This is a genomic window from Olsenella profusa (assembly GCF_016900315.1).
Taxonomy (GTDB): domain Bacteria; phylum Actinomycetota; class Coriobacteriia; order Coriobacteriales; family Atopobiaceae; genus Thermophilibacter; species Thermophilibacter profusus_A.
Map to the genome: position 1 here is coordinate 172253 of NZ_JACSNQ010000001.1, position 56489 is coordinate 228741.

The window sequence follows — 56489 nt, forward strand, 5'->3', positions numbered from 1 at the left end:
GTCAGCTCCGTCACGCCGAGCTTCCTCTCCGAGGACGCCTCGTCCACCACGACGAACTAGGCAGGTACGCTGCTCATGTCTATCATCGACTCACTGTTTGGGGAGTACGGCGGGGACCTTGCCATCGACCTTGGCACGGCCAACACGCTCGTGGCCGTGCGGGGCCAGGGGATCGTCATCAACGAGCCCTCGGTCGTCGCCATCGACAAGAGCGAGAGCCGCGTCCTGGCCGTTGGCGCCGACGCCAAGCGCATGATTGGCCGCACGCCCGGCTCCATCATCGCCGAGCGCCCGCTCAAGGACGGCGTCATCGCCGACTTCGACGTCACCGAGGTCATGCTGCGCTACTTCATCGAGAAGGCGCGCGAGCGCCGCTACCCGTGGAGCCCCCGGCCTCGCGTGGTTGTGTGCGTGCCGTCCGGCGTGACCTCCGTGGAGAAGCGCGCGGTCTTCGAGGCCACCATCCAGGCCGGCGCGCGTCAGGCCTACCTCATCGAGGAGCCGATGGCGGCCGCCATCGGCGCGGACCTGCCCATCGAGGACCCGACCGGCTCCATGGTCGTCGACATCGGCGGTGGCACCACCGAGGTCGCCGTCATCTCGATGGGCGGCATCGTCGTCGCCCAGTCCATCCGGACGGCTGGAGACGAGTTCGACCAGACGATCCTCCAGCACGTCCGCGATGCCTACAATCTCTCCATTGGCGAGCGCACCGCCGAGGACATCAAGATCAAGGTCGGCTCCGCGGCCCCGCTCGCCGAGGAGCTTGACGTCGAGGTCAACGGACGAGACGTCATGAGCGGACTGCCCAAGAGCGTCCGGATCGAGAGCGAGGAGATTCGTCGGGCGCTCGACCGCCCGCTTGACGAGGTCACGAAGGCCGTCAAGGACGCCCTCGACGTCACCCCGCCCGACCTCGCCTCGGACCTCATGTACTACGGCATCCTCCTCACTGGCGGCGGCGGTCTTCTGCGCGGTCTCGACCAGCGCCTGCGCGAGGAGACCGGCGTTCCCGTCAACGTGAGCCCCACGGCCCTCGAGAACGTCGTGAACGGGTGCGCGAAGGTCCTCGAGGCCAACGCGCTCTCGGGCGGCTTCGTCCAGAGCACGGGCCAGTAGGCGTGCCCCTCACCTCAGGCGGCCGGCCTCAGGCGCCGAGCCTCGGCAACAGCAGGCAGTCAACGGGCGGGCGGGCGCTCGTCATCTGCGCCGTTGTGTCGGTCGCGCTCTTCACCGTGAGCTGTCGCACGGGCGAGGGCGGCCCCCTCGGCATGGTCCGCGGCGCCTTCCAGACCGTCACCTCCCCGGTGCGCTATCTCGGCGCGACCGTGGCGGCGCCCTTCCAGGGGCTTGGCAACATCTTCACCAACCTCACCGCCGACCAGGCCACGCTCTCCGAGCTCCAGCAGGAAAACGACGAGCTCCGGGCGCGCAACGTCGAGCTCGAGGAGGACGCGCAGACCGCGCAGCGCCTCCAGGACCTGCTCGACCTGCGTGACGCGAACAGCCTCCAGTCCACGGCGGCGCGCATCATCTCTGGCTCGTCCGACTCCTGGAGCTCCACCGTGACCATCGACAAGGGCACGTCCTCGGGGCTTTCCGTAGGTATGCCCGTGACCTCCTCGAGCGGCGTCATCGGGCAGATCGTCGAGTGTGGCGCCACCACCTCGACGGTGCGCCTGCTCACGGACGAGAACTCATCGATATCGGCCATGGTGCAGTCGAGCCGTGCCCAGGGCATGATCGAGGGCTCGGCCACCGGTGAGGTCTCCCTCACGCTCATCCGCACAAATCAGGAGGTGAACGTCGGAGACGTCATCATCACGGGCGGCCTGGGCGGCGTCTTCCCGAAGGGGCTTCCCATCGGCCAGGTGACGAGCGTCGAGAACAACCCCGGAGACCTCTACCTCGACATCGTCGTCGAGCTCTTCGCCCGTACCGAGAGCTCCGAGGAGGTGCTCGTCATCACCTCGCTCAGCGAGGGGCAGCAGGCGAGCGCCGAGGACATCGCCGAGGCGGACGCGCAGGAAAGCACGGACACTCCGGCGGCCGACGACGGGTCTGCGGCCGACGACGGCCAGGGTGACGGGGAGGCCTCCGGCGAGGGTGCCGAGTCTCAGGGCGCCGACGCGGACGGAGCCCCTTCTGACGGGTCCTTGGAGTAGGGGGAGCCATGATCGTTGCCGACAAGAACCGCGACATGCGGACGCTCGTCGTCCTTGCCCTCATCTGCGGCGTGCTGCAGCTCTCCCTCGCCCCCAACCTCGGGCTCGGCAACGGGCGCGCCAACTTCGCCCTCGTCTTCTCGGCGTGCGTGTCCCTTACCGTCGGGGGCCGCCGCGGCGTGATCGCCGGGTTCTGCTCGGGGCTCTTCTTCGACCTCTCCACGACCGGCCCCGTCGGGCTCATGGCCTTCTGCCTCACCGTCTCCAGCTACCTGCTCGGCATGGAGGGGCGCGACCGCATGTCTGGTGACCTCGCCTTCTCCGTGGGGGCGTTCTCCGTCTTCGCGCTGGCCGTCTCGCTCGTCTATCACCTCGCCATGCTGCTCGTGGGCCAGGCCGACTCCCTCATCGACGTCGTCTTCCTGAGGACGCTCCCCACCGCCTTCCTCACGGTCGTCTTCTTCCTGCCCTTCGCCTACTACTTCTCGCGCCTGCGCTCCTCCGGTCCGAGCCTCGGCGGCTCGCGTCGCGGCAGCCACCTCACCACGAGGGGGCTCTAGGGGACCTATGGACCTCACGCTCGTCATCGTCATAGCCTGCGTCGTCGTAGCCGTGGCCCTCATCGCTGTCTTCGTCGTGTTTGGGCGCTCGGAGGCCAACTACACCTTCGACATCGGCGGCGCCGCCCCGAGGGCCTCGGGCGGCTCGGACTCCTCTGGCGACAAGACGCTCTCGGGACGCCTCGTCGGCCTCGCGGTCTTCGTCGGCGCCGCCTTCACCGCGCTGCTGGCCCGCCTCTGGTCCATGCAGCTCGTCTCGAGCGAGCAGTACGCCGAGCAGGCGGAGAGCAACAGCACCTCCACCGTCTACACGCAGGCGCCGCGCGGCCGCATCCTCGACCGCAACGGTCGCGAGATCGTCGGCAACCGTCCGAGCCTCACCGTGGTGGCAAGCTCGGACGTCCTGGACGACGACGTCGAGGTGCAGCTCCTCGGCAACCTCATCGGCATGCCGGCCCAGGCCGTCCGCCGCAAGATACAGGACACCTCGGAGGGGCAGCAGAGCCTGAGAACGGTCTCCGTGGACGTCTCGCGGCGCGTGGTCGCCTACATCGGGGAGCACCCCGAGGCCTTCCCGGGGGTCGAGGTGCAGGCGCGCACGCAGCGCTCCTACCCGTACGGCTCGCTCGCCGCGCACGTCGTGGGCTACACCGGCACCGTGACCCAGGAGCAGCTCGAGGCGAGCCAGGACGACTCCTCGGAGAGCTCGATCACCTACCGCTCCGGCGACATCGTGGGCCAGACCGGCGTCGAGGCGCAGTACGAAAGCGTGCTGCAGGGGGTTCGCGGCGAGCAGAAGGTCTACGTCGACGCCAGCGGCAACGTCCTGGAGTACTCGACCAACGTGGAGCCCCAGAGCGGCTCGGACCTCGTGCTCACGATCGACCTCGACATCCAGCGCGCCGCCGAGGAGTCCCTCGAGCGCGTCATGGGGGAGCTGCGCGACACGGGATACCCCGCCACGGGAGGCTGCGTCATCGCCGTCGACTGCACCAACGGCGAGGTCATCGCCATGGCGAGCGCGCCGACCTTCTCGCCGAACGTCTTCACCGGCGGCATCTCCACCACCGACTGGGAGGCTTTCCAGGCGGAGGACGCCCACTACCCGATGATGAACCGCGCCATTGCGGGACAGTACCCCTCCGGCTCGGTCATCAAGCCGCTCACCTCCTTCGCGGCGCTCGACTACGGCATCTGCAACACCGACTCGACCTGGTACTGCTCGGGCTGGTGGACCTGGGACGGCAACCCCAACTCGCTTCCCGTGATGAAGTGCTGGTGGGAGACGGGCCACGGCACGATGAGCCTTGCCGACGGCATCACCTACTCCTGCGACGTCGTGTTCTACGAGATCGGCAAGGGATTCTACAACACCGGCAGCGAGGGCATGCAGGAGACCTTCCGCCGCTACGGACTCGGCTCCCTCACCGAGATCGACCTGCCCGGCGAGGCCTCCGGCCGCGTCCCGGACGCGCAGTGGAAGTGGGACTACTTCAAGGGCCTCGGCTACTCCGACTCCGACGCCACCTGGCAGGGTGGCGACAACTGCAACATCGCCATAGGCCAGGGCGACATGCTCGTCACCGCCATCCAGATGGTGTGCGCCTACTGCAGCATCGCCAACGGCGGACCCGTCTGGCGCCCGCACGTCATGAAGGGCGTGCGTGCCAAGGTGGGGGACGGCTTCGTCTCCGAGTACAAGTGCGAGCAGATTCGCGACGTCGAGGAGGACCAGGCCTACCGTGACGTCATCGCCCAGGGCATGGAGGGCGTCATCTACCGCGAGGACCCCACGCAGGCCTCGCACTGGACCAACCTGGACGTCCCGGTGCGGGGCAAGACAGGCACGGCCGAGCAGCCGGGCGGGGACCCAATCGGCTGGTTTATCGCCTACGCCCCGGCGGACGACCCCAAGTACGTGATCGGCGGCAACATGGACCGCGTCCTGCAGGGCGCGAGCTCGGCCATGTACGTGGTGCGCGACGTCTTTGGCGCCATCTACGGGCAGCCGGACACCTCTTCGGCAACGACGACGATCGCGGACTAGCGAGAGGGGAGGCGGGACATGGCAACCGAGATGACCGGTCCGGGAACCCCCTCGGCGGGGCTCTCCTCGATCGCGCAGCGGGTCCGCCGCCGCGGAGGCGCCCACGTAAGCGGCCGCAAGGGGCCGCTCGACGGGGTCTACCTCAGCCAGCTCGTCCCCACGCTGCTCATCCTCGTGATCAGCGTGGCCAACATGTGGGTCTGCTCGCTTGCGCTTGACAACGTGAGCTTCCCGAACCACCTCGTGGGCATCGCCTTGGGGCTCGCTGCCGCGGCGGTGGTGTGGCGCTACGACTACCGTGCGCTCGCCAACATGACCACAGCCCTCTTCGTGCTTGCCTGCGTGCTCATGGTGCTGCCGCGCGTCCCGGGCCTCGGCGTCGAGGGCGGCTACGGCATGGTCGGCTGGGTGAGGATCGGCCCGCTAAGCTTCCAGCCCTCCGAGCCCGGCAAGATCGTGACCATCTTCCTCATGGCCTCGGCCTGCGCGCAGTACAACGGCAAGATCGACGACTTCAGGGACTACGCCAAGCTCTGCGGGACCCTGCTCGTGCCGCTGCTGCTCATCCTCTCGCTCGACCTCGGCACGGGCCTGGTGGTCTTCGTGCTCGGCGCCGCGGTCATCATCTGCAGCGGTGCCCCGCGCTCCTGGGTGCTCGGGACCGTGGCGCTGATCGTGGGTGCCGCCGCCTTCGTGGTCATCGAGTCGAGCATCGAGGGCATCCCGCACATCCTTCAGGAGTACCAGCTGACGCGCCTCACCGTCTTCATGAACCCCACGGCGGACGCCTCGGGCGACGGCTACAACCTGCTGCAGGCCATGATCGCGGTGGGCTCGGGGGGCCTTCTCGGAAAGGGCTTCGGCAACGCCTCCCAGGCGCTCTCCGGCTTCCTCCCGATGGCCGGAACGGACTTCATCTTCGCGACCTTCGCCGAGCAGTTCGGCTTCGTCGGCTCCGTCGTGCTTCTCGCCCTGTATGCGTGGATGATCCTGTCCACGGTCCTTCTGGCCATGAGGATGGAGTCGGCCTTCTCCAAGCTCGTGCTCGTGGGGTGCGCGGCGATGTGGACGTTCCAGGTCCTGGAGAGCGTGGGGATGTGCATCGGGATCATGCCGATCACGGGCATCCCGCTGCCCTTCATGACCTACGGTTCGTCCTCGATGGTGGTGCAGCTCGTGGCGGTGGGTATCGTGCAGTCCGTGTGGCGGCACCGGCAGAAGGCCGCCTAGGCGGCGCGTGGGATTTCGGGGCGTTGGGCCCCTGAGGGGAGACAAGGTGGCAAAAGGCGGCTGGACGGCGGCGCGCGTGGCGGAGGTGCTCTCCTCCGGTCGTGCCGCGATCAAGGGACGAGACGCGCGTGTGGCCCTGCACGTCCGCGTGGACCCCACGTGCCCGCACTCGCTCGCGTGCGCGGTGAGAGACGCGCTCGTCCCCGAGCGCCCGGGCGGTGTGGTCGAGGTCTGCTCGCTTGCGAGCGAGCCCGGCTCCGGCGCCGAGCCCGTCGACGCGGCGCTCGTGCTCGTAGGGGTGGACGCCGCCGCTGCGGTGGGCGTGGCCGCCTCCTACGCGCGCTCGGGGGTGAACGTGGCCTTCGTGGTCGAGGGCGCCCTCGACGCCCCCGAGGTGGAGCTCCCCGAACAGGCGGCGGCGCTCGTGGGGGTCGTCGCCGCCTCGAGCGCCGAGGCCCTTCCCGATCGCCTCGCGGCCTGGCTCGCGCGCGTCTGCGCCCACCCGCTCGCCCTGGCGGCCAACTTCCCGGCCTGCCGGCGCGCCGTGGTCGACGCGCTCGTCGCGCGCTGCGCGGTGGAGAACGCCGCGGTGGGCGCGATCTCCCTCATCCCGGGCTCCGACCTTCCCATCATGTGCGCCAACCAGGCCAAGCTCGCCCTCGACGTGGCCGCGGCCTACGGCCGGGGCGTCGACGCCTCGCGGGCTGCCGAGCTCGCCGGGGTCCTCGCGGGCGGCCTCACCTGGCGCGCGCTGGCCCGCGCGCTCGTGGGCGCGCTGCCGGGCGTCGGGGGGCTCGTCAAGGCCGGCGTCGGCTTCGGCGGGACGATGGCCGTCGGGCAGGCGCTGCGCCTACGCTTCGAGGCGGAGGACGCCCTTGCCGGCCGTGACGCGCATGAGGGGGCAACGGGCGAGGCCGCGCCGGTCCTTCTCGCCACCGCAGAGGACGCGGACGACGGCTACGTGACCATCGAGGGGGGTGCGGCATGAGGGCGCGCCGCGAGAGCCTCTTCCACCTGGTCGAGCCGCTGCTGCCGCACGTTGAGCACCCGGCCCGCTACCTGGACCACGAGTGGGGCTCCGTCCAGGGCCAGGACGGCCCCTTCCACATGGCCATGGTCTACGCCGACGTCTACGAGGTGGGCCAGCCGAACCTCGCCGTCTCCATCCTCTACAACGCCGTGAACGCGCAGGAGGGCATGAGCTGCGAGCGGTGCTTCCTGCCGTGGAAGGACATGGCCGCGCTCATGCGCGCGCACGGCGTCCCGCTGCTCTCCCTGGAGGCCGCAGCGCCCCTGGCCTCCTTTGACGCAATCGGCTTCACGCTCGCCCACGAGCTCATCGCCACCAACGTCCTCGAGGCCCTCGACCTGGCCGGGATCGTCCTGCGTGCCGCCGACCGCGACGAGGACGACCCAATCATCCTGGCCGGCGGCCCCTCCGCCTGGAACTGCGAGCCGCTTGCCCCCGCGCTCGACGCCGTCCTTCTGGGTGACGGCGAGGAGCACATCGTCGAGGTCTGCGCCTGCATCCGCGACGCGCGCGCCGAGGGCGCGAGCCGCCTCGAGATCCTGCGCAGGCTCGCGCGGGTGCCCGGCACCTACGTGCCCGCGCTCTACGACGTGGTGGTTGACGAGGGCGCCACGCGCTGGGGGCGCGCCGTGCCGCGCGCCGGGGAGGACGTGCCGGCGACGGTGCTCAAGCGCTGCCTGCAGGACTTTGCCGGGACCCCGGCCGTGGCGCAGCGGATCGTCCCGTACATGGGCATCGTGCAGGATCGCCTCTCCGTGGAGGTGCTGCGCGGCTGCGCGCGGGGCTGCCGCTTCTGCCAGGCCGGCATGACCTACCGGCCGGTCCGCGAGCGCCCGGCGGACCAGGTGGTCCCCTGCGCCGTCGAGGGGCTCCTCGCCAGCGGGCACAACGAGGTCTCGCTCACCTCGCTCTCCACGACCGACCACTCCCAGTGCGCCGAGATCCTCGACGGCATGAACCGGGCGCTTGCGGGGCGCGGCGTGCGCGTCTCAATCCCGTCGCAGCGCCTGGACTCCTTTGGCGTTGAGATGGCGGCCGCGGTGGCCGGCGGCAAGCGCGGCGGGCTCACCTTTGCGCCCGAGGCGGGCAGCCAGCGCCTGCGCGACGTCATCAACAAGAACGTCACCGAGCAGGACGTGGAGCGCGCGGCGAGAAACGCCTTCGAGAACGGCTGGCGGCGGATGAAGCTCTACTTCATGATGGGGCTCCCCACCGAGACGGACGAGGACGTGGTCGGCATAGCCCGCCTGTCCGAGCGCGTGCTCGAGATCGGGCGCGAGGTGGTGGGCGGCGGCCCCAAGAGCGGAGTGTCGGTCTCCATCTCCGTGGCGGTGCTCGTCCCCAAGGCGTTCACGCCCTTCCAGTGGCAGGGGCAGTGCCGCCCCGACGAGGTGCGCCGGCGCCAGCAGCTGCTGCTCTCAGAGATCCGCGACCGCGCGATCCGCGTCTCCTACCACGACGCCGGCGTCTCGCTCGTGGAGGGGGCGCTCTCGAGGATGGGCCGCGCCGGGTTCGACCTGCTGCTCGCCGCCCACGTACACGGCTGCTCCTTCGACGCCTGGACGAGCGAGTTCAGCCTCGAGGCATGGGAGGCGGCCGCGGCTGACTGCGGGCTCGACCTCGAGGACGTGGCCTGCGAGGAGTTCCCGCTCACGGCAGCGCTCCCGTGGGACCACACCTCTCCCGGCGTCTCCAAGGGCTTCCTGCAGCGCGAGTGGAGAAGGGCGGTGGAGGGCGTGACCACGCCCGACTGCACGCGCACGAGCTGCACCGGCTGCGGGGTCTGCCCGACGCTCGGCGTCCACAACGTCATCCAGGGGGTGCGCGCATGAGCCGCCGTCAGATCCAGCCGACCCCGGCTCGCCCGCAGGACCTGCCGACCAAGGCCGAGCTCGCGCGCCTGCGCGTTGAGTACGGCAAGGACGCGCGCCTGGCGTTTCTGGGGCACCTCGACCTCATCGGCACCGTGGAGCGCTGCGTGCGCCGCTCGGGGCTGCCGTTCTCCATCGGCAACGGCTTCGCGAGGCGGATGCGCATCCAGTTCTCGAGCGCGCTGCCGGTGGGGGCGAGCTCGGCCTGCGAGCTCTTCGACGTCCGCCTCACCGAGCGGGTGGGGGAGGACGAGGCCCTCGAGCGGCTGTCCGCGGCGACCCCGGCGGCGCTCGCGCCCCTGCGCTGCTCCTACGTGGACCCGCGGCTCCCGGCCCTGGAGGCCTGGCTGAACCGCGCCACCTGGGAGGTCGAGCTCCTGGGCGCCCCCTTCGGGACCGACGACCTCCTGTCCGGCATCGAGGCGGTGCGCGCCCGGGGAGAGATCTCCTACCTGCGTGGGGAGCGCAGGAAGCACGTGGACGTGGGCGCCACCCTCGTCGGCGTCGAGGAGGCGGGCGCGGGGAGGCTGCGCATCGAGACGCGCTCGACGCCGGCCGGCGCCCTCAGGCCGCAGGTCCTTCTCGACGCGGCGCGCGCCGAGAAGGACCTGGGAGCCCCGGAGGCCGTGAGGGTCAGGAGGGCCCTCCAGCGCCACGAGGGCGAAGATGGGCGTCTTGTGGAACCTTTCGGTCCCTTTGGCACTGAGGCCCCCACACCAGTATCCTGAGCAAGGTTCGCGTTGTCCGGCGCGGCCTGCAAACCGTCTTTTCCCTTACGGTCCCGCAGGTCACGGCAACTCCTCGTTGACGAGCCGCGACGGCGCTAGTAATATAAGCAACTGTTGCATCAACGCCAGCAATGAAGGGTTTCGCACATGTACGCTATCGTAGCAACTGGTGGCAAGCAGTATAAGGTTGCCAAGGGCGACGTCATCGACGTCGAGAAGCTCGACGCGCAGCCTGGCGACAAGGTCGAGCTCCCCGTCCTTCTCCTGAACGACGGCGACAAGACCATCGTTGGCTCTGCCCCGCTCCAGGACAAGAAGGTCACTGCCGAGGTCGTCGAGCAGTTCAAGGGCGAGAAGGTCCTCGTCTTCAAGTTCAAGAAGCGCAAGCGCTACAGCCGCACCAAGGGTCACCGTCAGAACCTGACGAAGCTCAAGGTTGTCGAGCTCCCCGCGTAAGTTTCCCACCTCGGTTCTTTTCAGAAGGCAGGTACCACCATGGCTCACAAGAAAGGCCTCGGCTCGTCCCGTAACGGCCGTGACTCGCAGGCTCAGCGCCTCGGCACCAAGCGCTATGCCGGCCAGTTCGTGAAGGCTGGCGAGATTCTCGTCCGTCAGCGCGGCACGCATATCCACCCCGGTGACAACGTCGGCATCGGCAAGGACGACACGCTCTTCGCCCTGACTGCCGGCACCGTGGAGTTCACCAAGGGCGTCAAGCACAAGGTGCACGTCCGCGAGGCCTAAAGCCCTCAACGGAGATTGCATGACTGGGCCCCGGCACGTGCCGGGGCCCTTTTTGTGCCCGGGGCGCTGCGGCGGGTTGGACGCCCGTCGGCGGTTGCCGTACCATGGGAGCCTGACCAAAGGAGACGCATGGAGAACACGTTCACCGACCTCTCACACATCAACGTGCGCGGCGGCGACGGAGGCGCGGGCTGCATGTCCTTCCGCCGCGAGGCGTTCGTGCCCAAGGGCGGACCGGACGGCGGCGACGGAGGCCGGGGCGGCTCCGTGATCGTGGAGGCCGACCCCCAGCTCTCGTCACTCATCGACTACCGCTACAAGCACCACTTCCGCGCCGAGCGCGGCACGCACGGCCAGGGCGCGCGGCGCCACGGGCGCGACGGCGCCGACCTCGTGCTGCGCGTCCCGGTGGGCACCGTGGTGCGCGAGCTCGACCCGGCCACCCAGACCCCCGCCTACGACATCGCCGACCTCACGCTGCCCGGCGAGCGCGTGGTCGTGGCCCCCGGGGGTGCCGGCGGGCGCGGAAACATCCACTTCGTCACCTCCGTGCGCCGCGCCCCGGCCTTTGCCGAGAAGGGCGAGCCGGCCCAGGAGCACTGGATCGAGCTCGAGATGAAGCTCATGGCCGACGCGGCGCTCGTCGGCATGCCCTCGGTGGGCAAGAGCTCGATCATCGCCCGCATCAGCGCCGCGCGGCCCAAGATCGCCGACTACCCCTTCACGACGCTCGTCCCTAACCTGGGCGTCGCCCGCGCGGCGAGCGGCCAGTCCTTCGTCGTCGCGGACGTCCCCGGCCTCATCGAGGGCGCGAGCGAGGGCCGCGGCCTCGGCCACCAGTTCCTGCGCCACATCGAGCGCACCGCGCTCATCCTGCACGTCGTCGACGTGACGGGCGGCTACGAGGGCCGCGACGTCGAGGACGACTACCGCACCATTAACGACGAGCTCGCCGCCTACGCCGCGGAGCTCGCGAGCCGCCCGCAGATCGTCGTGGCCAACAAGTGCGACCTGCCCGGGACCGAGGAGGCCACGGAGCGCCTGCGCGCGCTCGCGGAGGCGGACGGCAGGCCCTTCTTCGCCGTCTCGGCGGCAACCGGTGCCGGCCTCGATGCGCTCGTCTCCTCGTGTGCCGCGGAGGTCGCGCACCTGCGCGCCGCGGCGGCCCAGAGCGGACCTGCCGTCGACCTCTCCGAGCGCTGGGAGCGCGAGCGCGAGCGCCGCGACCGCCAGATCCGCGTGCGGCGCGAGGAGCGCCACGCCTGGCGCGTCTCCGGCACGCAGGTGGAGCGCATGGTCGTCCAGACCGACTGGGAAAACGACGAGGCCGTGGCCTACCTGCAGCACCGCTTCGACCGCTGCGGCCTCGACGACGCGCTCGCCAAGGCGGGCGCCGTCAACGGCGACGAGGTCCGCATCCTCGAGATGTCGTTCACCTACGAGGGCGGCGCCGAGGCCGACGACTTCGACGAGCTGCCCGACGACGAGCTCGTCGAGGCTCCCGGGACGCCGGACGGGGAGGACTAGCATGGCCGCCCCCGCGCTCGTGGTCGCCAAGGTCGGCTCGTCGACGCTCGTGGACGAAACGGGCGCCCTCGACGCCGCCTTCGTCCGCGAGCTCTGCGACCAGGTCGCGCGCCTCATGGCGGCCGGCACCCGCGTGGTGGTGGTCTCCTCGGGCGCCGTGGCGGCCGGCCGCGACGTCCTCGGCTTCTCCGAGCGCCCGACGGACATGGCGAGCCTGCAAGCCTGCGCCGCAGCCGGGCAGGCGCGCCTCACGCAGGCCTACGCCGACGTGCTCGCCGAGCGCGGCATCCCGTGCGCGCAGGTGCTGCTCACCCGGCGCGACGTCATGGACCGCGAGGCGTTCCTGAGCGCGCGCACCACGCTGACGCGCCTTCTCGAGCTCGGCGCGGTGCCCGTGGTCAACGAGAACGACACCATCTCGACGGCCGAGTTTGCCTTCGGCGACAACGACATGCTCGGCGCGCTCGTGGCGGCCCTTGCGGGCGCCGAACTCTACGTCATCCTGTCCGACGTCGACGGGCTCTACACCGCGAACCCGCAGGAGGACCCGGACGCCCGCCTCATCGAGCGCGTGAGCGAGGTGGACCACGCCATCACGGCCATGGCCGGCGGCGCCGGCACCTCCTTCGGCACGGGCGGGATGTCCTCCAAGCTCCGTGCCGCGCGCGCCATGCTCGCCGCAGGCGTGCCCACCGTGATCTGCCGCGGACGGCGCCCGGACGCCCTTGTGGACGTGGCGTCCGGTCAGCCCGTCGGCACCCGCTTCGAGGCCCCTGCCGGCGCGCCGCACGAGGGCGGCCGCAAGCTCTGGATCGGCCTTGCCGAGGTGCCGCGCGGCACCATCGCGCTCGACGCCGGCGCCGAGCGCGCGGTGCTCGAGCGCGGGGCCTCGATCCTGCCGGTGGGCGTGGCGTCCACGAGCGGCACCTACGCCGCCGGGGACGTGGTCTCGGTGACCACGGAGTCCGGCGAGCTCATCGGGCGCGGCATCGCCCGCTACTCCTCGGAGGACATGCAGCGCGTGCGGGGCCTGCGCCTGGACGTCATCGCGCGCTTCCTCGGCGAGGCGGGCGCCCAGCCGGCCGTGCACCGAGACGACCTGCTCGTGTTCTGAGAGACCAACGTGAGGGGAGAGACCATGTCAGAGGCACTGAGGAAGGCACAGCTCGCCCGGGACGCCGCGCCCGCGCTCGCCGCGGCGGCGGCCGGCGTGCGATCGGGAGCCATCGCGGCCGCCGGGCGCCTCATCCTCGAGCGTGCCGACGAGATCTGCGCCGCCAACGCCCGCGACCTCTCGCGCGCCCGGGCGGCGGGCATGAGTGCGCCGCTCCAGGACCGTCTGCTGCTCGACCATGCGCGTCTTGCGTCCATCGCCTCCTCGCTCGAGGAGATCTCGCGCCAGGCGGACCCGCTCGGGCGCGTGCTGGGCGGCTCGACGCTCGCCTGCGGGGCGCGCGTCGAGCAGGTCCGCGTGCCGCTCGGCGTGGTCGCCATCGTCTACGAGGCGCGCCCCAACGTCACGGCCGACGCCTTCGCCCTCTGCGTGCGCTCCGGCAACGCCTGCGTCCTCAAGGGAGGGTCTGCGGCCAATGAGTCGTGCGCCGCGCTCGCCGCCGCCTGCGCCGACGCGCTCGCCGAGGCGGGCCTGCCCGTGGGCGCCGTGCAGTACGTGGCCGACGACGCGGCCCACACCGAGACCGCCGCGCTCATCCGCGCCCGCGGCCTCGTCGACGTGCTCATCCCGCGCGGCGGCGCCTCGCTCATCCGCTCCTGCGTGGAGGGCGCCACGGTGCCCGTCATCGAGACCGGCACCGGCAACTGCCACATCTACCTGCACCGCGACGCTGACGTCCAGAAGGCGGTGGACATCGTCGTCAACGCCAAGTGCAGCCGTCCCGGCGTCTGCAACGCCGCCGAGTCCCTGCTCGTGGACGCCTGCGCCGCCGAGCGCCTCCTGCCGCCCGTCCTTCTCGCCCTCTCCGGGCACGGGGTCGAGCTCGTGGGGGACGCCCGCGCCCGTCAGGTGGCCGAGGCCGCCGGCGTGGCCATGGGGGAGGCGAGCGAGGAGGACTGGGGCACCGAGTATTTGGACCTCAAGATGAGCGTCGCGTGCGTGGAGGACGTCGACGCCGCCGTCGCGCACGTCAACCGCTACAGCACGCACCACTCCGAGGCCATCGTGAGCGAGTCCTACGCCGCCTGCGAGCGCTTCCTGGCGGGCGTCGACTCGGCGGCCGTCTACGCCAACGCCTCCACGCGCTTTACTGACGGCGGCGTCTTCGGGCTGGGCGGCGAGATCGGCATCTCCACGCAGAAGCTCCACGCCCGCGGCCCGATGGGGGCCGAGGCCCTCACCACCACCAAGTACGTGGTCCGCGGGGAGGGGCAGGTCCGATGAGCGTGGACGCCTCCGCCCTGCGCGCCGCCGACCTGCCGGTCCTGGGGCTCGACGGCGCCCGCACCTACCGGCTCGGTATCATGGGCGGCACCTTCGACCCGATCCACTACGGCCACCTCGTCGCCGCCGAGCAGGCCTTCGACGACCTCGGGCTCGACCTCGTGGTGTTCATGCCGGCGGGACGCCCCGCCTTCAAGCAGGGCAGGGACGTCACCTCGGGGGAGGAGCGCTTCGCGATGACGCTTCTGGCCACCGCGGACAACCCCCACTTCGTGGCCTCGCGCTTCGAGGTCGACCGCGCGGGCGTCACCTACACCGCCGACACGCTGCGGCTGCTCCGCGCGCTCTACCCGGATAACGTCGAGTTCTACTTCATCACCGGCGCCGACGCCATCACCGAGATCGTCACGTGGCGAGACGCCGCCGACATCGCCCGGCTCGCCCACCTCGTGGCGGCCACGCGCCCCGGCTACGACCTCGACCGCGCCTGGGACACCATCGCCGCCTCGGGACTCGACTTCGACGTCACCTACCTCTCCGTGCCCGCGCTCGCCATCTCCTCGAGCTACCTGCGCGAGCGCCTAGGCGCCGGGCAGGGCCTGCGCTACCTCACGCCCGACCCCGTGACCGGCTACCTGCACAAGCACGGCCTCTACGGGGCGCCGCGCAACCGCTACGGCCAGACCGAGGAGGTGGTCGCGTGAGCGGCTCCGGCAAGGCGAGAAGGGCCGGCGAGCGGAAGGCGGACCGCCCCGAGTACACGGACGCCCAGCGGGCCCTGCTCGGGCGCATCGAGGCCGACGTGCGCGCGCATCTCGCGCCCAAGCCGCGTCGGCTCGCCCACTCGCTCTCCGTGGCGTCGACCGCCGAGTCCCTTGCCCGGACCTACGGCACCGACCCCTTCCTCGCACGCTGCGCGGGGCTCCTGCACGACTGGGAGAAGGTCGCCTCCGGCGCCGAGCAGGAGGCGCGCGCCCGCGAGCTCGGCATCGACCTGGGCGTCGACCTTGCGCTCGTGAGGCCGCTCCTGCACGGGATCATCGCCGCGCGCGAGCTGCCGGCGCGCTACCCTGAGCTTCCCGGCGAGGTCTGGCGGGCCATCGCGGTCCACACTACGGCCGCGTCCGAGATGGGGCCGCTCGACGAGGTGCTCTTCGTGGCCGACGGCATCGAGCCGCTGCGCCCCTCCACCCCCGGCATCGAGCGGACGCGCTCGCTGGTGGGCGAGCTTCCCCTCGACGACCTCTTCTGGGAGTCCTTCGTGGGCGGCATCGTCTACGTCCTCGAGGGAGGGCGCTACCTCTATCCCGGCACCATCGACGTGTACAATGCTCTCGCGGCCGCCCGTGCCGCCACCAACGCGTAAGGAGACTGCATGCCCTCAACCCCGTTCGAGCTCGCCCGCGTCGCCGCGCTTGCGGCAGACTCCAAGAAGGCGGGAGACATCGTCCTTCTCGACCTCTCGACCATGACGGACGTCTGCGACTACTTCCTCATCTGCACCGGCGACAACGCCCGCCAGGTCGACGCCATCGTCGACGAGGTCCGCGAGAAGGTGAGCGCCAACTGCGGCGTGTCCCCGCTCTCCTGCGAGGGCCGCGAGGGCCTCTCCTGGGTGCTCATCGACTACGGCTCGGTGGTCGTGCACGTTTTCCGTCCCGAGACGCGCGACTACTACCGCCTGGAGTCCCTCTGGGCCGACGCCCCACGCGTCGAGCTCGGGCTCGAGGACTAGCCCCGCGCGTCGTCCGCGCCGCGCGGGCCCCTGACGCGCATAATGGTCCCATGGGAAGAGACGGCGAGAAGAACCTCGAGGCAGGGCCGGGCGCGCTCACGTGGGAGGGCCCGGCGATAGGCCTGCTTGACCTCGACGCGTTCTTCGCCTCCGTCGAGCAGCTCGACCACCCCGAGTGGCGGGGGAGGCCCGTCATCGTAGGCGGGTCCGCCGAGCGGCGCGGCGTGGTCTCCACGGCCTCCTACGAGGCCCGGCGCTTCGGCGTCCATTCGGCCATGCCCTCGGCCACCGCGCGGCGCCTCTGCCCCCAGGCCATCTGGACGCAGGGCAACTACGCCCGCTACCGCGAGATGAGCGACAAGGTGATGGCCATCCTCGACGCCGAGACCCCGCTCGTGGAGCAGGTCTCCATCGACGAGGCCTTCTTCGACGTCACGCCGGGGCGCTTCTCGCGCGAGAGCCCCGTGGCGATCTGTCGGCGGGTCCAGCGGAACGTGAGCGAGCTCGGCGTGACCTGCTCGATTGGCATCGGCGTCAACAAGACCGTGGCGAAGATCGCCTCGGAGCGAGAGAAGCCCCGCGGCCTCACCGTGGTTCTGCCCGGCACGGAGCGTGCCTTCCTCGCGCCGCTGCCGGTGGGCGCGATGAGCGGGGTGGGGCCCGCCACGGAGCGGCGGCTCGAGCAGATGGGCGTCCGCACGCTCGGCGAGCTCTCCCGCGTGGACGAGGGAGTGCTCAGGCGCGCGTTCGGCGTGCTCGGGCCCCGTATGGCACTGCGCGCGGCGGGCCTCGAGCGCAGCCAGGTGGCCGAGGCCGCCGCGCCGGAGGCCGCCAAGTCCGTCTCGAACGAGCGCACCTTCGAGCGCGACCTCACCTCCGAGGACGAGGTCCGCGCGGCGGTGCGCCACGTGGCATCGGTCGTGGGGCGCCGCCTGCGCCGCAAGGGCCTGCGCGGCCGCACGGTGACCCTCAAGGTGAAGTACGACGCCACGCGGGGCCGGACCGCCCAGCACCGCCTTGCCGCGCCGACCGACGACGAGCGCGTCTTCGGGGAGGCCGCGGTCGCCCTGCTCGGGGAGCTCTGGAACCCGGGGGAGCACGTCAGGCTGATCGGCGTGGGCGTCTCGGGCTTTGACGAGGACGCCCCGGAGCAGCTGAGCCTGTTTGGGGACGGGCCCCAGGACGAGCAGGAGGGCGCGCCCCGCGCGCGAGACCGCTCGGCGCTCGGGCGCGTGACCGACGAGCTGCGCGAGCGCTTCGGGGAGGGCGCCGTGGGCTACGGCCGGGACCTGCGCTTCAAGGGGCACACCTCGGACACCATGCCGATGCACAAGGATGCGTTCTAGCGGTACGGCGGTGGGCGCGGCGGCGGGCCCGAGGCCCTTCTCGCCTAGAGGGTGACCTCGAAGGTGGTGCCGTTGGCATCGGTGGAGCGCGCCGAGATCTTTCCGCCCATGGACTCGACGAGGCTCTTGGCGATGGCGAGCCCGAGCCCGAAGCCGCCCGAGGACTGGCGCTCGCGCGCGTCGTCGGTGCGGTAGAAGCGGTCGAAGAGGTGCGCGAGGTCCTCGGGCGCAATCGTCTCCCCGCGGTTGTTAACGGTGAGGCGCGCCCGGCGCCCCTCGCGGGAGAGGCCCACGCGGACCGGCGTGCCGCGGTCGGCGTACTTGGTCGCGTTGTCGAGCAGCGTGCGCACCACGCGCCGCAGCTGCTCGGGGTCCCCGGTCACGGTGACGCCGTCGGCGAGCGCGCACTCGATCGAGCAGCCCCGCTCGAAGGCCACCGCGTCGAACTCGAGCGCGCAGCCGGAGACGAGCGCGCTCAGGTCGACCGCCTGGGAGGCGCCCGCAGACCGCGTGCCGGAGGCCTCCTGCTCGTCGGCGCGCGCGAGCGTGAGCAGGTCCTCCACGAGCCCCTTCATGTGCGTGACCTCCTCCGAGGTGCTGTGCACCCAGCGGCGGGCCTCCTTAGGCACGCCCCCGTCCGCCTCGAGGATCTGGGTGTTCGCCAGGATCACCGCAAGCGGGGTCTTGAGCTCGTGGGAGGCGTCGGAGACGAAGCGGCGCTGCTGCTCCCAGGCGCGCTCGACGGGCCTGAGCGCCCACCCGGACAGGAGGTAGGCCACCACGAAGAGCGCCCCCATCGAAACGAGGAAGATCACGAGGTCGCTTATGGCCTGGGCGCGCAAGGTCGCGTCACGCGTGTAGGTGTCCACGAGCGCCACGCGCCAGCCCCAGGCATGGCGCGAGCGCGCCCACGAGATGGGGTAGTCCTCGCTGTGCCCCTCGTCCGAGGAGCTCGAGAGCACCTCCACGAGCACGTCGCTCAGCGTGGAGTCGGGGACGCTCAGGAGGTGGTTGCTGCGCATCCCGGTGGTGCCGTCCCAGTAGAGGTCAAGTGTGATGGTGAGGGCGACGTCTGCGCCCTGCTCGCCGGTGACGTCGCCGAGCTCGGCGTTCTGGATGTCGCCCGCCAGGGCGCGCTGGAGCACCTTGGCGGTCTGCGCGTGGAGGGTCGCGGCGTTGGAGAGCAGGGAGAAGCCGAGCACGCCCGCGAGCACCAGGCCCACGAGCGCCATCGTGATGGCTATGAGCTCCCTGCGAAGCCGTGCGAGCACCGGGGCCCCTCTCTGCCGGGGCCTACGCGCCGAAGACCTCGAGGCGGTAGCCGAGCATCCTCAGCGTGGTGATCTGGACCTTCGAGCCGATGTGGGCGAGCTTCTTGCGCAGGAAGGAGACGTAGGCCTCCACGGAGTTCTCGGAGGCGTCAGAGCTGCCCCAGACGCGGGCGAGCAGGTCCTGCTTGGAGACGACGCGGGCGTTCGAGCTCATGAGGATGCTCATCACCTCGAACTCCTTGCCGGACAGGTGCACGGAGGCGTCGCCGCAGGAGAGGTCGTGGGTGGCCAGGTCGAGCTTGACGTCTGCAAAGGTGATCTCGTCGAGCATCACGTCTCCGCGACGACGGGTGATGGCGCGCAGGCGGGCGAGGAGCTCGGGCGCCTCGAAGGGCTTGGTCATGTAGTCGTCCGCCCCGGCGTCGAGGCCGCGGACCTTGTCCTCGGTGGAGGTGCGCGCGGTCAGCAGCAGCACCGGCACCGAGACGCCCTGGCGGCGCATCTCGTGGACGAGCTCGCAGCCGTCCATGCCGGGAAGCATCATGTCAAGCACCACGGCGTCGTAGGAGCCGGACAGCGCCGCCCTCAGGCCCGCCTTGCCGTCGTAGACGGCCTCGGCGTGGTAGGAGTCCCCCTCGAGGATGTGGACGATGGCGTCCGCAAGGTTGCGCTCGTCCTCTACGACCAGTATGTTCATGGGCGTTCCTCCGATCATGGCGTGAGCCGGGCGGGTGCTCGTTCTCGCTGCTATCCTACCCACCGCCCCTGAATTTCATCTGAATGGCCACCGCGCGCTCAGGGCTTCTGGCCTGACGTTCACAAAAACTGCACCTTGCGGCACCTTTGAAGAGTCGTATGATAGATAACTGTTTTGTGGCCTAGCGGTGCGGCCAACTACCTATAGCCACGCGCACCGCACGTATGGAGGAGTTTTCATTGGCAGTCAAGATTCGCCTGGCCCGTCACGGTGCCAAGAAGCGTCCGTACTATCGCGTCGTCGTCGCCGACGGCCGCATGCCGCGCGACGGCCGCTACATCGAGCTGGTCGGCCGCTACAACCCGCTGACCGACCCCAAGGTGATTGACATCAACCTCGAGAAGGTCGACGAGTGGATCGCCAAGGGCGCCCAGCCCACCAGCGCCGTCTCCCACCTCATCGAGATCGCCCGCGGCGAGAAGCCCGAGGTCGAGAAGAAGGTCAAGATCTCGAAGAAGGCTGCCGCCAAGGCCGCCGCGGCCGCCGAGGCCGCTGAGGCCGAGGCTGACGCCGAGTAGGCAGGCCCCCATGGAGACCACCGACGAAGAGCTCGTGGGGCCGGAGGAGGAGACCGAGCTCCCCTCCGACCGCGTGGCGGACCTCGTCGAGTACATCGTCTGCGGCCTCGTCGACGACCAGGGCGCCGTCTCCCTTGACGTGACCGACGGGGACGAGGGCGCGCTGATCGAGGTCAGCTGCTCCGAGGAGGACGCCGGTCGCGTCATCGGGCGCAAGGGCCGCACCATCAAGGCGATTCGCACGCTCGCGCGCGCCCTCGGGCAGCGCGTGGGCACCTCGGTCGAGGTAGAGGTCATAGGCTAAGGATTCATGCGCGAGACGTATCGCTGCATAGCCCGCGTGGCCAAGGCCCACGGGAGGCGAGGGGAGGTCGTGACGGTTCCCGTCCACGGCCTTCCCTCTCTTGTTCGCGAGGGGCTGCGCGTCGCCGTGGTGCCTCCCGAGCTCACGGGCTCCCGCTGGCACACCGTCGCCTCGTGCTCTCATGACGACCGCTCCGGGGACCTCGTGTCCCTCTTGGGCTGCGCGTCCCTCGGCGAGGCCGAGGCCCTCGTCGGGCGCTACCTCCTCGCCAGCGAGAAGGACCTCCCGGTAGACCTCGCCCTGCACGACGCCGGGCGCCTCGTCGGGCGCGAGGTGGCAGAGGGCGACGAGGTGCTTGGCGAGATCTCCGAGGTCATGAGCGGTCCGGCAAACGACGTCTGGGTCGTGCGCGGAGCGCGCGGGGAGCTGCTGCTGCCCGTGATCGACGCGGTGGTGAGGGAGGTTCCGGAGGAGGGCGCCATCCAGGTGCGCGTCCCGGCCGGCCTCACGTGGGAGGGCGCTGGTCGCAGATGATCTTCGAGGCCGTCTCCGTCATACCCGAGGTCTTCGACCCCTATCTCGACGCCTCGGTGCTCGGGCGGGCACGCCGCGCCGGCGTCTTCGAGTTTGCCGCCCACGACCTGCGCGAGTGGACCCATGACCGCCATCGCACCGTCGACGACGCCCCCTTCGGCGGGGGCCAGGGCATGCTCATGAAGCCCGAGCCGATCTTCGAGGCCGTCGAGGACCTCTCCGCGCGCGGCACGGCCCGCCCGCACGTCGTGTTCTTCTCGCCATGCGGGGCGCCCTTCGACGAGCGGGCCGCCGAGCGGCTCTCTCACGAGGAGCGGCTGCTCTTCGTCTGCGGCCGCTACGAGGGGATGGACGAGCGCGTCTACGCCCTCGCCGACGAGGTCCTGAGCGTGGGCGACTACGTGCTGACCGGCGGCGAGCTCGCCGCGCTCGTGGTGATCGACGCCGTCGCGCGCCTGCTGCCCGGGGCGCTCGGGGACGACATGAGCGCCGTGGACGAGTCCTTCTCGCCCTCGGGGCTGCTTGAGTACGCGCAGTACACGCGCCCGGCGAGCTTCCGGGGCGTGGGCGTGCCCGAGGTCCTGCTCTCAGGGGACCACGGCAGGGTGGACGCCTGGCGGCGTCAGAGCTCGGTCGAGCGCACGGCGCGCTGGCGGCCCGACCTGCTGGTGGGCGCCGAGCTCACCGACGAGGAGCGCGAGCTTGCGCGTCGCGTCCGTGCCGAGCGGACGGGGGAGGGGGCAGGCGATGGCTCGCCACTTCAGTGAGGACGTGGAGAGGGGGCGGCGCGACGAGGGGAGCCTCTGGCTCGTCTGGGTGCTCGTGGCCGGCCTCGTCGGCGCGCTGCTGCTGCGTACCTTCGTCATCGGCGCGTACTACGTACCGTCCGGCTCCATGCTCGACTCCATCCACGAGGGGGACCTCATCCTCGGCGAGCGGGTGACGCTTGCCCTGGACGACCCCAACCCCGGCGACGTCGTGACCTTCGACAGCCCCCTTGCCGTGGGGGAGACGCTCGTCAAGCGCGTGATCGCTGTGGGCGGGCAGACGGTCGACCTGGTGGACGGCCGCGTCTACGTGGACGGTGCCCCGCTGGACGAGCCCTACGTGCGCCTCGACGACGACACCGGAGCGCCGGAGCGTTCCGACTCGCTCTCCGGCCTCGCCGGGTCGGCGGGCATAACCTACCCCTACACGGTCCCGGAGGGGGAGGTCTGGGTCATGGGCGACAACCGCACCAACTCCAAGGACTCCCGTTTCTTCGGACCCATCCCCGTCGATGACGTAACATCGAGGGTGCTTTTCATCTACTGGCCGCTCTCGCACGTGGGCACGCTCTAGGCCGCGCGGCGGGAAGAAGGGACGAACATGAGCCAATCCGTGCTGACGTTCCAGGACATGATCTTCGAGCTGGAGCGCTACTGGGCCGCTCAGGGCTGCACCGTCATGCAGCCCTACGACTCCGAGGTCGGCGCCGGCACCTTCCACACCGCGACGACCCTGCGGTCGCTCGGCCCCGACGCCTGGCGCACCTGCTATCCGCAGCCGTGCCGCCGCCCGGCCGACGGTCGCTACGGCGAGAACCCCAACCGCCTGCAGCACTACTACCAGTTCCAGGTGCTGCTCAAGCCGTCGCCGGCCGACTCGCAGGACCTCTACCTGGGGTCGCTTGCGGCCATCGGGCTCGACCCCATGGAGCACGACGTCCGCTTCGTCGAGGACGACTGGGAGAGCCCCACGCTCGGCGCCTGGGGGCTTGGCTGGGAGGTGTGGCTGAACGGCATGGAGGTCACGCAGTTCACCTACTTCCAGCAGGTGGGCGGCATCGAGGTCGACCCGGTCCCGGTGGAGATCACCTATGGCCTGGAGCGCATCGCGATGTACATCCAGGGCGTCGACTCCGTCTACGACCTCGTCTGGAGCTACCTGCCCGACGGCAGCCCCATGACCTACGGCGACGTCTTCCTCGAGAACGAGCGCGAGTTCTCCGCCTACAACTTCGAGGTCGCCAACGTGGAGATGATGCGGGAAAAGTTCGACGACTACGAGCGCGAGTGCCACTCGTGCCTCGAGGCGCGCCTGCCGCTGCCGGCCTATGACTGCGTGATGAAGTGCAGCCACGCCTTCAACCTGCTCGACGCTCGCGGGGCCCTCTCCGCCGTCGAGCGCGCCAACTACATCCTGCGCGTCCGCGCCGTCGCCAAGGCGTGCTGTGAGGCCTACCTCGCAGAGGTTGCCGCCGCGGGCGAGAAGACCAAGAAGGGGGAGGTGGCCTAGATGGCCGAGACCCGTGACTTCCTGCTGGAGATCGGCTGCGAGGAGATGCCCTCGGCGCCGCTCATGAACGCCGTCAAGCAGCTCGGCCCCCTGGTGACGCGCGGCCTCGACGAGGCGGGGCTCTCCTACGGCGCCGCGCGCGTGATCTCCACCCCGCGCCGTCTCGCCGTTATCGTCGAGGGCGTGGCCTGCCAGACCGAGGAGATCCACGAGGTGCGTCGCGGCCCGGCCGCGCAGATCGCCTTCGACGAGTCCGGCGCGCCGACCAAGGCGGCCGAGGGCTTCGCCCGCAAGTTCGGCGCGACGGCCGCCGACCTCGTGCGTCGCGTCGACGACGACGGGCGCGAGTACGTCTTCGCCGAGCGCAACGTCCCCTCCGCCCCCGCGATGCCGATCCTCTCTGCGCTCTGCGAGCGCGTGATCGGCTCCCTCGAGTGGCCGAACTACCGCAGCCAGCGCTGGGGCTCCGAGCACCAGACCTTCGTCCGCCCGATCCGCTGGATCTGCGCCCTGCTCGGCAGCGAGGTCGTGCCCGTGCGCTACGCCGACGTCACGAGCGGCAACACCACCCGCGGCCACCGCGTCCTGGGGCCGGGCGAGCACGTCGTCGCCGAGCCGGCCGCCTACGAGTCGGTCCTGGAGTCCGCCGGCGTGCTCTCCGAGGAGCGCCGCCGCACCGCCATCGCCGAGGGCATCGCCGCCGTGGAGGCGGCGCGCGGCGGGGCGCACGTCGACACGCCGAGGAAGGTCCTCGACGAGGTCGTGAACCTCTGCGAGTGGCCGACGGTGCTCGTGGGCACCTTCGACGAGGAGTTCCTCGAGGTCCCGCACGAGATCATCTGCGAGTCGATGCTCTCCAACCAGCGCTACTTCCCGATCTACGACGCGGACGGCAACCTCACGCGCGAGTTCGTGGTCGTCTCCAACACGCGCCCGAGGAACAGCGCCCGCGTCATCGACGGCAACGAGCGCGTGGTGCGCGCCCGCCTCGACGACGCCAAGTTCTTCTACGAGGAGGACCTCAAGCGCCCGCTCGAGGACTACCTGCCGCGCCTCGGCGAGGTCACCTTCCAGGAGAAGCTCGGCACGATGCTCCAGAAGGCCGAGCGCATGGAGCGCCTCGCGCCCGAGGTGTCGCGCCGCTCCCTGGCGCTTGACGACGAGCACGTGGCCATGGCCGGCCGCGCGGCGCGCCTCGCCAAGGCCGACCTCGTCACCCAGGCCGTCGTGGAGTTCACGAGCCAGCAGGGCGTCATGGGCGGCTACTACGCGGCGGCGGCCGGCGAGCCCGCCGAGGTCTGCGAGGCCATTCGCGACCAGTACCGCCCGCGCTTCGCCGGCGACGACGCCCCGTCCGGCCCCGTCGGCGTGGCAGTGGCCGTCTCCGACAAGCTCGACACCATCTGTGGCATGTTCGCGATCGACCAGCCGCCGACCGGCTCCTCCGACCCCTTCGCCGTCCGCCGCAGCGCCATCGGCGTCATCGCCATGCTGCGCCACGCCCCCGCCGACGCGCTCGACGAGCTCGTCTCCGCCTCGCTCGACGCCTATGCGGCCCAGGGTCTCTCCTTCGACCGCGAGAAGACCGTCGAGGGCGTGCGCGCCTTCTTCCTGGGCCGCCTCGGCTCCATCGCCCGCGACGAGGGCGTCTCGCCCGACACCGTCGAGGCCGTGAGCTCCGTCGGCGTCATCGATCCCGCCGAGTTTCTCGCCCGCGCCCACGCCCTCGAGGACGCGCGCCGCGAGGACCGCTCGACCTTCGAGGACCTCGCCCAGGCCTACGCCCGTGCCGCCCACCTGGCCGACGCCTCCCTCGGCACCGCGGTCGACGAGGCCCCGCTCGGCGAGGCCGAGCGCGCGCTGCTCGCCGCCTGCGACGCCGGCTCCCGCCGGGTGTCCGAGGCGCTCGACGCGCGCGACTTCCCGGGCGCCCTCTCCGCCCTTGCCGAACTGAAGGGGCCCATCGACCGATTCTTCGACGACGTCCTTGTCATGGACGAGGATACTGCGGTAAGGGAGAACCGCCTCAGGCTACTCAACCGCTTCGTTGAAGTCTTCGTGGGAGTTGCCGACATCGGCGCGCTCTCTCGCAAGAAGTAAGCTAGGGTGGAGCGGGGCCCCGGCCCCAGAAATTCGCCAGAAGAGGTACAGGAGGACTCGCTATGGCCAAGCTCGATCTTGATGACGACGTCTTCGGACAGGTCGTCCCTCTCATCTACGTGCTTTCCGACGCGCGCGGCGAAACCGCCAACACCGTGGTGATGGCCGCGGCGGCGCAGTTCGGTGACGGCTCCGTGGAGATCAAGCGCCTCTCCAACGTGAAGGACGTTGAGACCGTGCGCGACTACTTTGACGAGAACTTCGACCCGGACCGCCCGAGCGCCGTGTTCCACACCTTCGCAAACGGCATCCTGCGGCGGGAGATTCGCCGCGAGCTCGACCGCCGCGGCATCCCCTCCATCGACCTTCTCGGCCCGGCCGTGACGGTCATCTCCACGCTCACCGGCGAGGAGCCCACGCGCGCGATCGGCGCGGTCTATAAGGAGGATGCGTCTGCCCAGTAAGGGCCAAATCACATCACATGGTACTACCAGTGGGGTCGGGCGTGCGTGCTCGGCCCCACTATTTTTTGCCGCTCACCGCTTACCTAGCCACTCTGACCGAATAGCCGAAAGTTCCTTGTCCGCGTGCGCGTCGTTGCTACCATGACCTGAGTGCGCGCGAGCCCAACGCCTTGCGCGCACGGCCTTGTAGGGGCGCGCCCGCGCGGCGCGCCAGGAACTCAAGAAAGCAAGGGGAGAACATGGCAGAAAAGCACGTCTACCGCTTCGGCTTTGACGCCAACGGCAACAACGTGACCGAGGTCGCGGGCGCCAGCGTCGACGAGGCAAAGTGGATTACGGGCGGCAAGGGAGCAAACCTCGCCGAGATGGCCAACATCGGCCTTCCCGTCCCTCCGGGATTCACCATCACCTGCCAGACCTGCGTCGCCTACTCCAGCGCCGGCAACGTGTGGCCTGAGGGCGTCCTCGACGAGATCGACGAGTACCGCAAGGACCTCGAGGAGCGCATGGGCAAGAAGCTCGGCGACTCCGAGGACCCGCTGCTCGTCTCGGTGCGCTCCGGCGCCCCGTTCTCCATGCCGGGCATGATGGACACCGTCCTCAACCTCGGCCTCAACGACGACTCCGTCCAGGGCCTCATCAAGCAGACCGAGAACCCGCGCTTCGCCTACGACTCCTACCGTCGCTTCATCCAGATGTTCTCCGACGTCGTCATGGGCGTCTCCGGCCAGCTCTTCGAGGACGCCATCAACGCTAAGAAGGCCGAGAAGGGCGTCAAGCTCGACACCGAGCTCGATGCCGACGACCTCAAGGACCTCGTCGAGACCTTCAAGAAGATCTTCGCCGACAACGTCGACACCGAGAAGTACCCCGAGGTCGTCGTTGACGACAAGGTCGCCTTCCCGCACGACCCGCTCATCCAGCTGCGCCTCGCCGAGCAGGCCGTCTTCGGCTCCTGGAACACCGACCGCGCCATCCTCTACCGCAAGCAGAACAAGATCCCCGACGAGCTCGGCACCGCCGTCAACGTCCAGGTGATGGCCTTCGGCAACAAGGGCAACACCTCCGCCACCGGCGTCGCCTTCACGCGCAACCCCGCCGACGGCACCAACGAGCGCTACGGCGACTTCCTGGTCAACGCCCAGGGCGAGGACGTCGTGGCCGGCATCCGCAACACCGAGCCCATCGCCGACCTGCCCAAGACCCCGGGCCTCGAGGGGGCGGGCAAGGAGCTCTACCACGTCTTCGAGATTCTCGAGGACCACTACGCCGACATGATGGACCTCGAGTTCACCATCGAGCAGGGCAAGCTCTGGATGCTCCAGACCCGTGTCGGCAAGCGCACCGCCCTCTCCGCCCTGCGTGTCGCCATCCAGATGTACAACGAGGGTCGCATCACCAAGGAGCAGGCCGTCGCGCGCGTCGCTCCCGAGCAGCTCGACCAGCTGCTGCACCCGCAGTTCGACAAGAGCGAGAAGTACGACGTGCTCGCCAAGGGCCTCAACGCCTCCCCGGGCGCGGCCGTGGGCGCCGTGGTCTTCTCGTCCGCCGACGCCGAGGCCTACGCCGAGGCCGGCAAGCCCTGCATCCTCGTGCGCTGGGAGACCACGCCCGACGACCTGCACGGCATGGTCGCGGCCGAGGGCATCCTGACCTCCCACGGCGGCAAGACGTCCCACGCGGCCGTCATCGCCCGTGGCATGGGCGCCCCCTGCGTCTGCGGCGTCGACGCCCTCCAGATCGACGCGGCCAACAAGACCTGCGCCGTGGCCGGCACCGACGTCGTGCTCCACGAGGGTGACGTCATCTCCATCGACGGCACCACCGGCGAGGTCATCCTCGGCGAGGTCAAGCTCGTCCGCCCGGAGCTCGGCGGTGACCTGCAGACCATCCTCCAGTGGGCCGACGAGATCCGTCTTGACAAGGAGCGCGGCCGCGTGATCGGTGTGCGCGCCAACGCGGACAACCCCGCCGACGCTCAGCTCTCCAAGGACAACGGCGCCGCCGGCATCGGCCTGTGCCGCACCGAGCACATGTTCCTCGGCGAGCGCAAGCAGCTCATCCAGGACTACATCCTCGCCGACGACGGCAGCGTCAAGCGCGAGGCCGTCGACAAGCTCGGCGCCGCCCAGAAGGGCGACTTCCTCGAGATGTTCAAGGCCATGGACGGCATGCCCGTCATCGTCCGCCTGCTCGACCCGCCCCTGCACGAGTTCCTGGACGACCCGCGCTCCCTCGAGGTGGAGATCGCCCACGACGAGGACGCCGGCAAGGACGTCACCGAGAAGCGCGCGCTGCTCGCCAAGCTCGACTCCTTCCAGGAGGCCAACCCGATGCTCGGCCTGCGCGGCTGCCGCCTCGGCCTGGTCTACCCGGACCTCAACGTCATGCAGGTGAGGGCCATCGCCTCCGCCACCGCCGAGCTCAAGCAGCAGGGCCTCGACCCCAAGCCCGAGATCATGATCCCGCTCGTGGCCTTCGAGGAGGAGCTCGCCCAGGTGCGCGAGGTCGTCGAGGAGGTCGTCGCCGATACCGCCAAGAGCTACGGCGTCGAGCTCGACATCCCGGTCGGCACCATGATCGAGATTCCGCGCGCCGCCGTCATGAGCGAGGACATCGCCAAGCACGCTGACTTCTTCTCCTTCGGCACCAACGACCTCACCCAGATGGGCCTCGGCTTCTCCCGTGACGACGTCGAGAGCGCCTTCATACCGCTCTACCTCGACAAGAAGATCGTCAAGACCAACCCGTTCGCCACGCTCGACAAGGGCGTCGCCAAGCTGGTCGAGATGGGCGTCGAGGGCGGCCACAAGGGCAACCCGGACATCGTCTGCGGCGTCTGCGGCGAGACCGGCGGCGACCCCGAGTCCATCCACATGTACTATGACCTCGGCCTCGACTACGTGTCCTGCTCGCCGTACCGCGTGCCGATCGCACGCCTCGCGGCTGCCCAGGCCAAGATGGACGCCAACGGCGGTCCCAAGAAGCTCGAGAAGTAGCAAGCCCGCTTCAGGAGCTCTATAACGGGGGAGGGGACCTGGTCCCTTCCCCCTCTTTTTTCGCTCAGGACGTCAGGGGAGGCACCATGAGGGTACGAGGCCGCGAGGACCAGGAGCGCTCCGAGCGCGAGCGCCTGTCGGAGGACGCCGCCTTTGCGGACGCCTCGCTCGGGAGGCTCCGCCCGGAGGAGCCAGACCCGCTCAGGACCTGCTACCAGTGCGACCGCGACCGGATCCTGCACTCCAAGAGCTTCAGGAGGCTCGCCCACAAGACGCAGGTCTTTCTCGCCCCCGAGGGCGACCACTACCGGACCCGCCTCATCCACACGCTGGAGGTGGCGCAGGTCGCGCGCTCCATCGCCCGCCCGCTCGGCCTGAACGAGGACCTCACCGAGGCAGTGGCCCTCGGCCACGACCTCGGGCACACCCCCTTCGGCCACGTCGGCGAGCGGGCGCTCAGCCACGCGCTCGCGCGCTACCGCGGGCTCGACCCTGAGGCGCCCGGCTCTGCGCGGCTCTTCGCCCACAACGAGCAGGGCGCGCGGATCGTGGAGCTCCTCGAGCGCGACGGCGCCGGGCTCAACCTCACCCGCGAGGTCGTCGACGGCATCCGCTGCCACACCGGAGGCAGGCGCGCGGCCACGCTCGAGGGGCGCGTGGTGGCCCTGGCCGACCGCATCGCCTACGTCTGCCATGACATCGACGACGCCAAGCGTGCGGGCCTGCTCATGGAGTCGGACCTTCCCGCCGGTCCGCGGGAGACCCTTGGCACGGGCTCCTCGGAGCGCATCGAGACGATGGTCCACGACGTGGTGACGAGAAGCGCCCAGACCGGCGACGTCGCCATGTCCGAGCCCGTCTGGGACGCCATGATGTCGCTCAGGCACTTCCTCTTCGAGAACCTCTACTCGCGCGGTGACGCCAAGTGGGAGGAGCCGAAGGCCTACGCGATGCTCGAGGACCTCTTCGACCACTTCGTCACCCACCTCGACGAGGTCCCCGGGGAGTACCGCGTCCACGACGACGCCCCTGACGTCCAGGTGGCCGACTTCGTCTCCGGCATGACCGACCGATACGCCATCAGGCTCTACGAGGAGCTGAAGATTCCGCAGTCATGGCGCCGCTAGCGCCGCGCCCACGCGGGGTCGGGTATCATGTTCCGGTCGACGGGAAGGGGGACACTATGGCAAGGCGTGGCGGCGGCTGTCTGACCGCCGTGGCAATCGTTCTGGGCATCGCCCTCGTGGCGCTGGGCGCGGGCCTCGTCTGGCTCGTCAGCTCGTCCGACTCGGGCACGCCCCCTGCCGTCGAGAGGGACGACCAGCTCGTTCCCCGGGCGTTCCAGGACTACAGCTGGGACGAGCTCTCCCAGGTCGCCGACCTCGTGGCGGCCGCCCCCTCCGACGAGGAGGGCGCCTCCGTTGCCGCCACCTACAACGTCTCCGTGGGCTCCGCGCGCACCTTCGAGCTCGACGACGGGTCCGTGACCCGGCTCACCGTCGTGGGAATCCGGCACGACGACCGCGCGGACGGCTCTGGAAAGGCCGGCCTCACGCTCATGACCTCGCCGATCGCGGAGCGCCCGATGAACTCCTCGGGCACCAGCGACGGCGGCTGGGGCTCCTCGGAGCTGCGCTCCTGGCTCGCCACGGACGGCCTCGACCTGCTGCCCGACGAGCTTGCCGCGGCCCTCGTCCCCGTGAGCAAGCTGACCAACAACGTCGGCGTGACCTCCGACCCCGCCTCGGTGAGCGCCACCGAGGACGCGCTCTGGCTGTTCTCCGCAGCCGAGGTGTGCGGGCCCATAGACTGGTTTGCGAGCGAGTACGGGACCGAGCCCAACGCCTACACCGGCTACATCGACTTCGCCCCCTACGACGCGCTCCTAAGCGCAGAGGGCACCCAGTACGAGTACTTCTCGGCGGCGGGAGTCACCGGCTCCTCCGACCCCTCGCACGTGCTCCAGCAGGCCCTTGCCGGGCAGGACGTCGCCTGGTGGTACCGCAGCGCCTACCCGTTCACCTACACCGGCGACGACGCCACCTACTTCTACCAGGTCATGGCGACGGGCTTCCCGGGCACGACGGGGCTCGCCTCCCAGGACGCCGGGGTGGTCGCGGGCCTCTGCCTCTAGGGCCGGTCCCGGGGCCGGGGCACTTCTCGCATATTTTGTGTGGAGGGACGCGCCCTTGCCCAAGACAGGGGCGTGTCCTATAATCAACCGCTGTGTGTAAGCCTATGTGTCGTTCGCGGGAGCGTCGGCACCTCTAGAGACAAGGAAAGAAGCATGGACTACATCCGCGCCATCGAGCGTCAGCAGATCCGCGAGGACATCCCCGAGGTCAAGGTTGGCGACCACGTCAAGGTTCACTATCGCATCGTCGAGGGCGAGCGCACCCGCGAGCAGGTCTTCGAGGGTGACGTCATCCGTATGAGCGGTGCGGGCGCCCGTGAGACCTTCACCGTCCGCAAGATCAGCTTCTCCGTGGGCGTCGAGCGCACCTTCCCGCTGCACAGCCCCAAGATCGCCAAGCTCGAGGTCGTCCGTCACGGTGACGTCCGTCGCGCCAAGCTCTACTACCTGCGCGACCGCGTGGGCAAGGCGGCCCGCATCCGCGAGAAGCGCGACTAGCCCAGAGTCATCCGCACGTTCGAGCCGCCCCCACGAGGGGCGGCTTTCTTTGTATCGGGAGGGATTGCCGTGCCCACAGAGGCCCCGCGCCCGGCGACCACGCGCGAGATCGTCGCCACGCTGACCGACGCCCCGCTCGACGAGGCCGAGCGACTCGTCGAGCGCTATGCGGAGGACCCGAGGAAGCAGGTCCAGCGCGCGGTGGGTGTGGCGCGCCGGCGCATCGAGCGCGAGCGGGCCGAGCGGGAGCGCGTGCTCGCGATGTACGCCCTGCAGCGTGAGCTCGGCGGCGACGGCGTGGTCGTGGGCGTGGACGAGGTTGGCCGCGGAGCCCTGGCCGGCCCGCTCACCGTGGCGGCCGTCTGCCTGCCCGACGAGCCCGTCATCTGGGGCGTCAACGACTCGAAGCAGCTCAGCCCCGCCCGCCGCGAGGTGCTCGCGGCACGGATCGCCGACGAGGCGGTGGCGGTGGGGCTCGCCCACGTCGAGCCCGCCTCCATCGACGCGCTCGGCATGGGGACGTGCCTGCGCCGCGCGATGGCGGACGCCGTGGCCGACACCGGGCTGAGCCCCGACTGCGTGCTCATCGACGGCAACCCCGTCCACGCGCACCCCGCCGAGCGCTGCGTGGTGAAGGGCGACGCCCGGGTGGCCGCCATCGCCGCCGCCTCCATCGTGGCCAAGGTGACGCGAGACGCGCTCATGGTGGCCCTTGACGGCGAGTATCCGGGCTACCACCTCGCCGAGTCCAAGGGCTACGGCTCCGCCGAGCACATCCAGGCCATCAGGGAGCGCGGGATCACGCCGATCCACCGGGCCTCCTTCTGTGGAAACTTCCTGGAGACGATGCGTCTCTTCTAGGCGGGGAGGGCCGGCGTCACCTCCCGCACGCCCGGCGGCCACCCCCTCGCACGTCGCAGCACGTCCTGCCGCGAGCTCTGACGCGAAGATTGGCGCGCGTCTGCGGCAAGGCCCCCGCTCGGGGACTGTAAGACCCGTCTGCCATGCTCCGAGAACCTTTTTCAGACGGGAGGCAGGCATGCAGGACGAAGGGGAGCCCGGCGTCATCCGGGCATCTGTGGGAGAGGCGCGACGGGACGCGGGAGGCGCAGGCATCCCGCGGGCGGACGGCCTGACGCCGCCAGGCGAGACGGAGGCGGGAGCGGGCCGCTGCGGCGCACGGCCTCTCGCCGAGCTCTCAAGCGCAGAGCTCGGCGTGCGCGGGGAGCAGGCGGCCGCGCGCTACCTTGCCGCGCACGGCTGGGAGATTGTCGAGCGGAACTGGCGCTGCCCCCTCGGGGAGGTGGACATCGTCGCGCACGACGCCGAAGGCGCCACCGTGCTCGTGGAGGTCAAGACGCGTCGCCAGGTCGAGGCCGGCGAGGTGACCCCCGAGGAGGCCGTGGACCGCAGGAAGCGCCGCCGCTACCGCGCGCTCGCGGCGGCCTATCTCTCCGAGCACCTCGACGTCTCCCTCATTCGCTTCGACGTCATCGCCCTCACCGTCCGCGAGGGCGGCTCGGCGCGCGTGCGCCACATCGTCAACGCGTTCGGAGGGGACGACTGATGGGCGCCGGCTCAGCCCTCGTGGCCACGGCCCAGCTTCACGGCTCGGAGGCGTCCCTGGTGAGGGTCGAGGTGAGCACCTCGGGTGGAATACCGGGGCTCGACCTGGTGGGCATGCCGGACTCGGCCGTCCTCGAGGCGCGCTCCCGCGTGCGCTGCGCGCTGCGCTCCTCCGGGTTCACGCTGCCCCGGGCGCACGTGACGATCAACCTCGCGCCGGGGGGCGTGCGCAAGACGGGAACGGGGTTTGACCTGCCCATAGCCGTCGCCCTGCTCGTTGCGACGGGACAGCTGCCAGGCCGCGTTGCCGAGGGGAGGCTCTTCGTCGGCGAGCTGGCGCTCGACGGGTCCGTGTGCCCCGTGCGCGGGGACGTGGCCTATGCGATGCTGGCGCGCTCAAGGGGGCTCGAGCTCGTCATAGCCTCCCAGAGCCCGCTTTCCGGGAGCTGGGCGGAAGGCACCTGCGGCCTTGATTCGCTCGTCGAGCTCAGAGAGGGCCTCGAGGCGCTTGGACCACCGCGGGGGACGGGGGAGGCCCTAACGTCGGCCGAGCGCGCGGACGTCGACTTCTCCGACGTGGTGGACCAGGAGCTCGCGAAGCGCGCGATGCTCATCGCCGCCGCCGGGCGTCACGGCATGCTCATGGTGGGGCCGCCCGGGGCGGGCAAGACCATGCTCGCACGTCGGCTGCCGACGATCCTTCCTCCCCTCACCGAGCAGGAGCAGGCCGAGGCCCTCGTCGTGCACTCCGTCGCGGGTCAGCCCCTCGACTCCCTCCTGCGCGGCGAGCGGCCGTTTCGCGCCCCGCATCACTCGATATCGACGGGAGGGCTCGTGGGAGGCGGAAGGCCGGTCATCCCCGGGGAGATCTCCCTGGCGCACAAGGGCGTGCTCTTCCTCGACGAGCTTCCCGAGTTTGCCCGCAGCTCCCTGCAGGCGCTCAGGCAGCCGATGGAGGACCACGAGGTGAGGATCGTGCGCGTGGACGGGGTCTACGTCTTCCAGTGTGACTTTCAGCTCGTCGCCGCGGCCAACCCCTGCCCCTGCGGGCACCTCGGGGACCCCGGGCACGAGTGCACGTGCGCCCCGGCCAAGGTCGTCGCCTACCAGTCCCGCATAGGGGGGCCGCTCATGGACCGAATTGACGTCGTGGTCGACGTCGCGCGCCCCGACACCTCGAAGGTCATCCAGGGGCAGGAGGGAATGGGCTCGCGGGAGATGGCGGCCCTGGTTGCCCGGGCGCGCGCGTTTGCCTCGTGGCGCGAGGAGCGCTCGGGGGACGAGGAGTCACGAGACCCGGTGCGGGCGGCCAACCTCGACGTCGCCGCGCAGGCGGCCTTCGAGAGGCTCGCGAGCGCCCTCGCGCTCGGGGGACGGGCGATCGTGAGGGTCGCACGCGTGGCGCGCACCATAGCCGACCTCGCCGAGCGCGAGCGCGTGTGCGAGGACGATGTCGTGGAGGCGCTCGGATTCCGCTCACGCATGACGGGATAGGGGGCGGGCATGGGACACGAGGGAACGGGGGCGCGGTGGGTCATCGAGCGCGGCTCCGAAGGCTGGCCGCCGGCACTTGAGGACCTCCCCTCGCCGCCCGGGCGCATATACGGCCTCGGCAACCCGGAGGCGCTGCTCGGGCCGGCCATCGCCGTCATCGGGGCCCGCCGGGCGACGCCCTACGGCCTCTCCGTGGCCGCCATGGCCGGGCGCGTGGGGGCGGAGTGCGGGGTGACCGTCATCTCCGGCGGCGCCATGGGATGCGACCACGCCGCCGGCGCGGCGGCGCTCGAGGCGGGCGGCGTCGGGGTCGTGGTCTCCGGCTGCGGCGCGGACGTCGTCTACCCCGAGTCCTCCCGAGACGTCTTCGAGGGTAGCGTCGAGACGGGCGGGGCGGTCGTCTCGCTTGAGCGATGGGGGGCTGGACCGCGGCGCTGGGCGTTCCCCAAGAGAAACGCGCTCATCGCCGCGCTCTCGGAGGTGCTTGTCGTCACCGAGGCGGGAGCCCGCTCCGGGACCATGTCGACCGCGGACGCCGCCGTCGAGCTTGGCAGGACGATCTACGCCGTTCCCGGCTCGATCTTCTCGCCGGAGTCCGCGGGCACCAACCGCCTCATTGCCGAGGGGGCGCGCATCATACCCGACGAGCAGTCTCTGGGGATGGCCATCGCGCTTGACTTCGGGTGCGCCCGCCTGGAGGGGCAGGCCGGGCACAGGAGGGGAGGGGCCGTCATGGCGGCGCTTCTCGCCTCGCCAACACGTCCCGACGAGCTTGCGGCGCGCCTAGGGGAGGACGTCCTCACCGTCATGCGCACCCTCACGGAGTACGAGGCCCGCGGAATGGCGCAGCGCCTGCCCGACGGGAGATACTCGCCCACGGAGTCCTACCTCTTGGGGCACAATTGAGGCCGGGACATCTGACGGCGCCCCCGGACGGGTGCCGGGAGGGAGCGTTGCATGGAACGGGTCGTCACGGTCGTCGGAGCGGGGCTCGCGGGATGCGAGTGCGCGCTGCAGCTCGCACGTCGCGGGGTGAGGGTTCGCCTGGTGGAGCAGCGGCCCGCCCACAGCTCGCCGGCCCACCACACGGACGGCCTCGCCGAGCTCGTCTGCTCGAACTCCCTGAAGTCGACCAAGCCGGACACCGCGGCCGGCCTGCTCAAGCTGGAGCTCGACCGCATGGGCTGCGCGCTGCTGGAATGCGCGCGCGACTGCGCGGTCCCGGCCGGCGGCGCGCTCGCGGTTGATCGCGAGCGCTTCTCGGAGGAGGTGACGCGTCGCGTGGGGGACGAGCCGCTCATAGAGCTCGTCCGCGAGCGCGTTGACGATCTGCCCGAGGGCCCCGCCGTGATCGCCGCGGGACCCCTCTGCGCAGACGATCTCTTCGGGGCCCTGAGCAGGGCGGTTGGTGGCGCCAACATGAGCTTCTTCGACGCGGCGGCGCCGATCGTGGACGCAGACTCGCTCGACCGCTCCGTCATCTTCGAGCAGTCCCGCTACGGCGCGCCCTCGACCGGCGACTACCTTAACTGCCCGATGGGCCACGAGGAGTACGACGCCTTCATGGAGGCCCTGCTCTCCGCGGAGCGCGTCATCGCGCGTGACTTCGAGCAGGCCGACCTCTTCTGTGCGTGCCAGCCCGTCGAGGAGGTCGGCCGCACCGGGCACGACTCCCTGCGCTTCGGCGCGCTCAAGCCCGTGGGGCTCACCGACCCCCGCACCGGGAGGCGGCCGTGGGCGGCGGTCCAGCTGCGCGCCGAGAACGCGGCCCGCACCGCCTACAACCTCGTGGGGTTCCAGACCAACCTCACCTGGCCCGAGCAGCGGCGCGTCTTCCGGATGATTCCGGGCCTCGAGCACGCGGAGTTCCTGCGCTACGGCGTGATGCACCGCAACAGCTTCGTGGACGCGCCGCACGCCCTTGGCCCGACCTTCGAGATTCCGGGGACGTCGGCGAGGCTGGCCGGGCAGATCACCGGTACGGAGGGCTACGTCGAGGCGATCGCCTCGGGGCTGCTCGCCGCGCTCAACACCTACTGCGAGCTCACGGGCCTCGAGGCGGTGAGGCTGCCGGCCACCGGGGCGCTCGGCTCGCTCGTCGCCTATGCGACCGATCCCGCCACGACGGGCTACCAGCCCATGCACGTCAACTTCGGTCTCGTGCCGCCGCTTGCGGACGCCCCGCGCAACAAGGCGGAGAAGCGCGCCGCGCTCGCCCGGCGGGCGCTTCGGGACCTCGACGCCTACCTCGAGGCCCGTCCCGAGCTCCTTGCCCCGCGGGCGGGGGAGTAACGTGGGGTCGGAGCCGGGCGCCTCCACGGACGGGAGGGACCCACTGGCCGCGGCCGTGGACGGCTACTGCCGCCACCTCTCGTCGGTTCGAGGGCTCTCCGAGAACACCGTGCGCGCCTACCGCAGCGACCTTCTCGCATATGCGGCGTGGGCCCGACGCACGGGGGTGAACGCGCTCGCGGTCACGCACGCCGAGTTCAGGCGCTACCTTGCCGAGCTGACGCGGGCCGGGTACTCCGCTCGCACCCGCGCGAGGCACCTCTCGGCCCTGAGGGGCCTCTACCGCTGGATGGAGCGGGAGGGAGTCTGCGGCGCGGGCGTCGTCGACGCGCTCGCGAGCCCCAGGCTCTCTCGGACCCTGCCGCGCACCATGTCCGACGCGGACGTCGTCGCGCTTCTCTCCACCTGTGACGCCGCGACGCCCGTCGGCGTGCGGGACCGCGCCTTCCTCGAGCTGCTCTACGCCTCGGGCGCGCGCGTCTCCGAGGTCTCCGGGCTCGACGTGGGCGACGTGGACCTGGCGGGGGCCCGGGTGAGCCTCTTCGGCAAGGGGTCCAAGGAGCGCGTCGTGCCCCTCTACGAGACGGCCCTCTCCTGGGTCCGCCGCTACCTCGAGGAGGCACGGCCCCGGCTCGTGCGTCCCGGCGGGACGGGGGGGCGGGCGCTGCTGCTCTCCACGCGTGGCAACCGGATGAGCGCGGACGCGCTCAGGACCTGCTTCGAGCGCCACGTCGCCGCCGCCGGGCTCGACGCCTCGCTCACCCCGCACGCGATGCGCCACACCTTCGCCACCGAGCTTCTCGACGGCGGCGCCGACCTTCGCAGCGTGCAGGAGCTCCTTGGGCACGAGAGCCTCTCCACCACCCAAATCTACACGCACCTCTCCGTGGAGCGCCTGCGTGACGCCGCGCGCTCGGCGCACCCCCGCGGCAGGGCCGCCTCGTCATGAAAACCCCAGCTTTGAGGCTCGACAGGGGGTCTTGGAGCCGGTATACTAGCAAACCGTTGTGCATACGCACGGCATGTCGCGTTACCACGCGGCACCATCACACACGCGTGACGACCCGCCCGCCGTGGTGCCCCAGGCTCAAGCCAGGCCTTGGGTGGCGAAGCGGGGATGACCTCACGCGGAGGACCAACCACAGGAGGTTACCATGGCTAAGATCACCATCCAGACCCTGCTCGACGCCGGCTGCCACTACGGCCACCAGACGCGTCGCTGGAACCCGAAGATGAAGTCCTACATCTTCGGCGAGCGCAACGGCATCTACATCCTCGACCTCAAGCAGACCATGATCGGCGCCGACCGTGCCTACACTTTCCTCAAGGAGACCGCGGCCAAGGGCGGCACCATCCTGTTCGTGGGCACCAAGAAGCAGGCGCAGGAGGCCATCAAGACCCAGGCCGAGCGCTGCGGCATGCCCTACATCAACCAGCGCTGGCTCGGCGGCATGCTCACCAACTTCGTGACCATCCGCACCCGCATCAACCGCATGGAGGAGCTCGAGGCCATGGTCGAGGACGGCCGCATGGCGCTGCTCCCCAAGAAGGAGCAGGCCGTCCTGAGCAAGGAGCTCGCCAAGCTCCAGCTCAACCTCGGCGGCGCCCGCACCATGACCGCCCTTCCGCAGGCCATCTTCGTGGTTGACACCAAGCGCGAGGAGATCGCCGTGCGCGAGGCCAACCGCCTGCACGTCCCCGTGGTCGGCCTGCTTGACACCAACTCCGACCCCGACGTGGTCGACTACGGCGTGCCCGCCAACGACGACGCCATCCGCTCCGTCTCGCTGATGTGCGAGCTCGCCGCCGACGCCATCCTCGCCGGCTCCGGCAAGGAGCAGATCACGGCCGAGGAGATGGCCGCCGGCACCACCGAGCCCGTCGTCGAGGCCCCCGCTGCCGAGGCCGAGGCCCCTGCCGCCGAGTAACGCCCGTATCGCACACCTCACAGCAAAAGGAAAAGAGGACAACATGGCTCAGGTTACCGCCGCTCTCGTCAAGCAGCTCCGCGAGATGACCGACTCCCCGATGATGGAGTGCAAGAAGGCCCTCGTCGAGGCTGACGGCGACATCGAGAAGGCCGTCGACATCCTTCGCACCATGGGCGTCGCCAAGGCCGTCAAGCGCGCCGGCCGCGACACCAACGAGGGCACCATCGCCACCTACGTCTCCGAGGACGGCAAGACGGGCGCCATCCTCGAGCTCACCTGCGAGACCGACTTCGTGGGCACCAACCCCAAGTTCACCGGCTTCGCTCTCGAGCTCGCCAAGGTCGTCGCCGAGAGCGACCCGGCCGACGTCGACGCCCTCAAGGCCTGCGCGATGGGCGAGTCCACCGTCGAGGCCGAGCTCACCGAGATGATTCACGTCATCGGCGAGAACATGAAGATCGCCCGCTTCCAGCGCGTCACCGCCGCTGACGGCGCCCTTGGCAGCTACGTCCACCTCGGCGGCAAGCTCGCCGACATCGTGACCTTCAAGCTCGGCAAGGCCGAGACCGCCGCCTCCGACGAGTTCAAGACCTTCGCGCACGACGTCGCCATGCAGGTCGCCGCCGCCGCGCCCGTGGCCGCCCGCCGCGACGACGTCCCCGCCGACGTCGTCGAGCACGAGCTCTCCATCTACAAGGCCCAGGCTGCCGAGTCCGGCAAGCCGGAGGCCATCCAGGAGAAGATGGCCCAGGGCCGTCTCGAGAAGTACTTCAAGGAGAGCGTCCTCACCGAGCAGGAGTTCGTCAAGGACGGCTCCCTCACCATCGGCCAGCTCGCCCAGAAGGTGGGCAAGTCCCTCGGTGACGACATCGAGGTCATGAGCTTCGTCCGCTACGCCTTCGGCGAGGAGTAGGCTCACATCGCAGCTCTTGCGCGGGGCCGGCGACGTCTGTCGCCGGCCCCGTTCGTGTGCAGACCGGGGGCGCTCGGCCGAGCCGGGGAGGCAGGCGGGCACGCTCTGCTAGAATCACGTGGACGGAAACGGGGCCCTGCGCCCCAGGACACATTGACGGAGTGGAGGTCGGCTTGTCTGACATCAAGTACAAGCGCGTGCTGCTCAAGCTCTCGGGCGAGGCCCTCATGGGCGAGCAGTCCTACGGAATCGACCCGGCGGTGCCCCAGCGCCTCGCCGAGGAGATCAAGCCCGTCTGGGACGCGGGGGTCCAGGTTGCCATCGTTGTGGGCGGCGGCAACATCTTCCGCGGCCTCTCCGGCGCCGCGGCCGGCATGGACCGCGCCCAGGGCGACAACATGGGCATGCTCGCCACCGTCATCAACTCCCTCTCCCTGCAGGACTGCTTCGAGCGCAACGGCATGGACTGCCGCGTCATGAGCGCCATCGAGATGCGTCAGATCGCCGAGCCCTACATCAGGCGCCGAGCGATCCGCCACCTTGAGAAGGGTCGCATCACCATCTACGCCGCCGGCACCGGCAACCCCTACTTCACCACCGACACGGCCGCCGCCCTGCGCGCCTGCGAGATCAACGCCGAGGTCCTCATGAAGGCCACCAACGTCGACGGCATCTACGATGCGGACCCGCGCACCAACCCGGGCGCCACGCGCTTCGAGACGATCTCCTACCGCGAGGTGCTGAACCGAGACCTCAAGGTCATGGACGCCACGGCAACTGCGCTGTGCCATGACAACAAGATGCCCATCATGGTTTTCGACATCAAGCAGCCCGGCGTCTTCATGGCCGCCGTGCGCGGGGAGCACGTCGGAACCACCGTCGTCGAGGAGGACTAAGCATGAGCGTGCACACCGAAAAGGCCCAGAAGTCCATGGAGAAGTGCGTCGACGCCCTGAAGAACAACTTCGCCCGCGTGCGCACCGGCCGCGCCAACCCGCATATCCTCGACGCCATCAAGGTCGACTACTACGGCCAGCCCACCCCTGTCACCCAGCTTGCCGGCGTCAAGGTCCCCGAGGCCTCGATGCTCGTGGTGGAGCCGTGGGACAAGACCTCCCTCAAGGCCATCGAGAAGGCCATCGAGAGCTCCGACCTCGGCATCACCCCCTCCAACGACGGCGTCTGCATCCGCCTGCCGTTCCCCAAGCCCACCGAGGAGCGCCGCCGCGAGCTGGCCAAGGAGTGCAGCCAGATGGCCGAGGAGGCCCGCGTGGCCATCCGCAACGTCCGGCGCGACGCCAACGGTCGCATCGAGCGCGACGAGGAGCTGCCCGAGGACGAGCAGGCCCGCGAGAAGAAGGCCATCCAGAAGCTGACCGACTCCTTCGTCGCCAAGGTCGACGAGCTGCTCAAGACCAAGACCGCGGAGGTCATGGAAATCTAACATGCGAAGAGACGAAGAGAAGCTCCGGGAGTACTACGCCGACGCACCCGACGATATCAGCCTCGACGCGGTCGACCTCGACCGCGTCCCCTCGCACGTCTCCATCATCATGGACGGCAACGGTCGCTGGGCCACCGCGCGCGGGCTCGACCGCTCGCGCGGTCACGTCGCCGGGGTCGACGCGCTGCGCGAGGCCGTGACCACGAGCGTGCGGCTTGGCCTCGACGTGCTCTCGGTCTACGCGTTCTCCACGGAGAACTGGCGCCGCCCGCGCCGCGAGGTAGAGCTGCTCATGCACCTGTTCGCCACCACGCTCGTCAACGAGCTTCCGCTCTTCCATCAGGAGAACGTGCGCCTGCGCTTCCTCGGCGACATCGACGCCTTGCCCGCCCGGACGCGCAAGGTGTTCCAGCAGGGCCTTGCCGAGACGGCCGACCACACCGGAATGACGTTCGCGCTGGCGGTCAACTACGGCGCCCGCGCGGAGATCGCCCGTGCGGCCCGGACGCTCGCCGAGCGCGTCGCCTCCGGGCAGATGGCGCCCGCGGACGTCACCGAGGACGCCCTCGCCGGCTGCCTCTACACCGCCGGCCTGCCTGACCCCGACCTGCTCATCCGCACCTCGGGCGAGCTCAGGCTCTCCAACTACCTGCTCTGGCAGCTCGCCTACACCGAGTTCTACGTGACCGACACCCTCTGGCCGGACTTCTCGCGCTGGGACTTCCTTCGTGCGGTGGCGGCCTTCCAGCACCGCTCGCGCCGCTTCGGGGGAGTGGCCTCATCGTGACGGCCGGCAGGGGCGAGAAGAACGACGCGCCGCGCGGCGCGGGCCTCGACCGCCAGATCGCGCGCCTCGAGGACCGACGCGCCTCCAAGGAGGACGCGCGCGCCGCGGGCGACCTGAAGGGCCAGCGCGCCCGCAGCTCGGCCGAGCGCCTGCTGACGAGGAGCACCTCGGGCGCCATCTACGCCGTGGTCACGCTTGCGTGCGCGCTGCTCGGCCCCATTCCCACGATGGCGCTCATTGCCGCGGAGGCGTGGCTGTGCTGCTCGGAGTTCTTCCGCATCTGCCGCATGGCCGGCCGCATGCCCAACGAGACGATCGGCCTGGCCGCGGCGCTGCTCTTCCCGGTGGCCGCCTACGCCAACGGCCTTCTCGCCCTGACGCTCGTCATCTTCGTGCTGCTCATGGCCTGTGCCTGCTGGTTCGTGTTCGCGCCGCGCGCGAGCGTGGCAGACGTGGCCGTGACGGCGTTCGGGCCGCTCTACACGTCGCTCGCGTTCTCGAGCATCGTACTCGTCCGCATGTGGGACCACGGTCTTCAGGGCGGGCTGCTCGCCCTCGGCGTCATGATCTCCATCTGGGGCAACGACGCGATGGCCTACTTCGTGGGGTCCGCGATCGGCGCCCACAAGCTCGCGCCGCGCATCTCTCCCAACAAGAGCGTCGAGGGCTTCGTCGGCGGCATCGTCGGCTCCGTCATCATCTGGGCCCTGCTCGGCGCCTTCGTGGTCCCGCAGCTCGGCATCGAGCTCGCGGTCGTCTGCGGGCTGGTCGTGGGAATCGCCGCGGTCATCGGCGACCTCTTCGAGTCGCGCCTCAAGCGCGGCGTGGGGGTCAAGGACTCGGGCAACCTCATCCCCGGTCACGGCGGCCTGCTCGACCGCAGCGACTCGATGCTCTTTGGCGGCATGGCCGCCTTCTTCCTTCTGCACTTTGGAGGCATCCTGTGACGATCTTCGAGGACACCGCGCCGCGGACCTGTCGCCGCGGCCCCGTCCGGGTGGCCATACTCGGCTGTTCGGGCTCCATCGGGACACAGACGCTCGACGTCTGCCGCAACCACCCTGACCGCGTGCAGGTGGTCGCCCTGAGCGTGAACCGCTCCACCCGCGCGCTCGTCGAGGCGCAGCGGGAGTTCGGCGCGGCCCACGTCGCGGTGGCCGACGAGGCGCACGCGCGCGACGCGGTCCTCTCCGAGCTTGCGGAGGGCTGCGAGCTCACTACGGGCGCGGACGCCGTCACGGCGCTCGCCGAGCTCGACGACGTCGACATGGTGGTGAACGCCCTCGTGGGCTTTGCCGGCATCCATGCCGGCTACGCCGCGCTCAGGGCGGGCAAGGCGCTCGCCTACGCCAACAAGGAGTCCATCGTCTGCGGGGGGGACCTCCTGATGCCGCTCGCACGGCCCGGGAGGCTCCTGCCGGTCGACTCCGAGCACAGTGCCATCTACCAGTGCCTGGTGGGGGAGCGCCCCGAGGACGTGAGCCGCATCTGGCTCACCTGCTCCGGCGGCCCCTTCTTCGGGCGCACGCGCGCCGAGCTCGCCCACGTCAGCGCCGAGGAGGCGCTCGCGCACCCCACGTGGAGTATGGGCGCCAAGATCACCATCGACTCGGCGACGCTCATGAACAAGGGCCTCGAGGTCATCGAGGCGCACCACCTCTTCCAGCAGCCGGTCGACGCCGTCCGGGTGCTCGTGCATCGCCAGAGCAAGATCCACTCGATGGTCGAGTTCGTTGACGGCGTGGTGAAGGCCCAGCTCGGCAGCTCCGACATGCGCGCGCCCATCCAGTACGCCCTCAGCTACCCCGAGCGCTGGGAAGCCACGGCGCGCCGCGTGGACTGGTGCGCGGAGGACCCCTTCACCTTCGGAGAGGCCGACGAGGCCACCTTCGGCTGCCTCGCGCTCGCCCGCGAGGCGGGCCGCGTGGGCGGCACGCTGCCCTGCGCGATGAACGCCGCCAACGAGGTTGCCAACGAAAGCTTCCGTCAAGGGACGTGCGGTTTTCTCGACATCGAGCGCGTGGTCGCACGCGTCATGGAGCAGACCGAGGTCGAGCGGGTAGAAAGCCTGGGTCAGCTTGACGAGGTCGACGCGCGTGCGCGCGCGGCCGCATCCGCCGTCCTCCGGGAGGTCCGTCCTTGAGCGCCGTCATTTCCGTGGCCTCCGCCGTGTTCTGGGGGCTGCTCGTCCTCTCCGTGCTTGTCTTCGTCCACGAGGGGGGCCACTACCTCGCCGCGCGCGCCTTCCGCGTGCGCGCCACCGAGTTCTTCCTCGGACTGCCCTGCCGCTGGAAGCTCTCGCGCAGGAGCCGTGCGGTCGGTACCGAGTTCGGCGTGACGCCGTTCCTGCTCGGCGGCTACACGCGCATCTGCGGCATGGAGGGCGCCGACGACGAGCTGCTCGCCCCGGCGCTCGACCTCGTCATGGAGCGGGGCCGCGTCCGGGCCGACGAGGTCGCCCGCGAGCTCGGCATCGACGTCGGCCGTGCCTACGACCTTCTCGCCACGCTGAGCGACTGGGCCTCGATCCGGCCCTACTACGACCCCACGCTCGGCGAGAAGCCCGGCCAGAGCGACTGGCCGGCCGCCTTCGAGACGCTCGCGCGCGACAAGGACCTGCTCACCGAGTACGACCGCGGCCACGCGCTCTCCGCGCCGGGCGCCACCGCCGCCGGTGAGCCCCATCCCACCGGCATGCCCGCGGAGGAGTTCCTTGAGCAGGAGCGCTCCCGCACCTACCAGGGCGTCGGCTTCGTCAAGCGCGTGTGCATGCTCGTGGCGGGACCCGCCGTCAACGTGGTGCTCGCCTTCGTGATCGTGACCTGCGCGCTCATGGTCCGCGGCGTGGACCTCTACTCGACCACCGCCACCCTCGGTGGCGTCGAGGCGGGCTCCTACGCCGAGGCCGCGGGACTCGAGGCCGGCGACGTGGTCAGCGCCGTGGGCGACACCGAGGTCTCCTCCTGGCAGGAGATGAGCGACGCGCTCGCCCCCTACCTGGAGGACGGTCAGGACTTCCAGATCACCTACCAGCGCGACGGCCAGAGCCACCAGACCGAGGTCGACCTCCCCGACGGCCAGCCCGTCGACCTTCTCGGCGTCACCTCGAGCGTGGTGACCTACCACCCCACGCTCGGCGAGGCGGCGCAGGCCACGGTCAGCTACGTCGGCCAGGCGGGCGCCTACGTGGCCCAGCTCATCCAGCCCGCGCACACGATGGAGGTCCTCGACCAGTCCTCCTCGATCGTGGGCATCTCGGCCATGGCGGCGCAGGCCGCCGAGACCGGGGCCTACGAGCTCGCGGTGCTCGTCGGCGCGGTCTCGCTCTCGCTCGGCTTCATGAACCTCCTGCCGATCCCGCCCTTCGACGGCGGCAAGGTCCTCATCGAGGTCATCCAGCTCGTGATCCGCCGCCCGCTCTCGGTGCGCGCACAGAACGCGCTCAGCTACCTCGGGCTGGCGTTCATCGTCTTCGTCTTTGTCGTGGTCCTGAAAAACGACGTCGTGCGCTTTGTGATCGGATAGGCGCCGCAGGAGGGGGTCTTGCCCATGGAAGGAAGCAACACGGTCCCGCGCGAGCTCACGCACCCCGTGAGCGTGGGGGGCGTCCAGGTGGGCGGCGGCGCGCCCGTGTCCGTGCAGTCCATGTGCACGACCGACACCGCCGACGCGGAGGCGACGCTTGCTCAGATTGGCCGGCTCGCCGACGCGGGCTGTGAGATCGTGCGCGTGGCCGTGCCGAGCGCCGGCGTGCTCGACGGCTTCGAGCGCATCTGCGCCGCCTCTCCGCTGCCCGTGGTGGCCGACATCCACTTCGACCACCGCCTCGCCATCGAGGCGTGCCGCCGCGGGGCTGCGGCCCTGCGCGTAAACCCCGGCAACATCGGCAGCTGGGAGCGAGTCGACGCGGTGATCGACGAGGCGGGCGCCGCCGGCATCCCGATTCGCATCGGCGTGAACGCCGGCTCTCTCGACCCCGCCTTCGCCGAGCGGGAGGACCTCACGCAGGTCGAGAAGCTCGTGGGCTCGGCGTCCTCCTTCGTCGAGCACTTCCGCGAGCGCGGCTTTGCCGACGTGGTGCTCTCCGCCAAGGCCCACGGCGTGCTCACCACCGTCGAGGTCAACCGCGCGCTCTCGCGCGAGCTCCCCGAGGTGCCGCTGCACGTCGGCGTGACCGAGGCTGGGACCGCGCGCCAGGGTACCGTCAAGAACGCCGCCGCCGTGGGGGCCCTCCTCATGGAGGGCATCGGTGACACGATGCGCCTCTCGCTCACGGCCGACCCGGTCGAGGAGGTCAACGTGGCGTGGGACCTGCTCTCCGCCGTGGACCTCAGACGCCTGCGCCCCGAGCTCGTGAGCTGCCCCACCTGCGGCCGCTGCCAGTGGGACCTCATGGGGGTGGCGGCCGAGGTCGAGCGGCGCCTGGCCGACGTGCGCGCCCCGATCACCGTGGCCGTCATGGGATGCGTGGTCAACGGTCCCGGAGAGGCGGCCGGCGCCGACATCGGCCTTGCCGGCGGGCGCGGCCAGGCGCTGCTCTTCGCGGGCGGCGAGCCCCTGCGCAAGGTTTCGGAGGCCGACGCCGTCGACGAGCTCTTCGCGGAGATCAAGCGGCGCTTCTCCTAGGGGTTCTTCTCGCCGGGGGCGGCCCGTGCGGGGGAGCCGCGGGGCGGCCCTGCCCGACAGGGGTCACGTGCTTGTCGTAGAATCAGGCTTTGCGAACAGACGCGCTCAAAAGGAAGGACCCCACGTGAAGCGCTACCAGAAGATGAGTCAGCTCTACGCCCCCACCCTCAAGGAGGACCCCGCCGAGGCGGAGCTCGCGAGCCACCGGCTGCTGCTGCGCGCCGGCATGATCCGCAAGACCGCCGCGGGCCTCTACAGCTACCTGCCGCTCGCCTGGCGCTCGATCCGCAAGATCGAGGACATCATCCGCGACGAGATGGAGGCCATCGGCGCCCAGGAGATGATGGTGCCGATCCTCACGCCCGCCGAGCTCTGGCACGAGTCCGGCCGCTGGGACGCCTACGGCCCCGAGCTCATGCGCATCGCCGACCGTCACGACCGCGACTTCGCCCTGGGCCCCACCCACGAGGAGACCTTCACCGACCTCGTGAAGAGCGAGCTGCGCTCCTACAAGCAGCTTCCTGTGACGCTCTACCAGATCCAGGACAAGTTCCGCGACGAGATGCGCCCGCGCTTCGGGCTCATGCGCGGTCGCGAGTTCATCATGAAGGACGCCTACAGCTTCTCTGCCACGCAGGAGTCCCTGCAGGAGTGCTACGAGCAGCAGAAGGCCGCCTACGCGCGCATCGCCGAGCGCTGCGGCCTCTACGCGCTGCCCGTGGTGGCCGACTCCGGCCAGATCGGCGGCGACACCTCCGTGGAGTTCATGGCCCTTGCCGACGCCGGCGAGGCCGAGCTCGTCTACTGCGACTGCGGCTTTGCGGCCGACGTCGAGGCCGCCAGCACCACCGTGGCCGTCACCGAGGGCCCGGGCGACGGCACGCTGACCAAGGTCCACACGCCGGGCCTCGGCTCCATCGAGGCGGTGTCCGAGTTCTTCGGCTTCCCCCAGAACGGCACGCGCAAGTCGCTTGCGCTCGTGGACGGCGAGGGCGCGCCCGTGGTGGCCATCGTCCCCGGGGACCACGAGCTCAACGAGGTCAAGGCCGAGCACCTCTTCGGCGCCTACCACCTCATGAGCGATGACGAGCTCGAGCACTACGGCCTCCACAAGGGCTTCATCGGCCCCGTGAACCTGCCCGAGGGCATCCGCCTGGTCTGCGACGACTCCCTGCGTCAGAGCGTCTCGTGGACCTGCGGCGCCAACGAGATGGACTACCACTTCACCGGCGCCCGCCCGGGCCGTGACTTCACGGTGGACGAGTGGGCCGACCTCGTCTCGGTCCACGCCGGCGACCCCTGCCCGCACTGCGGGGCGCCCCTCAAGTCCGCCCGCGGCATCGAGGTCTCCCAGGTCTTCCAGCTCGGCACCAAGTACTCCGAGTCCATGGGCGCCACCTTCGCCGACGAGAACGGCGAGGAGAAGCCCTTCCTCATGGGCTGCTACGGCATCGGCGTCTCCCGCACGCTGGCCGCGGTGGTGGAGCAGCACAACGACGAGCACGGCATCTGCTGGCCCGTCTGCGTGGCGCCCTACGAGGTCGAGGTTGTGCCGTTGGCCGTCGGCGACGCCGTGGTGGCCCCGGTGGCCGAGCGCGTGGTCGAGGAGCTCTGCGCCGCCGACCTCGAGGTGCTTCTCGACGACCGCAAGGAGCGCCCGGGCGTCAAGTTTGCCGACGCCGACCTCATCGGCATCCCGTACCAGGTTATCCTCGGCAAGCGCGGCGTGGCGAGCGGCATGGCCGAGGTCAAGAACCGCAAGAGCGGGGAGCGCTTCGACGTGCCGATAGGCGAGCTCGCCTCGTGGCTGACCGAGCGCGTGGTTCCCGCCCGCGCCTAGGGGCGCCGCATGCCTCAGACGGCGAGAATGACCTCTCTGAAAATTGGTACTTGACGCGCTCGCTCACTCTGGTATAGTTCTCTTCGCACCAACGCGGGGATATAGCTCAGTTGGGAGAGCGCGTGACTGGCAGTCACGAGGTCAGGGGTTCGAACCCCCTTATCTCCACCACGCAGTATCTGGCGGCGGCTTCGGCCGCCGCCTTTTTCGTACCGGGCTCATGGCGCAGCGGTTAGCGCAGGGGACTCATAATCCCTGGGTCGTAGGTTCGAATCCTACTGGGCCCACCAGAGGACACGCAGGTCATCGGGTTTTGCCCGGTGGCCTGCTTTTTTTCGTACGTCCGCGGAGCCCCGCAGCCAGGACGGGCGTCGGGGCCCTGCGTGCCCAAATATGTCGAACACGCACAAAGTTCGCCTACAGCCGTTGATTTTCCCAGGGGTGGGTACCTATCTCTGCGGGGCGGCGTCTCGCCCCCGGCACAGAGAAAGGAATCGCATGGCACTCACCCAGGCAGCGGAGCGCGCGGCGCTCAACAAGCTCATCGACTACCTCGACGAGGACCCCGCAGGCCACTTCGACAAGATCATGGACCTCACCGACAAGCTCGTCCCCGCAGGCGTCTTCCCGACACAGCGCGCGACGATCCGCAAGGTCATCGACGAGCACAACAACTGGTACGACCTGCTCATGAGGGTCTTCTCGCTCAACCCCGAGATGCGCTCGCGCTTCCTCAAGACCTTCTTCGTGGACGCCAACCTCCTGGCCTGGCCCGTCCAGGAGAAGGCCCGCAGGAAGTACCAGTGCAACATCCCCTGGGCGATCCTCCTGGACCCCACGAGCGCCTGCAACCTCCACTGCACCGGCTGCTGGGCAGCCGAGTACGGCCACCAGCAGAACCTCTCCTTCGAGGACATCTGCTCGATCATCGACCAGGGCCGCGAGCTCGGCGTCCACGTCTACATCTACACCGGCGGCGAGCCGATGGTGCGCAAGGCGGACCTCGTCCGCATCTGCGAGAAGTACCCCGACTGCGCCTTCCTCTGCTTCACCAACGCCACCCTCATCGACGAGGCCTTCTGCCAGGACATGATCCGCGTGGGCAACTTCGTCCCCGCCATCAGCGCCGAGGGCAACGAGCACACCACCGACGCCCGCCGCGGCGAGGGCACCTACGCCAAGATCGAGCGCGCCATGGACCTACTCCGCGAGCACGGCCTGCCCTTCGGCATCTCCTGCTGCTGGACCCGCGCCAACGCCGACACTGTGGCCACCGAGGAGAACATCGACTGGATGATCGAGAAGGGCGCGCTCTTCTGCTGGTACTTCCACTACATGCCGGTGGGCCGCTCGTCGGGCGCCGAGCTCATCCCGACGCCCGAGCAGCGTGAGAGGATGTACCGCTTCGTGCGCGAGATGCGCGAGAAGAAGGCCCTCTTCACGCTCGACTTCCAGAACGACGGCGAGTTCGTGGGCGGCTGCATCGCCGGGGGCCGACGCTACCTTCACATCAACGCCGCAGGCGACGTCGAGCCCTGCGTGTTCATCCACTACGCCAACGTCAACATCCACGACGTGAGCCTGCTCGACGCGCTGCGCTCGCCGATCTTCATGGCCTACTACGAGGGCCAGCCCTTCAATGACAACCACCTCATGCCCTGCCCGATGCTCGAGAATCCCGACATGCTGCCGCAGATGGTCAAGCGCACCGGAGCGCACTCCACCGACCTCGTGGAGCAGGAGTCGCCCGAGCAGCTGCGGGAGAAGACGGCCCCGGCCGCGGCGGCCTGGGCGCCGGTCGCGGAACGTCTCTGGGACGAGCGTGAGAGCCCGCTCTACCGGAAGCGCCATGAGGACCCCACCCAGGGCATGGCCGACAGCGACATGGAGCGGCTGCATCGGCAGGGCCGCCGCTAGGGGAGGCGCGCACGACAAGAGGAACTTCAAAATCCGCACACCTGCGACCTGCGGTTTTGTCGACGTCCACACGAGATTCCCATCAGTGCAAAATTTCTCGTGCCAAAGCGGGATTCTTTTGCTAGTATGTTCACTCGCGCAAGGGCGATTGGCTCAGGGGTAGAGCACTTCCTTCACACGGAAGGGGTCGCTGGTTCGAATCCAGCATCGCCCACCATAAGGGGATATAGCTCAGTTGGGAGAGCGCGTGACTGGCAGTCACGAGGTCAGGGGTTCGAACCCCCTTATCTCCACCAGAAGCTCAGGGGCGACGGTTTTGGCCGTCGCCCCTTTTTTGTGGCGCGTCCCGGTCCGTAAGCCTGCGTTCCCGGCCTCGTGAAGTCTGCGCGCAGGGTCCTTCCCGCAAGTGCACCCGCTGGCTCTCGAAAAGCGCGTTAGGTGCACCCAAAACGGGGCTTTCACGTTTAAGTGCACCCGGGTGGGAGTGCACTTGAGCGGTGCACTTGCGTGGTGCACTTAAACGGGAGTTCACGTGGACGGTGCACTCGGACAAGGGAGCGTGCCTGGGAAGCGTGCGCCGTTGGCAGCGCCCGCGCGCGCTGACCTGGCGAGAAGAGGCCGAGGGCCCAGGCCTGCGACCCCCGCTACCGGCCGGTGATCGCGCGGCGCAGCATCATCACGTAGGCCTCGGCCCCCTCGGGGCGCAGGTGGGTGCCGTCGCTCCAGAACCAGTCGTCGTGGCCCGCGCTCTCCGCGTACCAGTCGATGACCTCAACGTTGTCATAGGTGGCCGCAACGTCACGGAAGAGCTGGTTGTTCATGTCCTGGAGCGCCATGGGCACGCGACAGGTCACGAGGTAGACCTTGCGGTCGCCGCAGGCGTCTATGAGGGCTCGGACCTGGTCCTCGCGGGCCACGCCGTTGTTGCCGAGAGCAAAGACCACCACGTCGCCCCCGTGCCCGTCCGCCACGCACTGGTTATAGACGTCGAGGCCCGCCGTGAGCTGGCGTCCCACCTCGGCGTCGATCCAGCCGTTGGGGAAGACGCGCTGGAACTGGGTCTGCGCGCCCAGGGCCACCGAGTCGCCGACCAGGGTCACGTTGGCGTCGGTGGCGCCGGTCTCCACGTCGACGCCGTAGTTCAGGGCGTTGATCGTGTCCACCGCGCTCGCGAAGGCGGTGCCGGCGAGGTAGGTACCCGAGACGTCATAACCGTCCGTCTCCGGGTTGGGGAGATCCGCCGTCTGGGACTGCGTCGCCTGCTGGCCGACGGGCACGCCGGTCTGCTCCGCGCTGATGGGGGCGAGGGACACCACGAGCACGCAGACAAGCGCGGCGGCCTCAAGCCCGAGCGCCAGCCTCCCCTGTCCCAGCGCAAGCGGCCTGCCCACGCCGCGCTCCAGGACACGGTAGGAGAGCTCGGAGACCGCGGCGATGACCGCGAACTCGAGAACCCAGCCCCACCAGGGGAGCTCGGTCGTCCGCGTGGCCGGGTTCATGACGAGCAGCAGCGGGTAGTGCCAGAGGTAGACCGCAAAGCCGCGCCTTCCCAGCGCGGCAAGCGGGGCCAGGCCGAGCACGCGCGAGAGCACGCCTCCCGCCGGACGCGCCAGCACCCCGATGAGCACGGCGGTGAGCAGCGCCGCGAGCAGGATGCCTCCCCGATAGGCAAACTCCGAGTAGCCGTTGAGCGTGACCGCCATCGCGCCGAGGCCGACAAGCGAGCCCAGGCCCGCGAGCTCATAGGCCCAGCCCGGCACGGCCTTCCACACGGAGCGGGCGCCGGCCGCGTGGGCCGCGGGGCCCGCCCCGCCCCGGACGGGAAGCGTCAGCCTCCAGCCGTGCCCCTGCGTGAGGAGCGCGCACAGGGCGCCGGCCAGAAGCTCGGCGGCGCGGGTGTCAGGGCCATAGTAGATGCGGTTGGTGTCCCCCAGGGGGTTGTAGAGCGCCGCCATCGCCACCGCCGAGGCCACCATCAGGGCGGCCACCACAACGCACGCCTGGCCCCGCCTGCGCACGAGCTTCGAGAGCCCCAGCAAAAGGGGCGGCCACACCACGTAGAACTGCATGACCACGCCGAGGTACCACAGGTGCGTGAGCGGGGAGGGGAGCCCGGCGGCGGCGAAGTAGGACACGTTGCGTACGATGTAGAACAGGTTCTCGAAGAAGAGGAGCGCGGGGACGGCGTCGGTCTTCACCTTGGGGAGGAGGGCCGGCGAGAAGAGCGCGCACAGCAGCGCCGTCGCCCCCACCACCACGACGGCCGCCGGCAGGAGCCGCCCGACGCGCCTCAGAAGGAAGCGGGGGTAGTCGAAGCGGCCCGTCCGGGCGACCTCGTGCTCGATGGAGATCGTGGTGAGATAGCCCGTGAGAGCGAAGAAGACGGTGACGCCGAAGTATCCCCCCGGCAGCCACGTGGGGTTTGCGTGATAGACGACGATGGCGGCTATCGCGAGGACGCGAAGTCCGTCAAGGGCGGCGACCTTTCTGGTGCCTGGCATGCGGGTCTCACTTTCTATGGCGTCGCGCCCGTGGGCGCGCAGGAATTCACGACGCCATTCTAACCCCACGGCGCCGCCGGCGGCCCGCCGCGCAGCGGGAGGTTGAGGGCCCGCCGCACGGCGCCGTGGCAACGTCGTGCAGAGCGGGCCGCGCCACGCGACCCGAGCGTTCTTCTCGCCTATACTGAATGGGTTTGCAGCGACGAGAGGAGAGCAATGTCCACGTCAGAGAACCCGGTCGAGCTCTTCGGCCTGAGGATTGCCCACATCGGCATCAACACGGACTCCCCGGAGGAGGCCGATCGCGTGGCCCAGCAGTTCGAGACCCTCATGGGCCTGCCGGTCAACCACATCGCCCCCATCTCCACGTTTGCGGGCTCGCTCGTCGAGGTCATGAACAACGGCGGGCGCGGCGAGAAGGGCCACATCGGCTTCCACGTTGACGACCTGCCCGCGGCCGAGGCGTGGTTCGCGGCGCGCGGCTTTGAGATCAACGAGTCCAGCCGCACGACGCTGCCCACCGGCAACCACCTCGTCTACTTCACCGAGCCCATCGCGGGCTTCGCCATCCACCTGACCGACGCCGAGTAGCGCCGGCCCCACGACAAGACGTACGAGAACCAGGAACGCACGTGATCGCACTCATCGACAAAGTCTCCAAGTCCTTTGGCGGCCGCACCCTCTACACGGGCGCCACGCTGCAGCTCAACGCCGGCGAGCGCTGGGCGCTCGTGGGGCCCAACGGCTCGGGCAAGACCACGCTGCTGCGCATCCTCATGGGCGAGGAGAGCGCCGACGAGGGCACGGTGAGCTTTGCCAAGGACGTCACCGCGGGCTACCTCGAGCAGGAGACCCGCCTCATGGGCCACAAGAGCGCCCTTGCCGAGGTGGTCGGCTCCGCCCACGAGGTCAAGCAGGTGGAGCGCCAGGTGGCCGAGCTCGAGGCCCAGATCTCCCAGACGCAGCCGGGTCCCGAGCTCGACCGCCTGCTCGAGCGCTACGGCACCGTGCAGGACCGCTTCGAGCGGCTCGGCGGCTACGAGCTCGAGGCGCGCGCAAGGCAGATCCTCGCTGGCCTCGGGTTTCCCGTGGAGGACTTCGACAAGCCGGCCGAGGACTTCTCCGGCGGCTGGCAGATGCGCATCTCGCTCTCCAAGCTGCTGCTGCGCCACCCCGACCTGCTGCTCCTGGACGAGCCAACCAACCACCTCGACCTCGAGAGCGTCAAGTGGCTCGAGCAGTTCCTCGCCTCCTACGACGGGGCGGTGCTCCTGGTCTCCCACGACCGCGCGTTCATGGACGCCTGCGTCTCCCACGTGGCGGCCGTGGAGAACCGGCGCCTCACGACCTACACCGGCTCCTACTCCGACTATCTGCGCCAGCGCGAGGACAACCTCGAGCAGATGCGGGCCAAGCGCGCCGCCCAGGAGCGCGAGATCGCCCACATGCAGGTCTTCGTGGACAAGTTCCGCTACAAGCCCACCAAGGCCGCGCAGGCCCAGGAGCGCATGAAGAAGATCGAGCAAATCAAGAAGGAGCTCGTCATCCTGCCGGAGGGCACCAAGAAGGTGCACTTCTCGTTCCCAGAGCCGCCGCGCACCGGCGACGAGGTGATCCGCGTCGAGGGCGTCTCCAAGTCCTTCGGCGAGAACCACGTCTACTCGGACGTGAGCCTCAAGCTCTACCGCGGCGACCACGTGGTGCTCGTGGGCCCCAACGGCGCGGGCAAGTCAACGCTCATGAAGCTCATGAACGGCAAGCTCGCACCGGACACAGGCGAGGTGGCCCTCGGCAAGGGCGTCACGCAGGCCTACTACGCCCAGCACCAGCTCGAGGAGCTCAACGAGGCCAACACGGTGCTCGCCGAGATGGACTCGGTGGCCGCCGGCTGGACCACCTCCGAGGAGCGCCGTCTGCTCGGCGCGTTCCTGTTCCACGGCGACGACGTCGAGAAGCGCGTGAGCGTGCTCTCCGGCGGCGAGCGGGCGCGCCTGGCCCTGGCCAAGATGCTCGTGGCCCCCGACCCGCTGCTGCTCTTGGACGAGCCGACCAACCACCTCGACATCGACTCGGTGGACGTGCTCGAGCAGGCCCTCGTGGACTTCAAGGGCACGATCGTGCTCATCTCCCACGACGAGCACCTCGTCCGCGCGGTGGCCAACAAGGTCGTGGACGTGCGCGACCACAAGGTCACGGTCTACGACGGCGACTACGACTACTACCTCTACAAGCGCGCCGAGCTGGAGGCCCGCGCGGCGGGCACGCCCGTGCCGGCCGCGTCCCAGAAGTCCGCGCCTGCGGCCCCCGCGGGAGGCGCGCCCGCGCAGACGGCCGGCCGCAACGTCAAGACGCGCGAGCAGCGGCGCGCCGAGGCCGAGGAGCGCAACCGCCGCAACCGCGCCCTCAAGAAGGAGCGCCACCGCCTCAAGGAGGTGGAGGCCGCGCTCACGCCGGCGCAGGAGCGCCTGCACGAGCTCGAGGCCCTCATGGCCGACGAGGGGCTCTACAACGACGCCAAGCGCTTCGACGAGTGCATGAGCGAGTACGCCGCGCTCTCCAAGAAGATCCCGGCGCTCGAGTCCGAGTGGCTCGAGCTCAGCGAGAAGCTCGAGGCGGCGGATGCGTAGCGTCGTCGCAGGCGCCCTGCGCGTCCTCGCCCTCGTCTGCCGCGTCTGCGCCTGGGCGCTTGCGGCGCTCGTGGTGGCGGACGCCCTCCTGCCGGCCGGCCCCCGGGCGCTGCTCCTGGGCGTCAACGGCGCCGTCACGCAGCTCGTCCCCGCGGCCCTGCGCGGCCTGCTCGTCTTTGCCACGCCCCTCGGCGGCGCCTTCCGCGGCGACTTCGCCGTCCTTGCTATAGTTCTGCTCGTGGCCGACTGGCTGCTCTGCCGCATCGCCGCCTCGCTGCGCTGACGCCGCGAGAGGGGAGACACATGTACTCGACGCAACGGCTCATATCGATCGCGCTCACCGTGGTGCTCGTGATGTTCTCGGCGATCGTCCACGAGGTCGCCCACGGCTGGGCGGCGCTGCGCTGCGGGGACCCCACGGCAAAGGAGGCCGGGCGCCTCACGCTCGACCCGCGAGCGCACCTCGACGGCTTCGGCTCGGTGGTGCTGCCGCTCATCATGGCGTTTCTCGGCGGGCCGGTCTTCGCGTTTGCGAGGCCCGTGCCGTACAACCCCTACCGCCTGAGGCACCCCCGGCGTGACGAGGTCATCGTGGCGCTTGCCGGCCCCGCCTCGAACCTCCTCCAGGCCGTAGTGGGCTGGGTGCTGCTGGGGGCGGTCTACCGGTGGGCCGTGCCCGCGTGGGCGGCCGGAATGGTGCCCTTCTGGCTCGTGGACGGCGCGGTCTCGCTACTGGCCACCTACATCAGCGTGAACCTCGTGCTCTGCTTCTTCAACCTCGTGCCCTTCCCGCCGCTCGACGGCTCCAAGGTCGTGCTCTTCTTCCTCAAGGGGCAGGCGCGCCGCAAGTTCTACGAGCTCGAGCGCTACGCGATGCCCGTGCTCATCATCGTGCTCTACCTGGTGCCGCAGGTGCTCGGCATAGACCCCCTCGGCGCCTACCTCGACCTCACGGCCGGAAACGTCTACTCACTCATGGTCTCGGCGGTGGTGTAGGTGTCCTACCGCGTCCGCACGCAGGCCTACACCGGCCCCTTCGACCTGCTGCTCCAACTGGTGAGCAGGCAGAAGGTGACCATCGGCTCGATCTCGATCTCCGAGGTGGCCAACCAGTACCTCGAGGAGGTCGAGCGCATGGCCGACCTCGACCTCGACGTCGCGAGCGACTTCGTGCTCGTGGCCTCGACGCTGCTCGACATCAAGGCCGCCTCGCTCGTGCCGGCAGACGCCGTCTCCCGGCGCCGCGGCGCGCCGGCCGACGAGGAGGACGACGAGCTCGAGGGGCTCTCTCCGGACGAGGCGCGTGAGGTGCTC

The 56489-nt window shown here is 70.0% G+C and carries 55 protein-coding genes and 4 tRNA genes (2 of these 59 running past the window's edge); 56 read left to right on the plus strand and 3 right to left on the minus strand.

What is annotated here, in order from left to right; all coding sequences use genetic code 11:
- The 18 genes from H9X80_RS00730 to dinB form a co-directional block, all read left to right on the plus strand.
- Positions 1–60: the 3' end of a tetratricopeptide repeat protein gene (locus H9X80_RS00730; protein WP_204792427.1), read on the plus strand. 1245 nt of this gene lie to the left of the window's left edge; the window shows 60 of its 1305 coding nt (coding positions 1246–1305); the start codon falls outside the window, past its left edge; its stop codon occupies positions 58–60.
- A 15-nt stretch (positions 61–75) separates the two neighbouring features.
- The gene (locus H9X80_RS00735) at positions 76–1119 is read left to right on the plus strand and encodes a rod shape-determining protein (RefSeq protein WP_204792428.1); all 1044 of its coding nucleotides are present in this window, start codon (positions 76–78) and stop codon (positions 1117–1119) included.
- A 2-nt stretch (positions 1120–1121) separates the two neighbouring features.
- Positions 1122–2165, plus strand: a complete 1044-nt coding sequence (gene mreC / locus H9X80_RS00740; RefSeq protein WP_204792429.1) for a rod shape-determining protein MreC — start codon at positions 1122–1124, stop codon at positions 2163–2165.
- An 8-nt stretch (positions 2166–2173) separates the two neighbouring features.
- Positions 2174–2725, plus strand: coding sequence for a rod shape-determining protein MreD (mreD, locus tag H9X80_RS00745; protein WP_204792430.1), 552 nt, complete (start codon positions 2174–2176; stop codon positions 2723–2725).
- 7 nt (positions 2726–2732) lie between these two features.
- Positions 2733–4772 (plus strand): penicillin-binding protein 2, encoded by a 2040-nt coding sequence (gene mrdA, locus H9X80_RS00750; protein ID WP_204792431.1) that lies wholly within the window; start codon positions 2733–2735, stop codon positions 4770–4772.
- Positions 4773–4790: 18 nt separating this feature from the next.
- On the plus strand, positions 4791–6002 hold the full coding sequence (locus H9X80_RS00755; protein ID WP_204792432.1) for an FtsW/RodA/SpoVE family cell cycle protein: 1212 nt from the start codon (positions 4791–4793) through the stop codon (positions 6000–6002).
- Positions 6003–6048: 46 nt separating this feature from the next.
- Positions 6049–6990, plus strand: a complete 942-nt coding sequence (locus H9X80_RS00760; RefSeq protein ID WP_204792433.1) for a hypothetical protein — start codon at positions 6049–6051, stop codon at positions 6988–6990.
- Positions 6987–8864 carry a TIGR03960 family B12-binding radical SAM protein gene (locus H9X80_RS00765; RefSeq protein WP_204792434.1) on the plus strand — a complete coding sequence of 626 codons (1878 nt, stop codon included), beginning with the start codon at positions 6987–6989 and terminating at the stop codon, positions 8862–8864. Before H9X80_RS00760 ends, H9X80_RS00765 begins: the two co-directional genes overlap by 4 nt.
- The gene (locus H9X80_RS00770) at positions 8861–9631 is read left to right on the plus strand and encodes a TIGR03936 family radical SAM-associated protein (protein WP_204792435.1); all 771 of its coding nucleotides are present in this window, start codon (positions 8861–8863) and stop codon (positions 9629–9631) included. Before H9X80_RS00765 ends, H9X80_RS00770 begins: the two co-directional genes overlap by 4 nt.
- A 147-nt stretch (positions 9632–9778) precedes the next feature.
- Entirely contained in the window at positions 9779–10087 is a 309-nt protein-coding gene (gene rplU / locus H9X80_RS00775; RefSeq protein ID WP_204792436.1) for a 50S ribosomal protein L21, read from the plus strand.
- A 39-nt stretch (positions 10088–10126) separates the two neighbouring features.
- A complete protein-coding gene (rpmA, locus tag H9X80_RS00780) occupies positions 10127–10375 on the plus strand; it encodes a 50S ribosomal protein L27 (RefSeq protein WP_204792437.1) in 249 nt (82 codons plus the stop codon).
- A gap of 129 nt (positions 10376–10504) precedes the next feature.
- Positions 10505–11902, plus strand: a complete 1398-nt coding sequence (gene obgE / locus H9X80_RS00785; protein WP_204792438.1) for a GTPase ObgE — start codon at positions 10505–10507, stop codon at positions 11900–11902.
- Position 11903: 1 nt separating this feature from the next.
- Entirely contained in the window at positions 11904–13016 is a 1113-nt protein-coding gene (gene proB / locus H9X80_RS00790; RefSeq protein WP_204792439.1) for a glutamate 5-kinase, read from the plus strand.
- A 24-nt stretch (positions 13017–13040) separates the two neighbouring features.
- Positions 13041–14300: a glutamate-5-semialdehyde dehydrogenase gene (locus H9X80_RS00795; RefSeq protein ID WP_204792440.1), complete on the plus strand. Its 1260-nt coding sequence runs from the start codon at positions 13041–13043 to the stop codon at positions 14298–14300.
- Entirely contained in the window at positions 14297–15004 is a 708-nt protein-coding gene (gene nadD / locus H9X80_RS00800; protein WP_204792441.1) for a nicotinate-nucleotide adenylyltransferase, read from the plus strand. Before H9X80_RS00795 ends, nadD begins: the two co-directional genes overlap by 4 nt.
- Positions 15001–15666 (plus strand): HD domain-containing protein, encoded by a 666-nt coding sequence (locus tag H9X80_RS00805; protein WP_204792442.1) that lies wholly within the window; start codon positions 15001–15003, stop codon positions 15664–15666. Before nadD ends, H9X80_RS00805 begins: the two co-directional genes overlap by 4 nt.
- Positions 15667–15675: 9 nt before the next feature.
- Complete coding sequence (rsfS, locus tag H9X80_RS00810) at positions 15676–16035, plus strand: ribosome silencing factor (RefSeq protein WP_204792443.1); 360 nt, start codon at positions 15676–15678, stop codon at positions 16033–16035.
- A gap of 50 nt (positions 16036–16085) precedes the next feature.
- A complete protein-coding gene (dinB, locus tag H9X80_RS00815; protein ID WP_204792444.1) occupies positions 16086–17381 on the plus strand; it encodes a DNA polymerase IV in 1296 nt (431 codons plus the stop codon).
- Between the two features lie 44 nt (positions 17382–17425).
- Here the strand turns inward: dinB and H9X80_RS09315 are convergent, their stop codons facing one another.
- Both H9X80_RS09315 and H9X80_RS00825 read right to left on the minus strand, forming a co-directional pair.
- Positions 17426–18652 (minus strand): ATP-binding protein, encoded by a 1227-nt coding sequence (locus H9X80_RS09315; RefSeq protein ID WP_204792445.1) that lies wholly within the window; start codon positions 18650–18652, stop codon positions 17426–17428.
- A 22-nt stretch (positions 18653–18674) separates the two neighbouring features.
- A complete protein-coding gene (locus H9X80_RS00825) occupies positions 18675–19349 on the minus strand; it encodes a response regulator transcription factor (protein WP_204792446.1) in 675 nt (224 codons plus the stop codon).
- 239 nt (positions 19350–19588) lie between these two features.
- On the opposite strand from H9X80_RS00825, the gene rpsP reads away from it, so the two are divergent.
- The 33 genes from rpsP (at position 19589) to H9X80_RS00990 (ending at position 50343) form a co-directional block, all read left to right on the plus strand.
- Entirely contained in the window at positions 19589–19927 is a 339-nt protein-coding gene (rpsP, locus tag H9X80_RS00830) for a 30S ribosomal protein S16 (protein WP_204792447.1), read from the plus strand.
- 10 nt (positions 19928–19937) lie between these two features.
- The gene (locus tag H9X80_RS00835; RefSeq protein WP_204792448.1) at positions 19938–20231 is read left to right on the plus strand and encodes a KH domain-containing protein; all 294 of its coding nucleotides are present in this window, start codon (positions 19938–19940) and stop codon (positions 20229–20231) included.
- 6 nt (positions 20232–20237) lie between these two features.
- Positions 20238–20765, plus strand: coding sequence for a ribosome maturation factor RimM (locus H9X80_RS00840; RefSeq protein WP_204792449.1), 528 nt, complete (start codon positions 20238–20240; stop codon positions 20763–20765).
- Positions 20762–21532, plus strand: a complete 771-nt coding sequence (trmD, locus tag H9X80_RS00845) for a tRNA (guanosine(37)-N1)-methyltransferase TrmD (protein ID WP_204792450.1) — start codon at positions 20762–20764, stop codon at positions 21530–21532. The genes H9X80_RS00840 and trmD overlap by 4 nt, the downstream gene beginning before the upstream one ends.
- Positions 21513–22106, plus strand: a complete 594-nt coding sequence (gene lepB, locus H9X80_RS00850; RefSeq protein ID WP_204792451.1) for a signal peptidase I — start codon at positions 21513–21515, stop codon at positions 22104–22106. The genes trmD and lepB overlap by 20 nt, the downstream gene beginning before the upstream one ends.
- A 27-nt stretch (positions 22107–22133) precedes the next feature.
- Entirely contained in the window at positions 22134–23042 is a 909-nt protein-coding gene (locus H9X80_RS00855) for a glycine--tRNA ligase subunit alpha (protein ID WP_204792452.1), read from the plus strand.
- Positions 23043–25142, plus strand: coding sequence for a glycine--tRNA ligase subunit beta (glyS, locus tag H9X80_RS00860; RefSeq protein WP_204792453.1), 2100 nt, complete (start codon positions 23043–23045; stop codon positions 25140–25142).
- 62 nt (positions 25143–25204) lie between these two features.
- Positions 25205–25606: a kinase/pyrophosphorylase gene (locus tag H9X80_RS00865; protein ID WP_204792454.1), complete on the plus strand. Its 402-nt coding sequence runs from the start codon at positions 25205–25207 to the stop codon at positions 25604–25606.
- A gap of 239 nt (positions 25607–25845) precedes the next feature.
- Positions 25846–28605: a pyruvate, phosphate dikinase gene (gene ppdK / locus H9X80_RS00870; RefSeq protein WP_204792455.1), complete on the plus strand. Its 2760-nt coding sequence runs from the start codon at positions 25846–25848 to the stop codon at positions 28603–28605.
- An 86-nt stretch (positions 28606–28691) separates the two neighbouring features.
- Positions 28692–29732, plus strand: a complete 1041-nt coding sequence (locus H9X80_RS00875; RefSeq protein WP_204792456.1) for a deoxyguanosinetriphosphate triphosphohydrolase — start codon at positions 28692–28694, stop codon at positions 29730–29732.
- A 56-nt stretch (positions 29733–29788) separates the two neighbouring features.
- The gene (locus H9X80_RS00880; RefSeq protein ID WP_204792458.1) at positions 29789–30739 is read left to right on the plus strand and encodes a DUF6273 domain-containing protein; all 951 of its coding nucleotides are present in this window, start codon (positions 29789–29791) and stop codon (positions 30737–30739) included.
- Positions 30740–30892: 153 nt separating this feature from the next.
- On the plus strand, positions 30893–31237 hold the full coding sequence (gene rplS, locus H9X80_RS00885) for a 50S ribosomal protein L19 (protein ID WP_204792460.1): 345 nt from the start codon (positions 30893–30895) through the stop codon (positions 31235–31237).
- A 69-nt stretch (positions 31238–31306) separates the two neighbouring features.
- On the plus strand, positions 31307–32098 hold the full coding sequence (locus H9X80_RS00890; RefSeq protein ID WP_204792461.1) for a ribonuclease HII: 792 nt from the start codon (positions 31307–31309) through the stop codon (positions 32096–32098).
- 178 nt (positions 32099–32276) lie between these two features.
- On the plus strand, positions 32277–32804 hold the full coding sequence (locus H9X80_RS00895) for a YraN family protein (RefSeq protein WP_204792463.1): 528 nt from the start codon (positions 32277–32279) through the stop codon (positions 32802–32804).
- Positions 32804–34297 (plus strand): YifB family Mg chelatase-like AAA ATPase, encoded by a 1494-nt coding sequence (locus H9X80_RS00900; RefSeq protein WP_204792464.1) that lies wholly within the window; start codon positions 32804–32806, stop codon positions 34295–34297. Before H9X80_RS00895 ends, H9X80_RS00900 begins: the two co-directional genes overlap by 1 nt.
- Before the next feature lie 9 nt (positions 34298–34306).
- Entirely contained in the window at positions 34307–35203 is an 897-nt protein-coding gene (locus H9X80_RS00905; RefSeq protein WP_204792465.1) for a DNA-processing protein DprA, read from the plus strand.
- Between the two features lie 51 nt (positions 35204–35254).
- Positions 35255–36589, plus strand: coding sequence for a methylenetetrahydrofolate--tRNA-(uracil(54)-C(5))-methyltransferase (FADH(2)-oxidizing) TrmFO (trmFO, locus tag H9X80_RS00910; protein ID WP_204792467.1), 1335 nt, complete (start codon positions 35255–35257; stop codon positions 36587–36589).
- Position 36590: 1 nt separating this feature from the next.
- Positions 36591–37538: a tyrosine recombinase XerC gene (locus H9X80_RS00915; RefSeq protein WP_342590837.1), complete on the plus strand. Its 948-nt coding sequence runs from the start codon at positions 36591–36593 to the stop codon at positions 37536–37538.
- A 205-nt stretch (positions 37539–37743) separates the two neighbouring features.
- Complete coding sequence (gene rpsB, locus H9X80_RS00920) at positions 37744–38517, plus strand: 30S ribosomal protein S2 (RefSeq protein ID WP_204792468.1); 774 nt, start codon at positions 37744–37746, stop codon at positions 38515–38517.
- 43 nt (positions 38518–38560) lie between these two features.
- Entirely contained in the window at positions 38561–39433 is an 873-nt protein-coding gene (tsf, locus tag H9X80_RS00925) for a translation elongation factor Ts (RefSeq protein WP_204792469.1), read from the plus strand.
- Positions 39434–39606: 173 nt separating this feature from the next.
- On the plus strand, positions 39607–40329 hold the full coding sequence (pyrH, locus tag H9X80_RS00930; RefSeq protein WP_204792470.1) for a UMP kinase: 723 nt from the start codon (positions 39607–39609) through the stop codon (positions 40327–40329).
- Positions 40330–40331: 2 nt separating this feature from the next.
- On the plus strand, positions 40332–40877 hold the full coding sequence (frr, locus tag H9X80_RS00935; protein ID WP_204792471.1) for a ribosome recycling factor: 546 nt from the start codon (positions 40332–40334) through the stop codon (positions 40875–40877).
- Position 40878: 1 nt separating this feature from the next.
- On the plus strand, positions 40879–41664 hold the full coding sequence (locus H9X80_RS00940; protein WP_204792472.1) for an isoprenyl transferase: 786 nt from the start codon (positions 40879–40881) through the stop codon (positions 41662–41664).
- Entirely contained in the window at positions 41661–42611 is a 951-nt protein-coding gene (locus H9X80_RS00945) for a phosphatidate cytidylyltransferase (protein ID WP_342590838.1), read from the plus strand. The genes H9X80_RS00940 and H9X80_RS00945 overlap by 4 nt, the downstream gene beginning before the upstream one ends.
- A complete protein-coding gene (gene dxr / locus H9X80_RS00950; protein ID WP_204792474.1) occupies positions 42608–43807 on the plus strand; it encodes a 1-deoxy-D-xylulose-5-phosphate reductoisomerase in 1200 nt (399 codons plus the stop codon). The genes H9X80_RS00945 and dxr overlap by 4 nt, the downstream gene beginning before the upstream one ends.
- Entirely contained in the window at positions 43804–45189 is a 1386-nt protein-coding gene (locus H9X80_RS00955) for a site-2 protease family protein (RefSeq protein WP_204792475.1), read from the plus strand. Before dxr ends, H9X80_RS00955 begins: the two co-directional genes overlap by 4 nt.
- Positions 45190–45213: 24 nt before the next feature.
- Positions 45214–46290, plus strand: coding sequence for a flavodoxin-dependent (E)-4-hydroxy-3-methylbut-2-enyl-diphosphate synthase (ispG, locus tag H9X80_RS00960; protein WP_204792476.1), 1077 nt, complete (start codon positions 45214–45216; stop codon positions 46288–46290).
- A 124-nt stretch (positions 46291–46414) separates the two neighbouring features.
- Positions 46415–48130 (plus strand): proline--tRNA ligase, encoded by a 1716-nt coding sequence (locus H9X80_RS00965; protein ID WP_428832962.1) that lies wholly within the window; start codon positions 46415–46417, stop codon positions 48128–48130.
- Between the two features lie 95 nt (positions 48131–48225).
- Positions 48226–48301, plus strand: a tRNA-Ala gene (locus H9X80_RS00970).
- 43 nt (positions 48302–48344) lie between these two features.
- A tRNA-Ile gene (locus tag H9X80_RS00975) sits at positions 48345–48420 on the plus strand.
- Between the two features lie 208 nt (positions 48421–48628).
- On the plus strand, positions 48629–50047 hold the full coding sequence (locus H9X80_RS00980; RefSeq protein WP_204792477.1) for a radical SAM protein: 1419 nt from the start codon (positions 48629–48631) through the stop codon (positions 50045–50047).
- A 142-nt stretch (positions 50048–50189) separates the two neighbouring features.
- Positions 50190–50264 (plus strand) — tRNA-Val (locus tag H9X80_RS00985).
- 3 nt (positions 50265–50267) lie between these two features.
- Positions 50268–50343, plus strand: a tRNA-Ala gene (locus H9X80_RS00990).
- A gap of 348 nt (positions 50344–50691) precedes the next feature.
- Here H9X80_RS00990 and H9X80_RS00995 read toward each other — a convergent pair.
- On the minus strand, positions 50692–52548 hold the full coding sequence (locus H9X80_RS00995) for an acyltransferase family protein (protein WP_204792478.1): 1857 nt from the start codon (positions 52546–52548) through the stop codon (positions 50692–50694).
- Between the two features lie 216 nt (positions 52549–52764).
- Between H9X80_RS00995 and H9X80_RS01000 the strand changes: the two genes are divergently transcribed.
- The 5 genes in view from H9X80_RS01000 to H9X80_RS01020 are tightly spaced (at most 41 nt apart) and all read left to right on the plus strand, a layout consistent with a single transcriptional unit that may run on beyond the window.
- On the plus strand, positions 52765–53139 hold the full coding sequence (locus tag H9X80_RS01000) for a VOC family protein (RefSeq protein ID WP_204792480.1): 375 nt from the start codon (positions 52765–52767) through the stop codon (positions 53137–53139).
- A gap of 41 nt (positions 53140–53180) precedes the next feature.
- Positions 53181–55175 (plus strand): ATP-binding cassette domain-containing protein, encoded by a 1995-nt coding sequence (locus tag H9X80_RS01005; protein WP_204792482.1) that lies wholly within the window; start codon positions 53181–53183, stop codon positions 55173–55175.
- Positions 55168–55458, plus strand: a complete 291-nt coding sequence (locus H9X80_RS01010) for a hypothetical protein (RefSeq protein WP_204792483.1) — start codon at positions 55168–55170, stop codon at positions 55456–55458. The genes H9X80_RS01005 and H9X80_RS01010 overlap by 8 nt, the downstream gene beginning before the upstream one ends.
- Before the next feature lie 20 nt (positions 55459–55478).
- Complete coding sequence (locus H9X80_RS01015; RefSeq protein ID WP_204792484.1) at positions 55479–56171, plus strand: site-2 protease family protein; 693 nt, start codon at positions 55479–55481, stop codon at positions 56169–56171.
- Positions 56172–56489 carry the beginning of a segregation/condensation protein A gene (locus H9X80_RS01020; RefSeq protein WP_204792486.1) on the plus strand. The gene runs 594 nt beyond the window's last position, so only the first 318 of its 912 coding nucleotides appear in the window; it begins with the start codon at positions 56172–56174; the stop codon falls past the right edge of the window. It begins immediately after the preceding gene.

What these genes read in the sequence shown, in the direction of transcription:
- rpmA (WP_204792437.1), top strand. Translation starts at nt 10,127, where the DNA reads ATGGCTCACAAGAAAGGCCTCGGCTCGTCCCGTAACGGCCGTGACTCG.
- rplU (WP_204792436.1), top strand. Translation starts at nt 9,779, where the DNA reads ATGTACGCTATCGTAGCAACTGGTGGCAAGCAGTATAAGGTTGCCAAG.
- H9X80_RS01015 (WP_204792484.1), top strand. Translation starts at nt 55,479, where the DNA reads ATGTACTCGACGCAACGGCTCATATCGATCGCGCTCACCGTGGTGCTC.
- H9X80_RS00835 (WP_204792448.1), top strand. Translation starts at nt 19,938, where the DNA reads ATGGAGACCACCGACGAAGAGCTCGTGGGGCCGGAGGAGGAGACCGAG.
- H9X80_RS00995 (WP_204792478.1), bottom strand. Translation starts at nt 52,548, where the DNA reads ATGCCAGGCACCAGAAAGGTCGCCGCCCTTGACGGACTTCGCGTCCTC.
- H9X80_RS00855 (WP_204792452.1), top strand. Translation starts at nt 22,134, where the DNA reads ATGAGCCAATCCGTGCTGACGTTCCAGGACATGATCTTCGAGCTGGAG.
- trmD (WP_204792450.1), top strand. Translation starts at nt 20,762, where the DNA reads ATGATCTTCGAGGCCGTCTCCGTCATACCCGAGGTCTTCGACCCCTAT.
- proB (WP_204792439.1), top strand. Translation starts at nt 11,904, where the DNA reads ATGGCCGCCCCCGCGCTCGTGGTCGCCAAGGTCGGCTCGTCGACGCTC.
- glyS (WP_204792453.1), top strand. Translation starts at nt 23,043, where the DNA reads ATGGCCGAGACCCGTGACTTCCTGCTGGAGATCGGCTGCGAGGAGATG.
- H9X80_RS00940 (WP_204792472.1), top strand. Translation starts at nt 40,879, where the DNA reads ATGCGAAGAGACGAAGAGAAGCTCCGGGAGTACTACGCCGACGCACCC.
- trmFO (WP_204792467.1), top strand. Translation starts at nt 35,255, where the DNA reads ATGGAACGGGTCGTCACGGTCGTCGGAGCGGGGCTCGCGGGATGCGAG.
- mreD (WP_204792430.1), top strand. Translation starts at nt 2,174, where the DNA reads ATGATCGTTGCCGACAAGAACCGCGACATGCGGACGCTCGTCGTCCTT.
- H9X80_RS01000 (WP_204792480.1), top strand. Translation starts at nt 52,765, where the DNA reads ATGTCCACGTCAGAGAACCCGGTCGAGCTCTTCGGCCTGAGGATTGCC.
- H9X80_RS00735 (WP_204792428.1), top strand. Translation starts at nt 76, where the DNA reads ATGTCTATCATCGACTCACTGTTTGGGGAGTACGGCGGGGACCTTGCC.
- rsfS (WP_204792443.1), top strand. Translation starts at nt 15,676, where the DNA reads ATGCCCTCAACCCCGTTCGAGCTCGCCCGCGTCGCCGCGCTTGCGGCA.
- H9X80_RS00905 (WP_204792465.1), top strand. Translation starts at nt 34,307, where the DNA reads ATGGGACACGAGGGAACGGGGGCGCGGTGGGTCATCGAGCGCGGCTCC.
- rplS (WP_204792460.1), top strand. Translation starts at nt 30,893, where the DNA reads ATGGACTACATCCGCGCCATCGAGCGTCAGCAGATCCGCGAGGACATC.
- H9X80_RS00765 (WP_204792434.1), top strand. Translation starts at nt 6,987, where the DNA reads ATGAGGGCGCGCCGCGAGAGCCTCTTCCACCTGGTCGAGCCGCTGCTG.
- mrdA (WP_204792431.1), top strand. Translation starts at nt 2,733, where the DNA reads ATGGACCTCACGCTCGTCATCGTCATAGCCTGCGTCGTCGTAGCCGTG.
- ispG (WP_204792476.1), top strand. Translation starts at nt 45,214, where the DNA reads ATGGAAGGAAGCAACACGGTCCCGCGCGAGCTCACGCACCCCGTGAGC.
- nadD (WP_204792441.1), top strand. Translation starts at nt 14,297, where the DNA reads ATGAGCGTGGACGCCTCCGCCCTGCGCGCCGCCGACCTGCCGGTCCTG.
- dinB (WP_204792444.1), top strand. Translation starts at nt 16,086, where the DNA reads ATGGGAAGAGACGGCGAGAAGAACCTCGAGGCAGGGCCGGGCGCGCTC.
- H9X80_RS00895 (WP_204792463.1), top strand. Translation starts at nt 32,277, where the DNA reads ATGCAGGACGAAGGGGAGCCCGGCGTCATCCGGGCATCTGTGGGAGAG.
- rpsB (WP_204792468.1), top strand. Translation starts at nt 37,744, where the DNA reads ATGGCTAAGATCACCATCCAGACCCTGCTCGACGCCGGCTGCCACTAC.
- H9X80_RS00770 (WP_204792435.1), top strand. Translation starts at nt 8,861, where the DNA reads ATGAGCCGCCGTCAGATCCAGCCGACCCCGGCTCGCCCGCAGGACCTG.
- H9X80_RS00825 (WP_204792446.1), bottom strand. Translation starts at nt 19,349, where the DNA reads ATGAACATACTGGTCGTAGAGGACGAGCGCAACCTTGCGGACGCCATC.
- frr (WP_204792471.1), top strand. Translation starts at nt 40,332, where the DNA reads ATGAGCGTGCACACCGAAAAGGCCCAGAAGTCCATGGAGAAGTGCGTC.
- H9X80_RS01010 (WP_204792483.1), top strand. Translation starts at nt 55,168, where the DNA reads ATGCGTAGCGTCGTCGCAGGCGCCCTGCGCGTCCTCGCCCTCGTCTGC.
- obgE (WP_204792438.1), top strand. Translation starts at nt 10,505, where the DNA reads ATGGAGAACACGTTCACCGACCTCTCACACATCAACGTGCGCGGCGGC.
- H9X80_RS00795 (WP_204792440.1), top strand. Translation starts at nt 13,041, where the DNA reads ATGTCAGAGGCACTGAGGAAGGCACAGCTCGCCCGGGACGCCGCGCCC.
- tsf (WP_204792469.1), top strand. Translation starts at nt 38,561, where the DNA reads ATGGCTCAGGTTACCGCCGCTCTCGTCAAGCAGCTCCGCGAGATGACC.
- H9X80_RS00875 (WP_204792456.1), top strand. Translation starts at nt 28,692, where the DNA reads ATGAGGGTACGAGGCCGCGAGGACCAGGAGCGCTCCGAGCGCGAGCGC.
- H9X80_RS00755 (WP_204792432.1), top strand. Translation starts at nt 4,791, where the DNA reads ATGGCAACCGAGATGACCGGTCCGGGAACCCCCTCGGCGGGGCTCTCC.
- H9X80_RS00980 (WP_204792477.1), top strand. Translation starts at nt 48,629, where the DNA reads ATGGCACTCACCCAGGCAGCGGAGCGCGCGGCGCTCAACAAGCTCATC.
- H9X80_RS00865 (WP_204792454.1), top strand. Translation starts at nt 25,205, where the DNA reads ATGGCCAAGCTCGATCTTGATGACGACGTCTTCGGACAGGTCGTCCCT.
- ppdK (WP_204792455.1), top strand. Translation starts at nt 25,846, where the DNA reads ATGGCAGAAAAGCACGTCTACCGCTTCGGCTTTGACGCCAACGGCAAC.
- H9X80_RS00880 (WP_204792458.1), top strand. Translation starts at nt 29,789, where the DNA reads ATGGCAAGGCGTGGCGGCGGCTGTCTGACCGCCGTGGCAATCGTTCTG.
- lepB (WP_204792451.1), top strand. Translation starts at nt 21,513, where the DNA reads ATGGCTCGCCACTTCAGTGAGGACGTGGAGAGGGGGCGGCGCGACGAG.
- H9X80_RS00900 (WP_204792464.1), top strand. Translation starts at nt 32,804, where the DNA reads ATGGGCGCCGGCTCAGCCCTCGTGGCCACGGCCCAGCTTCACGGCTCG.
- H9X80_RS00840 (WP_204792449.1), top strand. Translation starts at nt 20,238, where the DNA reads ATGCGCGAGACGTATCGCTGCATAGCCCGCGTGGCCAAGGCCCACGGG.